The 56,400-nt window shown below is 62.9% G+C and carries 50 protein-coding genes and 2 tRNA genes (1 of these 52 only partly in view); 21 read left to right on the top strand and 31 right to left on the bottom strand.

Annotated elements, in window-relative coordinates:
• The 3 genes from ACELLULO517_RS24430 to ACELLULO517_RS24420 all read right to left on the bottom strand — a co-directional run.
• Positions 1 to 1,064 carry the 5' portion of a multidrug effflux MFS transporter gene (locus ACELLULO517_RS24430; RefSeq protein ID WP_227310059.1) on the bottom strand. The gene continues 112 nt to the left of window position 1, outside the view, so 1,064 of the gene's 1,176 nt are visible here — the first part of the coding sequence; its start codon is at positions 1,062 to 1,064; the stop codon falls past the left edge of the window.
• Between the two features lie 123 nt (positions 1,065 to 1,187).
• On the bottom strand, positions 1,188 to 1,415 hold the full coding sequence (locus ACELLULO517_RS24425; protein WP_227310058.1) for a hypothetical protein: 228 nt from the start codon (positions 1,413 to 1,415) through the stop codon (positions 1,188 to 1,190).
• Between the two features lie 139 nt (positions 1,416 to 1,554).
• On the bottom strand, positions 1,555 to 2,496 hold the full coding sequence (locus tag ACELLULO517_RS24420) for a complex I NDUFA9 subunit family protein (protein WP_227310057.1): 942 nt from the start codon (positions 2,494 to 2,496) through the stop codon (positions 1,555 to 1,557).
• Positions 2,497 to 2,650: 154 nt separating this feature from the next.
• Here ACELLULO517_RS24420 and ACELLULO517_RS24415 point away from each other — a divergent pair.
• A tRNA-Leu gene (locus ACELLULO517_RS24415) sits at positions 2,651 to 2,737 on the top strand.
• 245 nt (positions 2,738 to 2,982) lie between these two features.
• The gene (locus ACELLULO517_RS24410; RefSeq protein ID WP_406566294.1) at positions 2,983 to 3,978 is read left to right on the top strand and encodes a ferritin-like domain-containing protein; all 996 of its coding nucleotides are present in this window, start codon (positions 2,983 to 2,985) and stop codon (positions 3,976 to 3,978) included.
• Between the two features lie 93 nt (positions 3,979 to 4,071).
• Here the strand turns inward: ACELLULO517_RS24410 and ACELLULO517_RS24405 are convergent, their stop codons facing one another.
• Positions 4,072 to 4,689, bottom strand: coding sequence for a UbiX family flavin prenyltransferase (locus ACELLULO517_RS24405; RefSeq protein WP_227310056.1), 618 nt, complete (start codon positions 4,687 to 4,689; stop codon positions 4,072 to 4,074).
• A gap of 5 nt (positions 4,690 to 4,694) precedes the next feature.
• Positions 4,695 to 6,203, bottom strand: coding sequence for a UbiD family decarboxylase (locus ACELLULO517_RS24400; protein WP_227310055.1), 1,509 nt, complete (start codon positions 6,201 to 6,203; stop codon positions 4,695 to 4,697).
• Between the two features lie 90 nt (positions 6,204 to 6,293).
• Here ACELLULO517_RS24400 and ACELLULO517_RS24390 point away from each other — a divergent pair, with 90 nt between their 5' ends.
• Positions 6,294 to 7,205 carry a LysR substrate-binding domain-containing protein gene (locus ACELLULO517_RS24390; protein WP_264481648.1) on the top strand — a complete coding sequence of 304 codons (912 nt, stop codon included), beginning with the start codon at positions 6,294 to 6,296 and terminating at the stop codon, positions 7,203 to 7,205.
• A 41-nt stretch (positions 7,206 to 7,246) separates the two neighbouring features.
• Complete coding sequence (locus ACELLULO517_RS24385; RefSeq protein ID WP_227310054.1) at positions 7,247 to 8,005, top strand: SOS response-associated peptidase; 759 nt, start codon at positions 7,247 to 7,249, stop codon at positions 8,003 to 8,005.
• 208 nt (positions 8,006 to 8,213) lie between these two features.
• Here ACELLULO517_RS24385 and ACELLULO517_RS24380 read toward each other — a convergent pair whose 3' ends face one another.
• Positions 8,214 to 9,542: an O-acetylhomoserine aminocarboxypropyltransferase/cysteine synthase family protein gene (locus ACELLULO517_RS24380; RefSeq protein WP_227310053.1), complete on the bottom strand. Its 1,329-nt coding sequence runs from the start codon at positions 9,540 to 9,542 to the stop codon at positions 8,214 to 8,216.
• A 179-nt stretch (positions 9,543 to 9,721) separates the two neighbouring features.
• Here ACELLULO517_RS24380 and ACELLULO517_RS24375 point away from each other — a divergent pair, with 179 nt between their 5' ends.
• A complete protein-coding gene (locus ACELLULO517_RS24375; RefSeq protein ID WP_227310052.1) occupies positions 9,722 to 10,945 on the top strand; it encodes an acyl-CoA dehydrogenase family protein in 1,224 nt (407 codons plus the stop codon).
• 47 nt (positions 10,946 to 10,992) lie between these two features.
• Here the strand turns inward: ACELLULO517_RS24375 and ACELLULO517_RS28780 are convergent, their stop codons facing one another.
• Positions 10,993 to 11,127 carry a hypothetical protein gene (locus tag ACELLULO517_RS28780; protein WP_264481647.1) on the bottom strand — a complete coding sequence of 45 codons (135 nt, stop codon included), beginning with the start codon at positions 11,125 to 11,127 and terminating at the stop codon, positions 10,993 to 10,995.
• Between the two features lie 229 nt (positions 11,128 to 11,356).
• On the opposite strand from ACELLULO517_RS28780, the gene ACELLULO517_RS24370 reads away from it, so the two are divergent.
• Genes ACELLULO517_RS24370 through pbfA form a run of 3 tightly spaced genes read left to right on the top strand, consistent with a single transcriptional unit; the run spans position 11,357 to position 14,710 of the window.
• Complete coding sequence (locus ACELLULO517_RS24370) at positions 11,357 to 12,475, top strand: TIGR03364 family FAD-dependent oxidoreductase (RefSeq protein ID WP_227310051.1); 1,119 nt, start codon at positions 11,357 to 11,359, stop codon at positions 12,473 to 12,475.
• Positions 12,472 to 13,278 carry a phosphonoacetaldehyde hydrolase gene (gene phnX, locus ACELLULO517_RS24365; RefSeq protein WP_227310050.1) on the top strand — a complete coding sequence of 269 codons (807 nt, stop codon included), beginning with the start codon at positions 12,472 to 12,474 and terminating at the stop codon, positions 13,276 to 13,278. Before ACELLULO517_RS24370 ends, phnX begins: the two co-directional genes overlap by 4 nt.
• A 10-nt stretch (positions 13,279 to 13,288) precedes the next feature.
• Entirely contained in the window at positions 13,289 to 14,710 is a 1,422-nt protein-coding gene (pbfA, locus tag ACELLULO517_RS24360) for a (R)-1-hydroxy-2-aminoethylphosphonate ammonia-lyase (RefSeq protein ID WP_227310049.1), read from the top strand.
• Here the strand turns inward: pbfA and ACELLULO517_RS24355 are convergent.
• Positions 14,699 to 15,637: a LysR family transcriptional regulator gene (locus ACELLULO517_RS24355; protein ID WP_227310048.1), complete on the bottom strand. Its 939-nt coding sequence runs from the start codon at positions 15,635 to 15,637 to the stop codon at positions 14,699 to 14,701. The two genes, pbfA and ACELLULO517_RS24355, sit on opposite strands and share 12 nt — an antisense overlap.
• A 122-nt stretch (positions 15,638 to 15,759) precedes the next feature.
• On the opposite strand from ACELLULO517_RS24355, the gene ACELLULO517_RS24350 reads away from it, so the two are divergent.
• Positions 15,760 to 16,458 carry a pirin family protein gene (locus tag ACELLULO517_RS24350; protein ID WP_227310047.1) on the top strand — a complete coding sequence of 233 codons (699 nt, stop codon included), beginning with the start codon at positions 15,760 to 15,762 and terminating at the stop codon, positions 16,456 to 16,458.
• A gap of 56 nt (positions 16,459 to 16,514) precedes the next feature.
• Here the strand turns inward: ACELLULO517_RS24350 and ACELLULO517_RS24345 are convergent, their stop codons facing one another.
• From ACELLULO517_RS24345 to ACELLULO517_RS24325, 5 genes are all read right to left on the bottom strand, one after another.
• The gene (locus ACELLULO517_RS24345) at positions 16,515 to 17,636 is read right to left on the bottom strand and encodes a sulfate/molybdate ABC transporter ATP-binding protein (RefSeq protein ID WP_227310046.1); all 1,122 of its coding nucleotides are present in this window, start codon (positions 17,634 to 17,636) and stop codon (positions 16,515 to 16,517) included.
• Entirely contained in the window at positions 17,636 to 18,493 is an 858-nt protein-coding gene (cysW, locus tag ACELLULO517_RS24340; RefSeq protein WP_227310045.1) for a sulfate ABC transporter permease subunit CysW, read from the bottom strand. Before cysW ends, ACELLULO517_RS24345 begins: the two co-directional genes overlap by 1 nt.
• A gap of 5 nt (positions 18,494 to 18,498) precedes the next feature.
• The gene (cysT, locus tag ACELLULO517_RS24335; protein WP_227310044.1) at positions 18,499 to 19,386 is read right to left on the bottom strand and encodes a sulfate ABC transporter permease subunit CysT; all 888 of its coding nucleotides are present in this window, start codon (positions 19,384 to 19,386) and stop codon (positions 18,499 to 18,501) included.
• A complete protein-coding gene (locus ACELLULO517_RS24330) occupies positions 19,386 to 20,414 on the bottom strand; it encodes a sulfate ABC transporter substrate-binding protein (protein WP_227310043.1) in 1,029 nt (342 codons plus the stop codon). Before ACELLULO517_RS24330 ends, cysT begins: the two co-directional genes overlap by 1 nt.
• A gap of 266 nt (positions 20,415 to 20,680) precedes the next feature.
• Positions 20,681 to 21,589, bottom strand: a complete 909-nt coding sequence (locus ACELLULO517_RS24325; protein WP_227310042.1) for a LysR family transcriptional regulator — start codon at positions 21,587 to 21,589, stop codon at positions 20,681 to 20,683.
• 105 nt (positions 21,590 to 21,694) lie between these two features.
• Here ACELLULO517_RS24325 and ACELLULO517_RS24320 point away from each other — a divergent pair, with 105 nt between their 5' ends.
• The gene (locus ACELLULO517_RS24320; protein WP_227310041.1) at positions 21,695 to 22,756 is read left to right on the top strand and encodes an aromatic ring-hydroxylating dioxygenase subunit alpha; all 1,062 of its coding nucleotides are present in this window, start codon (positions 21,695 to 21,697) and stop codon (positions 22,754 to 22,756) included.
• Here ACELLULO517_RS24320 and ACELLULO517_RS24315 read toward each other — a convergent pair.
• Positions 22,746 to 23,813: a LacI family DNA-binding transcriptional regulator gene (locus ACELLULO517_RS24315; RefSeq protein WP_227310040.1), complete on the bottom strand. Its 1,068-nt coding sequence runs from the start codon at positions 23,811 to 23,813 to the stop codon at positions 22,746 to 22,748. The two genes, ACELLULO517_RS24320 and ACELLULO517_RS24315, sit on opposite strands and share 11 nt — an antisense overlap.
• A gap of 151 nt (positions 23,814 to 23,964) precedes the next feature.
• On the opposite strand from ACELLULO517_RS24315, the gene ACELLULO517_RS24310 reads away from it, so the two are divergent.
• Genes ACELLULO517_RS24310 through ACELLULO517_RS24295 form a run of 3 tightly spaced genes read left to right on the top strand, consistent with a single transcriptional unit; the run spans position 23,965 to position 27,474 of the window.
• Positions 23,965 to 24,792 carry an ABC transporter substrate-binding protein gene (locus tag ACELLULO517_RS24310; RefSeq protein ID WP_227310039.1) on the top strand — a complete coding sequence of 276 codons (828 nt, stop codon included), beginning with the start codon at positions 23,965 to 23,967 and terminating at the stop codon, positions 24,790 to 24,792.
• 6 nt (positions 24,793 to 24,798) lie between these two features.
• Positions 24,799 to 26,310, top strand: a complete 1,512-nt coding sequence (locus ACELLULO517_RS29210) for an amino acid ABC transporter permease/ATP-binding protein (RefSeq protein ID WP_319796450.1) — start codon at positions 24,799 to 24,801, stop codon at positions 26,308 to 26,310.
• Between the two features lie 42 nt (positions 26,311 to 26,352).
• Positions 26,353 to 27,474, top strand: a complete 1,122-nt coding sequence (locus ACELLULO517_RS24295) for an NAD(P)/FAD-dependent oxidoreductase (protein WP_227310038.1) — start codon at positions 26,353 to 26,355, stop codon at positions 27,472 to 27,474.
• Between the two features lie 56 nt (positions 27,475 to 27,530).
• On the opposite strand, the gene ACELLULO517_RS24290 is transcribed toward ACELLULO517_RS24295, so the two are convergent.
• From ACELLULO517_RS24290 to glnT, 8 genes are all read right to left on the bottom strand, one after another.
• A complete protein-coding gene (locus ACELLULO517_RS24290) occupies positions 27,531 to 28,466 on the bottom strand; it encodes a hypothetical protein (protein ID WP_227310037.1) in 936 nt (311 codons plus the stop codon).
• 60 nt (positions 28,467 to 28,526) lie between these two features.
• Positions 28,527 to 29,720 (bottom strand): aromatic ring-hydroxylating oxygenase subunit alpha, encoded by a 1,194-nt coding sequence (locus ACELLULO517_RS24285; protein WP_227310036.1) that lies wholly within the window; start codon positions 29,718 to 29,720, stop codon positions 28,527 to 28,529.
• A gap of 94 nt (positions 29,721 to 29,814) precedes the next feature.
• Positions 29,815 to 30,588, bottom strand: coding sequence for a creatininase family protein (locus ACELLULO517_RS24280; RefSeq protein ID WP_227310035.1), 774 nt, complete (start codon positions 30,586 to 30,588; stop codon positions 29,815 to 29,817).
• The gene (locus ACELLULO517_RS24275; RefSeq protein WP_227310034.1) at positions 30,585 to 31,373 is read right to left on the bottom strand and encodes an ABC transporter permease; all 789 of its coding nucleotides are present in this window, start codon (positions 31,371 to 31,373) and stop codon (positions 30,585 to 30,587) included. The genes ACELLULO517_RS24280 and ACELLULO517_RS24275 overlap by 4 nt, the downstream gene beginning before the upstream one ends.
• The gene (locus tag ACELLULO517_RS24270; protein ID WP_227310033.1) at positions 31,370 to 32,368 is read right to left on the bottom strand and encodes an ABC transporter permease; all 999 of its coding nucleotides are present in this window, start codon (positions 32,366 to 32,368) and stop codon (positions 31,370 to 31,372) included. The genes ACELLULO517_RS24275 and ACELLULO517_RS24270 overlap by 4 nt, the downstream gene beginning before the upstream one ends.
• A complete protein-coding gene (locus tag ACELLULO517_RS24265; protein ID WP_227310032.1) occupies positions 32,368 to 33,486 on the bottom strand; it encodes an ABC transporter ATP-binding protein in 1,119 nt (372 codons plus the stop codon). The genes ACELLULO517_RS24270 and ACELLULO517_RS24265 overlap by 1 nt, the downstream gene beginning before the upstream one ends.
• A 27-nt stretch (positions 33,487 to 33,513) precedes the next feature.
• Positions 33,514 to 34,644 (bottom strand): ABC transporter substrate-binding protein, encoded by a 1,131-nt coding sequence (locus ACELLULO517_RS24260; protein ID WP_227310031.1) that lies wholly within the window; start codon positions 34,642 to 34,644, stop codon positions 33,514 to 33,516.
• A gap of 60 nt (positions 34,645 to 34,704) precedes the next feature.
• On the bottom strand, positions 34,705 to 36,063 hold the full coding sequence (glnT, locus tag ACELLULO517_RS24255) for a type III glutamate--ammonia ligase (protein WP_227310030.1): 1,359 nt from the start codon (positions 36,061 to 36,063) through the stop codon (positions 34,705 to 34,707).
• Between the two features lie 322 nt (positions 36,064 to 36,385).
• Between glnT and ACELLULO517_RS24250 the strand changes: the two genes are divergently transcribed.
• The gene (locus tag ACELLULO517_RS24250; protein ID WP_227310029.1) at positions 36,386 to 37,129 is read left to right on the top strand and encodes a TetR/AcrR family transcriptional regulator; all 744 of its coding nucleotides are present in this window, start codon (positions 36,386 to 36,388) and stop codon (positions 37,127 to 37,129) included.
• Positions 37,130 to 37,334: 205 nt separating this feature from the next.
• The gene (locus tag ACELLULO517_RS24245; protein ID WP_227310028.1) at positions 37,335 to 37,658 is read left to right on the top strand and encodes a hypothetical protein; all 324 of its coding nucleotides are present in this window, start codon (positions 37,335 to 37,337) and stop codon (positions 37,656 to 37,658) included.
• A gap of 241 nt (positions 37,659 to 37,899) precedes the next feature.
• On the opposite strand, the gene ACELLULO517_RS24240 is transcribed toward ACELLULO517_RS24245, so the two are convergent.
• The 3 genes from ACELLULO517_RS24240 to ACELLULO517_RS24230 all read right to left on the bottom strand — a co-directional run bounded on the left by ACELLULO517_RS24240 (position 37,900) and on the right by ACELLULO517_RS24230 (position 44,993).
• Complete coding sequence (locus tag ACELLULO517_RS24240; RefSeq protein ID WP_227310027.1) at positions 37,900 to 39,561, bottom strand: AMP-binding protein; 1,662 nt, start codon at positions 39,559 to 39,561, stop codon at positions 37,900 to 37,902.
• A gap of 69 nt (positions 39,562 to 39,630) precedes the next feature.
• Positions 39,631 to 40,803 carry a DegT/DnrJ/EryC1/StrS family aminotransferase gene (locus ACELLULO517_RS24235; RefSeq protein ID WP_227310026.1) on the bottom strand — a complete coding sequence of 391 codons (1,173 nt, stop codon included), beginning with the start codon at positions 40,801 to 40,803 and terminating at the stop codon, positions 39,631 to 39,633.
• 8 nt (positions 40,804 to 40,811) lie between these two features.
• A complete protein-coding gene (locus tag ACELLULO517_RS24230; RefSeq protein ID WP_227310025.1) occupies positions 40,812 to 44,993 on the bottom strand; it encodes a glycosyltransferase in 4,182 nt (1,393 codons plus the stop codon).
• A 194-nt stretch (positions 44,994 to 45,187) separates the two neighbouring features.
• On the opposite strand from ACELLULO517_RS24230, the gene ACELLULO517_RS24225 reads away from it, so the two are divergent.
• On the top strand, positions 45,188 to 46,903 hold the full coding sequence (locus tag ACELLULO517_RS24225; protein WP_227310024.1) for an AMP-binding protein: 1,716 nt from the start codon (positions 45,188 to 45,190) through the stop codon (positions 46,901 to 46,903).
• Positions 46,904 to 47,070: 167 nt separating this feature from the next.
• On the opposite strand, the gene ACELLULO517_RS24220 is transcribed toward ACELLULO517_RS24225, so the two are convergent.
• The 4 genes from ACELLULO517_RS24220 to ACELLULO517_RS24205 are packed head-to-tail and all read right to left on the bottom strand — an operon-like array spanning position 47,071 to position 51,387.
• Positions 47,071 to 48,447 (bottom strand): hypothetical protein, encoded by a 1,377-nt coding sequence (locus ACELLULO517_RS24220; protein WP_227310023.1) that lies wholly within the window; start codon positions 48,445 to 48,447, stop codon positions 47,071 to 47,073.
• A complete protein-coding gene (locus tag ACELLULO517_RS24215) occupies positions 48,444 to 49,139 on the bottom strand; it encodes a PglD-related sugar-binding protein (protein ID WP_227310022.1) in 696 nt (231 codons plus the stop codon). The genes ACELLULO517_RS24220 and ACELLULO517_RS24215 overlap by 4 nt, the downstream gene beginning before the upstream one ends.
• Positions 49,136 to 49,957 carry a hypothetical protein gene (locus ACELLULO517_RS24210; protein ID WP_227310021.1) on the bottom strand — a complete coding sequence of 274 codons (822 nt, stop codon included), beginning with the start codon at positions 49,955 to 49,957 and terminating at the stop codon, positions 49,136 to 49,138. The genes ACELLULO517_RS24215 and ACELLULO517_RS24210 overlap by 4 nt, the downstream gene beginning before the upstream one ends.
• Before the next feature lie 11 nt (positions 49,958 to 49,968).
• Positions 49,969 to 51,387, bottom strand: a complete 1,419-nt coding sequence (locus tag ACELLULO517_RS24205; protein ID WP_227310020.1) for a class I SAM-dependent methyltransferase — start codon at positions 51,385 to 51,387, stop codon at positions 49,969 to 49,971.
• A 251-nt stretch (positions 51,388 to 51,638) separates the two neighbouring features.
• Between ACELLULO517_RS24205 and ACELLULO517_RS24200 the strand changes: the two genes are divergently transcribed.
• The 5 genes from ACELLULO517_RS24200 to ACELLULO517_RS24180 all read left to right on the top strand — a co-directional run bounded on the left by ACELLULO517_RS24200 (position 51,639) and on the right by ACELLULO517_RS24180 (position 55,247).
• Entirely contained in the window at positions 51,639 to 52,223 is a 585-nt protein-coding gene (locus ACELLULO517_RS24200; RefSeq protein WP_227310019.1) for an aspartyl/asparaginyl beta-hydroxylase domain-containing protein, read from the top strand.
• Between the two features lie 27 nt (positions 52,224 to 52,250).
• Entirely contained in the window at positions 52,251 to 53,255 is a 1,005-nt protein-coding gene (locus ACELLULO517_RS24195) for a glycosyltransferase family 2 protein (RefSeq protein WP_227310018.1), read from the top strand.
• 49 nt (positions 53,256 to 53,304) lie between these two features.
• The gene (locus ACELLULO517_RS24190; RefSeq protein ID WP_227310017.1) at positions 53,305 to 54,471 is read left to right on the top strand and encodes a hypothetical protein; all 1,167 of its coding nucleotides are present in this window, start codon (positions 53,305 to 53,307) and stop codon (positions 54,469 to 54,471) included.
• An 11-nt stretch (positions 54,472 to 54,482) separates the two neighbouring features.
• Positions 54,483 to 54,710, top strand: coding sequence for an acyl carrier protein (locus ACELLULO517_RS24185; RefSeq protein WP_227310016.1), 228 nt, complete (start codon positions 54,483 to 54,485; stop codon positions 54,708 to 54,710).
• Positions 54,711 to 55,037: 327 nt separating this feature from the next.
• Positions 55,038 to 55,247, top strand: coding sequence for a cold-shock protein (locus ACELLULO517_RS24180; protein WP_227310015.1), 210 nt, complete (start codon positions 55,038 to 55,040; stop codon positions 55,245 to 55,247).
• Positions 55,248 to 55,709: 462 nt separating this feature from the next.
• Here the strand turns inward: ACELLULO517_RS24180 and ACELLULO517_RS24175 are convergent, their stop codons facing one another.
• Positions 55,710 to 56,192: a nucleoside deaminase gene (locus ACELLULO517_RS24175; protein ID WP_227310014.1), complete on the bottom strand. Its 483-nt coding sequence runs from the start codon at positions 56,190 to 56,192 to the stop codon at positions 55,710 to 55,712.
• A gap of 113 nt (positions 56,193 to 56,305) precedes the next feature.
• A tRNA-Met gene (locus ACELLULO517_RS24170) sits at positions 56,306 to 56,382 on the bottom strand.
• Between the last annotated feature and the right edge of the window lie 18 nt (positions 56,383 to 56,400).

Below are 56,400 nucleotides of genomic sequence, written 5' to 3'. Positions count from 1 at the left end.
CTGACGGCACCGATGGAAAATTGCAGCGTGCCGGTGAGGGCGGAAGCGACACCGGCATTGGCGTGTTGGCGCGACATCACCGCGACCGTGCCATTGGGAAAGATGCAGCCCAGCGAGGCGATGCAGACAAATAGCCCGATCAGCGTCGGCACCAGCCCGGCAAGACCGAGGAGGGAGACGATGGTCAGATAGACGGTGCCCCCCAGCATGACGAGCACGGCCGTCGTCAAAGTCCGGTCGATGCCGAAGCGATTGGCGAAGACGCGCCCGTTGAGCTGGCTCACCATGATGAGGCCAAAGCCGTTCAGCCCGAAGATACAGCCGTAAATGACCGGGCTGACATGAAAGCCCGTCTCGAAGACCAGCGGTGAGCCGCCGAGATAGGAAAACAGCGTCGCGCTGGCAAAGGCCACGACCAGCGCCGCCGGCAGGAAATTACGATCCTTCGCCACCTGCACATAGCGCTGAAAGACACTGATAAGCCCGTGGCGTATCCGCATTTCACGCGGCAGCGTGTCGGGAAGCAGAAGGACGACGAGCGAGAGGTTGATGATGCCGTAGACCGCCTGCACCCAGAAAATGGCCCGCCAGCCAGCCCAGTTCAGCACGAAACCACCCAGCGCCGGTGCCAGAATGGGCGAGACGCCCATGACCAGCATCAGCTGCGCCATCATCCGCGCCGCACTCGGCCCATTCGACAAATCGCGGACCACGGCGCGCGGCACCACCATGCTGGACGCGCCACCGAGGGCCGCGAGAAAGCGGAAAACGGAGAAGGAGACGAGATTGGTGGACAGCGCACAGCCGATCGTCGCCAGCGTATACAGTGTCATGCCGACGACCAGCGGCGCCTTGCGGCCGACGCGATCCGCCAATGGCCCAAGGATCAGCTGACCCAAAGCCAGCCCCACGAAGAAGGTCGCGAGGGTAATCTGCGCGCCACCGCGCACCTGCCCCAGCTCCCGCGCGATTTGCGGAAAAGCGGGCAGATACATGTCGATCGAAATCGATCCGACAGCGGTCAGAAAGCCAAGAAGGGCTGGAAGCCAGACAGGAACGGACATGGTCCTTCTCTGGCATAGCGCCCGTCGTGATGGGCGCCTGAAAAGCCGAGATCAGACCTGCCACATCCCTTGTTGTGCGCAAACGGAAGCCATGCCGCGCACAACAGGGACGCGAGACAAGGATTAGTGCGCGGTCAGCGCACCGCCAGCCGCACCGATACCGCCGCCCACCAGCGCGCCGGTGCCGGCATTGCCGCCCGTCGCGCCACCGACCAGCGCACCGGCACCCGCACCGATGGCGCCACCGGTCAAAGCACGCGTCAGCGGTGAATGACCGCAGGCAGAAAGCGAGAGAGCGGTCGAGCCCAGCGCCAGGGCAAGGACGACAGCACGGATCGAAATAACCTTCACGGAAACCTCCCAAATTCGTGGCGAGACGTCTGAACTGAAACCTCGCCGTCACAATCAGCTGAGAGGCCATGTTGTGCGGGAGCCGATTTCCGCAAGCGTCGTTACGCGCCTGCCCGGCATCGCCCCCGCTCCGTTTCGATCACGAATTTGGGCGCGGCCGGCCATAGCGGGCGAGATAGGCGGGCACGACGAGGTCGATCGGGCGCGGCGTGATGCCGAGGGAGTCGAAGCCCGGAACCAGCCCGCTCGTCACATTATCCTGCGCCAGCATCTCCAGCTGATCGGTGGTGAGGAGCTTGCCGGGCAGCCGTTCCAGCACGCGGGCCTGCAGGCGGGCCAAGCCTGCCGGAATGCTGACCAGCGGGCGGTGCAGGCCTGTCTGTTTGAGGATATAGGCCAGAATCTGCTGAAAACTCAGCACCTCCGGCCCGCCCAGCTCATAAAGGCGCGGCGCCTCCGGCGGCAGCGCCAGCCCTGCCATGATCGCCTCCGCGATATCGCCGACATAGACCGGCTGAAACCGCGTCCGGCCGGAGATGACGGGCATGACGGGAGACATCAGGGCCAAGCCAGCGAAGCGGTTGAAGAACTGATCCTCAGGCCCGAAGACGATGGAGGGGCGCAGGATCACCGCGTCGGGGAAGCCAGCCGCAACGGCCACCTCCCCCGCAGCCTTGCTGCGGCCATAGCCGCTTTTGCTGGTGCCCGAGGCGCCGATCGCCGAGATATGCACCATGCGCTTAACCCCGGCGCGCGAGGCTTGGTCCGCGATGACGCGCGGCCCGGTGCCATGGGCGCGGTTGAAATCGCCGGAGGTCTTCTCCGCCAGAATGCCGACGAGATTGACGACCACCTCTGCCCCCTGGATGGCGCGGGCGACGGCCGCCGCATCCGAGAGCGGCGCGTAGATCGGCACGACGAAACCCGGATTGCCCATAGGCTTCAGACGCGTCGCCTTTTCCGTGTCTCGCCCGGCGACCCGCACGGTGAATCCCTGCCGCAGCAGATGCGGCACAAGGTAACGGCCGATGAAACCCGCGCCCCCGAAAACCGTCGCAATCCTGCGCTCGTCGCTTCGCATCGCGTTTTCCCCTTTGCCCATCGTTAAGTTCACACAGCATTACGGCGCAGCAGAGCAGCCCTCAAGATCAAGCACGGCTTTGAGCGCGATCTCGTGATCGGCCCCTGTTGACGCGAAGCGACAGGATGGTTACACCCCGCGTCACCGCAGGATTGCCCAGATGGCGGAATTGGTAGACGCGCAGGTTTCAGGTACCTGTGGCCGTAAGGTCGTGGAAGTTCGAGTCTTCTTCTGGGCACCAACGGCTTCCGGTGATTTCGCTTCGGCGAAATCACGGAGAAGCTGCTGACAAGCGGATCTCCTCAAAGAGAATAGGATTGTTTCGCTGCGATGTCGATCACTCGACATCGCCCGCGAGGCGTCTTCATTGCGTTGTCACGCCACATCCTGCGCTACCCTGCTCTCCGTTGGCGCCGGCCCGGACCGTCGCTATAGTGGAACTGACCAAACGGTCAGAAGCCGGTCTGCATGCAAAGGTCAGGAACGATGAGCGCTGCCTTGGATGATTTTTTCACCGAATCTCATGTTCCGGGTTTCGTGCCCCCCGTGCTGCCGACCGAACGCCCGCTGGACGCGATGGAAAAGGCAGATCTTGTCGCGCGACATTGGCAAAGCAAGGTCCAAGGGCGAATCCGCATCGGATCGGACATCCATAAGACTGAGGTCCATCGCATGTTCGAGGAGACCTTCAACCCCTATCGCCCTTCCGTCATTCCTTGGCCGAAGCTGGACCCGGAGACGCTGCACCGCATCACCTCCCTGCCGATCTGGGATATTGCGGTGGAGACCGAGGGCAAGGCGCGGCTGCGCATGGCGGCCTATGCGGGCGATCTGCGCGACCCCAATATGCGCATGGCCCTGGCGCTGAACGCCTGGGAAGAGAACCGGCATAAGGAAGTGCTGTCGAAACTCGTCCAGGCCTATGACATTCCGCTGGCCGTCGAGCCGCCTTACATCAAGCCGAAGGATACGGAATGGGCCTATCTGGTTACCGGGTTCAGCGAATGCGTGGATAGTTTCTTCGCCTTCGGCCTGTTCGAAGTCGCCAAGCGCTCCGGCTTCTTTCCGCCGGAACTGATCGAGACATTCGAGCCGGTGATGCAGGAGGAGTGCCGCCACATCCTGCTGTTTGCGAATTGGCTCGCCTGGCATCGCGCCAGACTGCCCTTCTACAAACGCCCTTGGTTTGAGATGCGCGTCTGGGCGGTCTGGGTCTTCCTGGGTTACGAGCGCGTCGGCCTTGCCCGCAGCATGGACGGCGACGGCAAGGAACGCACGCAGGACAACAACTTCACCGTGACGGGTGCGCAGTCGGTCAGCAATGTCGAGATCGAGATCCTCGACCTCATGCAGATCTGCCTGTCCGAGAATGACCGCCGCTTCTCAGGCTATGACACGCGCCTGCTGCGCCCGACGACGATGCCGGCACTGACGCGGCTTGCCATCCGCGTCATGAAAATGCTCAAGCGCAAGAAGACGTAAGCCGCGACTTCGAAGTTTGTCTGACCAGCACTAATGGGGTCGATCCGCTGGTGATTGTGCTTGTCAGCCGAGCTCATACCGAAGGCCAATCGGCTAAATAGAGACGGCCTCAGCCTTAGCCATCGCAGCCGCCTCCGTCTCTCCCCAGCGCGGCATATCCGGCATATCGAGCCCGAAGCAATCCAGCGCACGGCCGAGGCAGTGATCGACGATATCGGCGATCGAGGTCGGATTGGTGTAGAAGGCCGGCATGGGCGGATGGATGATGCCGCCCATTTCCGTGACCGACAGCATATTGCGGATATGGCCCGCATGCAGCGGCGCTTCCCGCACCATCAGCACCAGACGGCGGCGTTCCTTCAACACCACATCGGCCGCCCGGGTCAGCACGGTTGTGGTGACACCGCTGGCGATCTCGGCCAGCGTGCGGACCGAACAGGGCGCGATCAGCATGCCCATGGTGCGGAAGGATCCGCTGGCGATGGCGGCACCCACGTCATTGACGGGGTAGGAGACATCGGCCAGCGCATGCAGCGCTTCCCGGCTCATCTCCGTCTCATAGGCCCGCGTCATTTCCCCCGCGCGGGAGACGACAAGATGCGTCTCGACACCCAGTTGTCGCAGCACCTGCAGCGCGCGGATGCCGAAGATGATGCCTGTGGCGCCGGTAATGCCGATCACGATCCGCGACGGCGGTGCTGCTTTCATCATGGGTTTTATGCCTTGGGAAAAAGATCGGGCGCGAAGGGCGTCGGGTCCACATCGCGGAAAGGGGCGCGTTCGAAATGCTTCCTCATCTTCCACGGATAAGTGCAGTCGAAGATCGTCTTGCAGCTGATACCCTTGGCGGGGATCGCGGCATTGTACTCCGGCGATTGTGAGGGATCGAGCACATGGCCCGTCACGTTCGGCAGGAAGATTGTGTCGACATCACCCTGATAGCGGGTCTGCATCGCCCACAGCACATCGTCGCTGTCGAAAAGATCGACGTCGTCATCGACGATGATGACGTTCTTCACTTCGCGGTAGACGCCGAGCGCGATGATGGCGGCTTGGCGTGCCTTGCCCTGGTCGCCGGCGCTGCGCTGGCAGACCTGGATCACCGCCAGCAGCTTTCCGCCACCCGCCGTATGGGCATAGACATTCTTGACGAAGCCCGGCAGCGCCCGCTCGCAGGCATTGTAGATGCTGGCTTCCGTGGGAATGCCGGCGAGGCTGGTATGCTCCTCGCCCGGCCCCACCAGCGTCTGCAGAATGGCGTTGTGACGCATAGTCACGGCCTTGACCTTGATGACCGGCAGCGAAGGATTGGCCGGCCCGTCATAGCCGGGGAATTCCGGCATGGCATGGCCCGTGCCCGTATTCTGGTCTTCCTTCACGCGCACGTTCGGCAGGATCTCGCCCTCGATGACGATCTCTGCCCGCGCGATGGCGCGCTGATCGACGGTCTTGGCGCGGACCAGCTCCACCGGGCGACCGCGCAGCCCGCCGGCCACCGCAAGCTCATCGAAGCCGAACGGCGTCGTCGGCGCTTCGAAACAGGCACCGATCAGGATCGCGGGGTCGAGACCCATATTGATGGTGATGGGCAGCGCCTGCCCCCGCGCTTCCGCCTTCTCACGAAAAGCGTCGATATGGCGGCCGGGCGCGAAGAAGACCGAAAGTTCGTCGCGGCCCTGCACGCAAAGGCGATGGATGGTGACATCGGTATGGCCTTCGTCCGGGTCACTGCCAAGCAGCAGGCCCAGGCAGAAATAAGGACCGGCATCCTGTTCGGTATTGGTCGGCGCCGGCAGCAGGCGACGCAGATCGAAAGACGGATCGTCGGCGCGAAAGACCTGTTCCTGGCAGGGCGCGGCGCCCTCGATCTCGACCGGCGCGATAGCGTTGTCAACCGCCGCCCCCATGCGGCGGCCAAGGTCTTCGGGCTTGCTGTCGAGCAGATGGGCGACGCGCTTGCGGTCCGCCATCAGGCCGACCAGCACCCGCGCGCCGGGATAGCCCTTCACAGTTTCGAAAATCATTGCCGGACCCTTCTGGGTCGGGCGCATCACCGTGCCGCCGGCACCGATGCGCTTGTAGACACCGGCGAGTTCCGCATGCGGGTCGACAGGATGATGGGTGGAGCGGATCTGCCCCGGCAGCTTTTCCAGCCGCGCGATGGCGGAGCGCAGGTCGGTAATCTCATCCGTGTCGGACAAGGGCGGGTTGAAGATGGAATCCATGGCTCGGGCCTCCTGGTCTGCCCAAAGAATGGCCTCGCACTTTCTGAAGATCGATATACTTGAACCCGCGATATTGATAAGTTCTGTCTTATGGATTCTTTATTGTCCACCGTGTCGCTGCGGCGGCTGCAGGTCTTTCTGGCCGTCTGCGAGACGCTGCACATGGCGCTAGCGGCCGAAAAACTGGGCGTCGCCCAGCCCGCCCTGAGCCAGCAGATCCGCGGCTTGGAGGCAGCGATCGGCGCGCGCCTGTTCCATCGCCGCAAACGCGGCATCGACCTGACGGCGGCCGGAACCCTGTGTCGCGACCAAGCCATCCGCCTGTTGCGCCTGCATGGCGAGACGATAGAGCAGGTCCAGCGCGTGGCGCGGGGCGAGGCCGGGCGCATCGTCCTCGGCTATGTCGGCTCGGCCATGTTCGAGCGCCGCTTCCCGGCCGAACTGCGCCGCATGCGCGATCGCTGTCCGGGCGTGGAGCTTAGCCTGCGCGAAGGCAGCATCCTGGGCCTGCTGGACGCGGTCGGGACCGGGGATATCGACATCGCGCTGGTGCGCGCGCCGATCGACGTCGCGCCGCCGTTGAAGACCCGATTCCATTCCCGCCAGCCGCTCTGCGTCATTCTGCCGCAGGGCCATGCCCTGGCCCGCCTGTCGTCTATTTCCATCGGACAATTGGCGGAGGAGACGATGATCGGCCTGCCGGACAGCGAAGCGGTCGGCATCATGCGTGTAGTGACGGACCTGGCGCATGCCGCCGGTATCAGCCTGCCGGTCAAATGGCATGTCTCGGAAGTCGGCAGCGTGCTGGGTCTGGTCGCGGCCGGGCTTGGCTTCGGCATCGTGCCCGAGGCGATTGCCGATCTCGGCGGACCAGAGATCGCCGCCCGACCGCTTCAGGCCGATCCCCTCGCCTATGCCGAGCTCAGGCTGGTCTGGCATGAGGAGAAGCGAACCCCGGCGCTCAGCCAGTTTCTGTCGGTCGTCGACACCGAGGTCGGATAGGGGTCTTTGGCGACTCGCTCGGGCCGGGCCATGGTCAAGGCATGTGCGGTCGTTTCGCTTCCACCCTTCCTCCTGAGCAGATCGAGGCGCTGTTTGCTGTCCGTGGCGACCTGCCGGGCCAGGCACCGTCCTGGAACATCACGCCGCGGCAGGATGCGCTGGTCATCCGCCGCCATCCTGAGACCCGCGCCCGGCGGGCCGATGCGCTGAACTGGGGTTTTCTGCCGCATTTCGCCAAGCAATTGCCGGGCGCGCCCCTGTCTGGGCAGACCCGGCCGATCAACGCGCGGGCCGAAACCCTGCCGACCGCCCCGCTGTTCCGCGGCGCCTATCAGGGCGGACGGCGCTGCCTGGTGCCGGCGACGCTGTTCTACGAATGGCATACGGGGACAGAGGGCCGCCAGCCCTATGCCGTCGCGCGCAAGGACGGCTCGCCCTTGGTCTTCGGCGGCCTATGGGAAGGCTGGCGTGGGCCGGACGGCACGGTCATCCGCAGCTTCGTCATCGTCACCACAGTCGCCGGCGCCGATATCGCAGCGCTGCATGAACGCATGCCGCTGGTCCTCTCACCGGAAGACTGGCCGCTTTGGCTGGGCGAGATCGACCGTGACCCAACGCCGCTGTTGCAGCCGACGCCTGCCAACACGCTGCGGGCCTGGCCGGTGTCATCCCGCGTCAACAGCGCGCAGCAGAACGATGCGGGTCTGGCCGACGAGGTTGACCCGGCAATGCCCTCGCCCAGGCCTGCGACGGCAGCAAGAACGCTCCAACAAGGCCCCAGCCTGCCGTTGTTTTCTTAAGGACGCAGCATCGCTGGACATCTGACTTGCAATTGCCTCATCGCATGTCACACGAAGTTGAGCACTCAGCCTCTCGCGCGAAACGGTTGGAAATCCGATAGTGCGGATGAGGCTAGACCTCGCAAGCGTTGTCGGAACCAGACTTCGAACACCGCTCGGCGGCTGCCAGACCGCAAACTGGCAGCCGCCATTCCTCGTCAGATCCTTTTCAGACTTTCGCCAGCGCCTGACGCAGATCATCCAGAATATCCTCGGGATGTTCAAGACCGATCGAGAGGCGAACATAGCCTGGCGTGACACCGGTCTGCGCCTGCTCCTCGACCGTCAGCTGCGAATGCGTGGTCGTCGCCGGATGAATGGCCAGGCTGCGCGCATCGCCGATATTGGCGACGTGATAGAAAAGCTGCAGCGCATCGATGAAGCGCTTGCCGGCCTCGGCGCCGCCGGCAAGTTCGAAACCGAGCAGCGCGCCCTCACCGAATTCCGGGCGCAGGTAGCGCTCGGCCCGGCGTCGTGCTTCCCCCGTCTGCTGGCTCGGATGGATGACGCGCGCGACTTTCGCATGGTCCTTGAGAAAGCCAGCGACGATCAGGGCCGAGGCATTGTGCTGACGGATGCGCAGCGGCAGCGTCTCAATCCCCTGAATGAACTGAAAGGCGTTGAACGGCGACATCGCCGCTCCCAGATCGCGTTGCAGCACCACCCGCGCGCGCAGGATATAGGCGATGGGGCCGATCGGTTTCGCGGCTTCGATCCAGACGGCGCCGTGATAGCCGGCGTCGGGCTCGGCCAGCAGCGGAAAGCGCGCCTTATGATTTTCCCAAGGGAAATTGCCGCCGTCGATGATCGCGCCGCCGATCGAGGTGCCATGACCGCCGATGTATTTCGTCGTTGAATAGACAACGATAGCGGCGCCGTGGTCGAAAGGCCGCACCGTCAGCGGGGCGGCCGTATTGTCCATGATCAGCGGAACGCCGTATTGCCGGCCGATCGCGGCCACCTCCGCGATCGGAAAAACCTCCAGTTTCGGATTGGGCAAAGTCTCGGCGTAATAGGCGCGCGTGCGGTCGTCGGTGGCTTGCGCAAAGGCCTGCGGGTCCGCCGGGTCCACGAAGCGCACCTCGATACCCATCCGCCGCAGCGTATTGGCAAACAGCGCCCAGGTGCCGCCGTAGAGATCGGTGGAACTCACGATATTATCGCCGGCTTCGGCAATATTGAGGATGGAGAAGGCTGAGGCAGACTGCCCGGAGGACAAGGCCAGCGTCGCCACCCCGCCTTCCAGCGCCGCCAAACGCCGCTCCAGCGCATCCTGAGTCGGGTTCATGATGCGGCTATAGATATTGCCCAGCTCCTCCAGCGCGAAAAGACGCGCGGCATGGTCAGCGTCCTGGAACTGATAGGAGGTCGTCTGGTAGATCGGCACGGCGACCGCGCCCGTCGCAGGGTCCGCCCGATAGCGACCGCCATGCAGTGCGATCGTCTCCGGCCGCCAGCGCGCCCGGCGTTCCGTCTCGGTGACCTCGTTCTCCGGCATGGTTTCCCCCGTTTTTTTATGATTGAGCGGCGTCACGCATCGGCAGGCAGGATCTGCCCCCGCGCGCCGTTATAAAAGCTTTGGATCGGCCAAGCGATAGGTTAAATAACGACACAATATTGCAAATTTATCCTTCATACCGAAAATACCTAATTTAAATCGTAATTAATGAGACGCTGATGACCGAGACCGAAGCCGCCTTTCCTGCCCCTTCCTCGCCCAGCTACGCGGCGCTGGCCGAGCGGTTCCGCCCGATCTTTCGGCGTATCGCGACCGACGCCATCCAGCGTGAGGCCGAGCGGATTCTGCCCTATGAGCCGATTGCCTGGCTGAAGGCGGCCGGTTTTGGCGCGCTGCGCATTCCTGTCTCAGACGGCGGGTTGGGTGCCACCATCCCGGAACTCATGGGCCTGATGATCGAATTATCTGCGGCCGATTCCAACGTGACCCAGGCGTTGCGCGCGCATTTCGGCGCGGTGGAGGACATCCTCGCGGCCGGCAGATCGGACCGGCGCGCACGTTGGCTGCCGCGTTTCGTGGCGGGCGATCTGGTCGGCAGCGCGCTGAGCGAGGCCGCCGGCAATACGCTCGGCTCCTTCGAAACGGTGCTGAAGGCCGAGGGCGATATCCTGCGGCTGAGCGGCACCAAATTCTACACCACCGGCACGCTTTATGCCGACTGGGTCCATTTCGCGGCAGAGTTGGACGGCGAGATCCGCAGCGGCTTCATTTCCGCGACGGCCGAGGGCGTCACCCGCCATGACGACTGGTCCGGCTTCGGGCAGAAGCTGACGGGCAGCGGCACGACGGTCTTCGACAATGCACCGGTCTTTCCTGAGGATGTATTTGCCTTCGATGCCCGCTCGAAATATCGCACGGCCTTCTATCAGCTGGTGCATCTGGCCACGCTCTCCGGCATCGGCCGCGCGGCTGCGCGCGATCTGACGGACCAGGTCGCTGGCCGCCGTCGCGCCTATAGCCATGGTGCGGCCGGCACAGTGCAGACCGATCCGCAGGTGCTGCAGGTCGTGGGGCATGTCCGCAGCCTGGCCTATGCCGCCGCTGCCATCACGCTGCAGACAGCCCAGGCCACACAGGCCGTCTATGACCTGTCGATCGGCGGCAAGGCTGAGGAGGCCGATGCCGCCACGATCATCAGCGAAATCAGCGTCGATCAGGCGCAGCCGGTGGTCGCGAAACTGGTTCTGGAAGCGACCGAAACCCTGTTCGATGCGCTCGGCGCCTCCTCCACCATCCGCGCGACCGCGCTGGACCGGCATTGGCGCAATGCCCGCACCCTCTCCTCCCACAATCCGCTGATCTACAAGCAGCGGATCGTGGGCGATTATGCGGTCAACGGCACCGCCCCACCCAGTTTCTGGATGGTCGGCGGCGTCGGTTAGCCGTCAAGCGGGCAAGGTGACGGGCGCAGGGCCCGCCACCGAACCACTTACCAGCTCGATTGCGACGGCGCCGATCCGTCACCCGGCGCGGAATTCGTCAATTTATGCGGTACCGGCTTTTCGGCGCAGGCAGCAATCGCAAGCACCATCGCGAATGCCGTCAGGACTTGAACAAACTTCATCTGTCTCGCTCCTTCTCTGTCACATAACAGCAACAATCTATCACGACCCGGATTGGCCACAAGCGCATGAACGGACAGTCCAGCCGCCCGGGGGGACAAGGTTGCGCCAGAGCGGATGACGACATGCGGATGACGATATGATGAAAGACAACGGCGGCGGCCTGTCTCTGCCATTGCTCCGCCCCGGCGCGGCTCGCTAATAGGCGGACACATCTATACGAGTCCGCCCATGACCTATGACATCGCCATTGTCGGCGCCGGCATCGTCGGCATCGCTCATGCGCTGGCCGCCAGCCGGCTTGGCCTTAGTGTCGTCATGATCGATCGCGACCAGCGCTCGGTCGGCGCCTCGATCCGCAATTTCGGCTTCGTCACCGTCACCGGCCAGCAGCAGGGCGAGTGCTGGCGCCGCGCCATGCGGTCCCGCGATATCTGGGAGGAGGTCGCCCCGCAGGCCGGCATTGCCATCCTCCATCAGGGTCTGGCCGTCGTCGCCCGCCGCCCCGAAGCGGCGACGGTCCTTGAAGCCTTCGCCGCGCACCCGGACATGGGCGTCGGCTGTGAAATCCTCTCGGCCGTCGAGGGCCGCAAGCGCTTTCCCTGGATGACGGGCGAGGCCGAGAACGTCCTGTATTCCCCGCATGACCGCCGGGTCGAATCCCGCGAGGCCATTCAGCAACTCATCGCCTGGTTGCAGGAAGCGCGCGGCGTTACCGTCATGCGCGGCGTCGCCGTCCATGGTGTCGAGCGCGGCCGGGTCTTGACCAGCGACGGCGTCATCGAGGCCGCCAAGATCGCGGTCTGTCCGGGCGACGATCTGGCGACGCTGTTCGCGGACCGACTGGCCGAGTTCAACGTCACCCGCTCAAAACTGCAAATGATGCGGCTGAAGCCGCGCACGCCGCTGCCGCTGGGCTGCGCGGTGATGACCGACCTCTCGCTCGTGCGTTATCTCGGCTATTCGGAACTGCCCGAGGCCGCCCCCCTGCTGACCCGCCTGAAGCAGGAACAGGCCCCGCATCTGGCCGGCGGCGTGCATCTCATCGCCGTGCAATCGGCCGACGGCAGCCTGGTGGTGGGCGATACCCATGTCTATGGCACCACCATGGACCCCTTCTCCGACACCGCGCTGGACGATCTGGTGCTGGATGAGTTCCACGCGGTCTTCCCGCATGTCGAATACGACATCACGGAGCGCTGGATCGGCACCTATGCCTCCGCGCCCGACCGCCTCGCTTTGCTCGACAAGCCGATGGACGATGTCCGGCTGACGGTCGTCACCAGCGGCACCGGCGCTTCCACCGCTTTCGCCATCGGCGAAGAAGTCATTCAGGAGTTGTGCGCATGAGCCACCACCTCAAGGCAGCGATCTTCGACTGGGCCGGCACGGTCATCGATTTCGGCTCCCGCGCGCCGATGGGCGCTTTCGTCGAAGCCTATAAGCGCTTCGACGTCGACGTCTCGGTGGCAGAAGCCCGCAAGCCCATGGGCCTGCCGAAACGCGCCCATATCGCCGCCCTGATGGCGGACCCCGATATCGCCGCGCGCTGGGCGGACGCCCATGGCGCGCTGCCGGGCGAGGCTGAGATCGATGCGCTTTATGCCGTCTTCGTGCCACTGAATACCGATGTCGTCGCCGACTATTGCACGCTCATCCCCGGCGCCGTCGCCATGGCCGAGGCCGTGCGCGCGCGCGGCATGAAGCTCGGCTCCACCACCGGCTATGTCCGCCCGATCATGGACCGCGTGCTGCCGCTGGCCGCAGCCCAAGGCTATGTGCCGGACAATCTGGTCTGCGCCGGTGACCTGGCGGACGGGCGCCCGACGCCGCTGATGATGTATCGCTGCTTCGCAGATCTGGGCGTCTATCCGCCCTCCGCCGTCGTGAAGATCGACGATACCGAACCCGGCATTCTGGAAGGCCTCGCCGCCGGCACCTGGACGGTGGGCGTCAGCATTTCCGGCAATTGCGTCGGCCTCAGCCATGAGGAGTGGCTCGCGACCCCGGATGAGGAACAGGCAGCGCTGCGCGCGCAGGCCGAGGATACGTTGCTCGCCGTCGGCGCGCATTATGTCATCGACAGCATCGCCGATCTGGTGCCGGTCCTAGACGAGATCGAGGCGCGTATGGCACGCGGCGAGCATCCCTGAGGCGAGACAGATGACAGGTCCGGTGCGCGCCGCTGCCGTTCGGGCTGGCGAAGGCGACGTCAACCACTCGCCCCGCCGCCAGGACTGGGCGGCGCGCCAAATCCAGGGTGCGAGCCGGGACCTGATCGACCGTGACGCAAGCGCCTTTCTGCATCAATCGGTCTCCTCCCCTTGTCTCAATGCCATCGCGCGGGCCGAGGGGATCTGGATCGAGGATGTCGCCGGCCGCCGCTACATGGATTTCCACGGCAATAACGTCCATCACATCGGCTATGGGCATCCGCGCCTGAAGGCGGCGATTGCCGCGCAGATGGACGCGCTGCCCTTCGCGCCGCGCCGCTTCACCTGCGAGCCTGCGGTGGCGCTCGCGGAGAAGCTGGCCGAGATCGCGCCCGGCGATCTGTCGAAGGTGCTTTTCACGACCGGCGGGTCAGACGCCATCGAGGTCGCGCTGAAAGTGGCGCGCGCCGCCACCGGTCGTTTCAAGACCATCTCCTTCTGGGACGCGTTTCACGGTGCCGGTTTCGGCGCGTCCAGCGTGGGTGGTGAGGCCATGTTCCGCAGCGGGCCCATCGGGCCGCTGTTGCCGGGCACGGAGCATGTGGCCCCCTTCGCCTGCTACCATTGCCCCTACGGCTATCCCGCCCCGAATGGCCTGCCGGACCTCGACCTCTGTCACATGACCTGCGCGAATTACCTGCGTTACGTGCTGGAGCGTGAGGGCGACGTAGCGGCAGTGATCGCCGAGCCCGCGCGCGCCGTGCCCTATCTGCCGCCGCCCGGCTATTGGAAGGCCGTGGCGGAAGCCTGCCGCGCCCATGGCACGCTGCTGATCTTCGATGAAATCCCCACGGGCCTTGGCAAAACCGGACGCATGTTCGCCTGCGACCATGACGGGGTGACGCCCGATATCCTGGTCATGGGCAAGGCTTTGGGCGGCGGCATTCTGCCCATCGCGGCGGTGCTCTGCCGGCCCGATCTGGATGTCGCCGGCGCCTATGCCTTCGGCCATTACACGCATGAGAAGAACCCTGTCACGGCGCGGGCCGCGCTGACGACCATTCAGATCATCGAGGATGAGGATCTGGTCGAAAACGCGCGCCGTGTGGGCGATGTGGCGCTCGACCGGCTTCACGCCATGAAGGCGAAGCATCCGCTGATCGGCGACGTGCGCGGGCGCGGCTTTCTGCTCGGCATCGAACTCGTGACCGACCGCGCAGCGAAGACAGCCGCCAGCAACGCGGCCGAGGCCATTCTGTATCGCGCCTTCGATCAGGGGCTCAGCTTCAAGACGACCATGGGCAATGTCCTGACACTGACGCCGTCCCTGATCACGACCGAGGATCAGATGATGCGAGCGCTGGATATTCTGGAGGCTTGCATCGCGGCAGAGGAAAACGGGGCGGCCGGCGCGCCTCTGTCAGCCGGTTAAGGCGAGGGCCGCCCTTGTCCAGGGGGCCGCGCCGGACGCGAAACGGCTGACCAGGAAATCGATCAGCACCTGCGTGCGGATCGGTCGTGGGCCGCCGGCCGGCGTCACCAGATGCAGCGCCAGGCTGGGGCTTTCCCAATCCGGCAAGACCGCCGCCAATCGGCCGGCCGCGATCGCGTCCCAGACGATGAAATCAGGCTGCAGGGCCAGGCCCTCGCCCGCTTCCAGCGAGGCCGTCAAAGCTTCAGCGTTATTGGCCGACAGACGCGGGCTGACGCTCACTGCCTCCTCCAGGCCGCTGGTCTTGTGACGGAAATGCCAGACATTGCCGCTGGCGAGATTGCTGTAGCCGAAACAGCGATGCTGGCTGAGGTCACGCGGACGGTCCGGCCTGCCGACCTGCGCGAAATAGTCCGGCGATCCCACGACATAGCGGTGAATGGGACAAAGCCGGCGCGCGACCAGGCCTGAATCCGGTAGATCGGCAATCCGCATTGCCACATCGATGCCGCCGGCGACCAGATCCGTCAGCCGGTCATCCAGATGCAGATCGACGGAGATATCCGGGTATTCGGCCAGGAAATCGGGCAGTGCCGGTGCCACATGGCGCAACCCGAAGGACATCGGCACGGCGAGCCGGATGCGCCCACGGGGCCGCGCGGATTTGGCCTGGGCCTCGGCCTCCACTGCTTCGCCCTCGGCCAGAATCTGCGCGGCGCGGACAGCCAGCACCCGCCCGGTCTCGGTCAGCGCGAACCGGCGAGAGGTGCGGTGGATCAGCTTCTCCCCAAACCGCGCTTCGAGACGAGAAATAGCCTTGGAGACGGTCGGGCCAGTAATGCCCAGATCGGCCGCAGCCCCGGCGAAGGACCCGGTTTCGGCGACTTTGGCGAAGATCGCCCAGGCTTCCAGATCAGGCAGGGACATGGCTCAACCACTGTTTTCGGAAAGAATGACGTTCCATCTTTTCTGTTTTCGTCATGCCTGTCGAGGTCCATCTTCCGCGTCAAGGACGGGACATCAGGGTCCTGCCGCCAGGAGTTACTCAAATGATCGACGTCAGAGCCTTTGCTGGCCTCGGTGGTGACAATCACGGATGGCTGAATGCCAAGCATCATTTCTCCTTCGCCAATTACTACGATCCCGAGCGCATGAACTGGGGCGCGATCCGCGTCTGGAACGATGACGAAATCGCCGCCAAAAGCGGTTTCCCGCCGCATCCTCATGCGGATATGGAAATCATCACTTATGTCCGGGAGGGTGCCATCACCCATAAGGACAGTCTGGGCAATGCCGGGCGGACGGAAGCCGGTGACGTGCAGGTGATGTCCGCCGGCAGCGGCATCCGCCATTCGGAATGGAATGAGGAGGATGAGACGACCCGCATCTTCCAGATCTGGATCATGCCGGAAACCCGTGGCGGCAAACCCTCCTGGGGTGCGCGACCCTTCCCGAAGGATGCCCGTTCAGGCCGCTTCGTGACGCTGGCCAGCGGTCTGCCGGGGGACGAGGATGCGCTGCCGATCCGCGCCAATGCCCGCGTGATGGGTGCGACGGTCAAGACCGGTGAGACGGTGACACTGCCGCTGGATGCCGGCCGCCATGCCTATCTGGTTCTGGCCAAGGGCTCCGTCACCATCAACGGCACAACGCTGAAGGCACGTGACGGCGCGGCCATCACCGGCGAAACGGCGCTCGATGTCGTCGGCCTGGACGATGCGGAAATCGTGCTGGTCGACGCCGCTTGATCTGACAAGGCTCAGCTAGTCCAAGGGCGCGTTCCAATCGGAACGCGCCCTTTCCGTCAGGCCATGACCAAAGCGCGCGGCGCTTCGAATTGCACCGAGCCGCCCGCGCCGGCCGCCGAAAAACTCATGCCCTGGGCCGCGATCAGCCGGGCGCGCGATCCTTCCTGCAGATGCAGGCTCGGCAGCCGATGCAAGGGCGTCAGCGCGGTCAATGCCAACTCGCCCAGCATGAGTTCGATTTTCGCGAAGGCGCCGGCAACCTTGATGGCCCGCACCACGGCCGGGCCATCCGATCGCGCTTCCAGCACCAGGTCATGCGGACGCACGTAAAGCGTCAGCACCGCACCCGGTGAAGCGAAAGCTTGGCCAGGCTCCACACTCTGCGCCAGCGCATGGCCGCTGACGGCCAGCAGCGCCAGACCGCCTTCGCCGATGACGCAGGGAATGCGATTGGCCTCGCCCAGAAATTCCAGCACGAAGGGGCTGGCCGGGCGCGTATAAAGCTCGGCCGGCGTGCCGATCTGCTCGACCTTACCTTGCGACATCAGGACGATGCGGTCGGCCAGTTCCAGCGCCTCCGCCTGATCATGCGTCACCAGCAGGCTGGTGATGGCCTGACCGTGATGCAGGTCGCGCAGCCATTGGCCAAGCTCCTTGCGCACTTTGGTATCCAGCGCGCCGAACGGCTCATCCAGCAGCAGAAGACGCGGTTCGATCGCCAGCGCGCGGGCCAAGGCCACGCGCTGCCGCTGGCCGCCGGACAGTTCGATCGGGTAACGATCAGCGAGCCAGCCGAGTTGAACGAGGTCCAGCAGCGCAGCGACACGGGCCTTGATCTCGGCTTTGCTCGGCCGCTGGCCGCGCGGGCGCACCTGCAGGCCGAAAGCGACATTGCCGGCGACCGTCATATGCCGGAACAGCGCGTAATGCTGAAAGACGAAGCCGACGCCGCGTTCGCGCGGATGGCGGGCGACATTATCCTCGCCATTGATCAGCACCTGACCGGAATCGGGGAAATCCAACCCGGCGATGATCCGCAGCAGCGTCGTCTTGCCCGAGCCTGACGGCCCGAGCAGCGCAACCAGTTCGCCTGCCGGAATGTCGAGCGAGACATCGTTCAGCGCCGCGAAAGCGCCGAACCGGCGGGAGACATTATGGATGGAGACATGGCCGGCCATCAGGCGGACACCTCTTCTTTGGTCGAACGGCCCAGAAACTGCCGCTCCAAGACTGTCTTGGCGATCAGCGTGACAAGTGCCAGCGACGCCAGCAGCGAGGCGACAGCGAAGGAACCGACGATATTATAGCCATCGTATAGCGCTTTAACGTCGAGCGACATGGTATCCGTCAGACCTAGAATATTACCGGAAACGACCGAAACGGCGCCGAACTCGCCCATCGCGCGGGCATTGCTGAGCAACACGCCATACAGCAGTCCCCAGCGCAATTTCGGAATGGTGATGCGCCAGAACATCTGCCAGCCAGAGGCGCCGAGCAGAATCGCTGCCTCCTCCTCATCCGCACCTTGCTCTTCCATCAGCGGAATGAGTTCGCGCGCGATGAAGGGCAAGGTCACGAAGATGGTCGCGATCATCATGCCCGGCAGCGCGAAGATGATCTTGAGGTTATGGGCTTCCAGCCAAGGGCCGAGCCAGCCTTGCCGTCCGTATAGCAGCACCAGCATCAGACCGGCGACGACGGGCGAGACGGAAAAGGGCAGATCCAGCACCGTCAGCAGCGCCAGCCGGCCAGGGAAGCGGAACCGCGCCAGGCACCAGCTGGCGGCCAGGCCAAAGACGACATTCACGACGAGGGCGACCGCCGCCACGATCAGCGTCAGCCAGATCGCGGAGAGCGTGTTCGGATCGACGATCGACGCGACATAGCCCGAAATCCCGCCGGCGAAAGCCTGGGCGAAAACCGTGATCAGCGGCAGCAGCAGAAACAGCACCATGAATAGCAGCGCGACCGTGATCATGATGACATTGACGACGCCGCCCTGGCGGCGCAGCCCGACACACTTTGCGCTAGCCATTTGCATTAGCCATGCCGGCTGCTCCTTACCAGACGCTGCAGCAGCATGATGACGCAGAGGATGACGAGCGACAGCACCAGCATCAGCGTGCCGATAGCGGCCGCCCCGGCGAAATCGAACTGCTCCAACTCGTTGACGATCAGCAATGGCACGATTTCGGAAACGCCGGGCTTATTGCTGGAAATGAAGATGACGGAACCGTATTCGCCAAGCCCCCGCGCGAAGGCCATGGCGAAACCGGCCGTCAGTGACGGCAGGATCGCGGGGAAGATGACGCGGCTGAAGATCTGCAGCCGGCCGGCGCCCAGCATATGCGCTGCCTCCTCCTGCTCGGCTTCCAGATCCTGCAGCACGGGCTGCACGCTGCGCACGACGAAGGGCAGCCCGACGAAGGTCAGCGCGACATAGACGCCGATGACGGTGAAGGAGACGCGAATGCCGTAAGGCGCCAGCCAGGAGCCCAGCCAGCCGTTCGGGGCGTAAAGGGTGGAAAGGGCAATGCCCGCGACCGAAGTCGGCAGTGCGAAAGGCAGATCGACCATCGCATCCGCCAGCCGGCGAAAGGGGAAGCGCGTGCGCACCAATACCCAGGCGATCAGCAGACCGAAGACCGCCGAGGTCAATGCCGCCAGCGCCGCACAGCCGAGACTGACCTTGAAGGCGCCCAACACGCGCGATGTCGCCAATAGCCGGATCAGACCACCGACACCGAGCGTCGCGGCATCGCCCACCATCGCGGCCGTCGGCAGGAAGACGATCAGGCTCAGCACGAACAGCGTAATGCCGAGGCTGAGACCAAGGCCGGGCAGAATATGCCGCCGGGTACGACCGCGGCGCAGCCAGCCCAGACCCAGATCCAAGCCAGGACCCGGTTTGCTGTCAGCGAGCGACATCAACCACCGTAGATCTGGTCGAAGACGCCGCCATTGGCGAAGAACTGCTTCTGCGCCGCCTGCCAGCCACCGAATGTCTCGATCGTGAAAAGATCGACCTTCGGAAACTGGGCTGCATATTTGGCGAGCGCCTGCGGATCGCGCGGACGATAGAAATACTTGGCCAGCAGATCCTGGGATTGCGGCGTATAGAGGTTCTGCAGATAGGCTTCCGCCACCGCGCGGGTCTTATGACGATCGACATTGGCATCGACGACCGCGACCGGCGGCTCCGCCAGGATGCTTTTGGCGGGGGTGATGATCTCATAGGCGCCGCCCTTGGCGACGGCCATATGCGCCTCATCCTCCCAGGAGATCAGCACATCGCCGATGCCCCGATTGGTGAAGGTGAGCGTCGCGCCGCGCGACCCGGCATCCAGCACCGGAACTTGCTTGTACAGCGCCCGAATATAGTCATTCGCCTTTTGCGTGCTGCCGCCGAAAGCGCCCAGCGCCCAGCCATAGGCGGCCAGGAAAGCCCAGCGCGCACCGCCCGAGGTTTTCGGATTGGCGACGACGATCTGCACACCGCTTTTCAGCAGATCCGGCCAGTCCTTCAGACCTTTGGGATTGCCCTTGCGGGTCAGGAAAACGATGGTGCTGGTATAAGGCGTGCTACCGTTCGGCAGGCGCTTCGCCCAATCGGCCGAGAGCAGGCCCGATTTGGCGATGGCGTCGATATCATAGCCGAGCGCGAGCGTGACGATATCGGCTTCCAGCCCGCTGATGACGGCGCGGGCCTGCGAGCCTGACCCGCCGTTGGACACGCTGACGGCAAGATCATCGCCGGTCTTGGCCTTCCACGCTGCCGCAAAGCTTGCATCATATTCGGCATAAAGCTCGCGCGTCGGGTCGTAGGAGACGTTGAGCAGCTTGAGTTTCGACGCGGCCTGTGCGGCGCGGGGCAGGCTCGGCAGGACAGCGCCCAGCCCGGCGGCGACGCCCGTCAGCAGGGCCGCCCGGCGATTGATCCCGGTTATGTCGTTCATATATGGCGCACTTTCCGTAGGATCGAATTTGCAACAAAAAGGTGATAAAGCAACAACATGCCATCGGATCGGCTGGCTAAGCGTGCAAGACACACGTCCCCCGTCAGCCGTCCGTAGGATCGACCACAACACTCTGATTGATCGCAATAGAAGTCAATATATCGATCTAACGAAGTACAATATTCGCCAGATACGGTGATTCTGCATATTTTTACGCATTTATGACGCAAATAGCAGAAATTGATCGCCCGACTGCTTGAGGGCGCTCAGGATAGGGCGGAAAATGCCTCTTCGATCCGGCGCAGGAAGGTGCGTGCCGCGATGGAAAGCTGCCGCGCCTGACCGACACAGACGCCGAGCGATAGCGGCCGCAGCACGGGGTCCGATAGCGGGGTAAAGGCGAGCGATCCCTGCCTTACCTCCTCCATCACATCCAGCGCCGTCAGCACGGCAATGCCGCCGCCGTCCCGGATCAGGGATTTGATCATCGCGATACTGTCCGACTGCGCGACAGGGCGCAGCGTGATGCCGGTCGCGGCTTCCAGAACGCTCAACTGCTCATGCACGGCGAGCGGCGGCATCGGCTTGATGATCCGCTCCTCCAGCGCGCGATTGAACCGCACGGCGGCAAGCCCGGCCAGCGCATGGCCGGGCGGCAGCGCGAAGCCGAGGGCGATCGGATGATGAGCGACCACGCTGATACCCCGCGCCGATTGCGGGTTGAGCATAATGCCGAAATCGACAAGGCCCGCCGCCACTGCATCCATCACCGCGACATTGTCCAGCACATGCGCGTCCACCGTGATGCCGGGCATATCCGAATGCAGCCGGGCGATTTCGCGCGACAGGAAACCGGCCGCCAGCGCGCCGATGATGGCGATGCGCACATGGCCGCGACGCAGCCCGACCAGATCGTCCATGCGCCCGCGCAACCGCTCGGCCGCCTGTGCCCAGTCCCGGCTGGCGGCCAGTAATTGCTCGCCGGCCGCCGTCAGCTTCAGGCCGCTCGGCTGCCGCTCGAACAACGGCATGCCGACATCCGCCTCGGCCCGCAGGATCTGCCGGTCGATGGCGGAGGCCGAGACATGCAGCACCTCGGCCGCGCGACGGATGGAACCCGCCTCGGCGACCACGACGAAATAACGGAGGAAGCGGGAGAAAAGCAGCGCGTCCACAGGCGTTCTCTTTTTTCGAACGGACAGTGCAAAACAAAGCTATTGAGATCAACGCTGAGGGTCAATACGTCTGGGCGGTCAGAAACCGATCCGCGAGATGCTGCGATGAGCGCGACCCTTACGAAACCCGCTGCCCCGATCGCCCTGCCGCGCGGCTGCACCTTTCTGGAGGCGGATTGGCGCATCCTCGCGCGGCAATGGTATCCGGTAGCGCTGGTGCGGGACCTGGATGAGACCGGGCTGCTCGGCGCCAAGCTGCTGGACCAGCCGCTGGTCGTCTACCGCGCGGGGGATGAGGTCGTGGTCGCGGACGATCTTTGCCCGCATCGCGGCGTGCCGCTGTCCATGGGCCGGAATGTCACGGGTGTCGGCGTCACCTGCCCCTATCACGGGCTGCGCTTCGCGGGGGCCGGGCGCTGCGTGCATGTGCCGGCGCATCCGTCCAACGGCATTCCGACCAAGCTGCATCTCAAAACCTATCCGGCCGTGATCCGCTACGGATTGATCTGGACTTGCCTTGACAACCAGGCGGGCGGCGAGCCCGCTATCCCGCCGATGCCGCATTGGGATGAGGATGGTTTCCAGCAGATCGTTTGCCCTTACATCGATATCTTCGGCTTCGCCGGACGGCAGATGGAAGGCTTTCTGGACGTCGCGCATTTCGGCTTCGTCCATGTCGATACCTTCGGTGACCCGGACAATCTGGAAGTCCCGCCCTATGACGTCGAGGCGCATACGAATGGGTTCGACGCCTATTACCGCAGCACGGTAAGCAATTTTCCGCGCGGCATCGAAGGCAATGCGCCGCCGGGCTTCGTCTGGCTGCGCCACTTCTCGGTTCAATTGCCTTTTGTCGCCACGCTGACCGTGCATTTTCCGGAGGACGGGCGGCTGGCCATCTTCAACGCGGCCTCGCCCGTGTCGGCAAAAGTGACGCGGCTATTCGTGCCCATCGCACGCAACTTCGGCACCGAAATCCCGGTGGAAGACGTCTACGCATTCAACCGCCTTGTTTTCGAGGAGGATAAGGCGATCATCGAAATGCAAAAGCCGGAGAACCTGCCGCTGGACCCGCGCATGGAAGCGCATATCCCGGCCGACCGCAGTTCCATCGCCTATCGCCGGGGGCTGCGCGACCTTGGGCTGAGCCAGTTTTTCACGGCTTGATTGACGCGGATAGGTCAATCCGCGCGACCGACTCCCGCACGATCAACCGCATGGGCAATTCCACCCGGCGTGGCGGCGCGATCAGCCCTTCGATCCGTTCGATCAGCATGCCGACCGCCGCCTGCCCAAGCGCGTAAGCGGGTTGCGCCAGCACCGTCACCGCCGGCGTCACCGCACTTGTCCAATCGGCATCGTGAAAACTGACCAGCGAGAGATCGCCGGGAATGGTCAGGCCGAGGGCCTTGGTCGCACGCAGGACTTCCAGCGCGATGAGGCTGTCGGACGCGAGTACCGCCGTCGGCCGATCGTCCCGCGCCAATAGCGCGCGGATCACGCCTTGCCCGTCGCCGCGCGGCGTCACGCCGAAATGGACCTGCGCCCAAGGATCGCCGATACCGGCCGCCTGCATCGCCCGCGCAAAACCCGCGATGCGGTTGGCGACCGTTGATATGTCTATTTCCGTATGGGCGCCCGCCAGCTTTGTCGCTGTCAGATAGGCGATGCGCCGATGCCCGGCATCCAACAGCAATGACGTCGCCTCAGCCGCCGCCGATGCGTCATCCATCACCACCGTATCGACGGCAAGCGCTGCGACTGTCCGATCCATCAGCACCAGCGGCCGCGCGTAATCCCGCAGATGGACCACATCGCCCGCCGCCGCCGGGGCGACAATCAGCCCGTCGATCTGCTTGCGGGCCAGCACCTCCACCGTCATGCGCTCCTCCGCGCTGTCCTCAGCCGAATTGGCGAGAATGACGTTGAAGCCCAGCGCGCGGGCGCCGTCGCTGATGCCGCGCACGGCGAGACCGAAATAGGGGTTCTCGATATCGCCGACGATGACGCCGATGGTGCCGGACCGCCCGGTGCTCATCGACCGCGCCATTTCATTCGGCCGGTAGCCGAGCGCCTCGGCCGCCGCCACCACACGCGCCCGCACGCTGGTGCTGACCGCGCCATATTGGCCGAGCGCGCGCGCCGCCGTCGCCTTGGAAACGCCGGCGGCCTGGGCGACATCCTGCACGGTCGCCGGCTTTCTGGGGGGCGTCTCCTGGCTCATACCCCGCCGTAACGGTCCTGACCCTGCCCCGTCAAGCGGCTGAAATTAGCTATTGAGACCGGTCTCAGTTTTGTGGCAGCACTATTGCAGCCCTTGGCTAACCCCTGGCCGTCGCCTTTGAGCCTGAACCTCAAACACGGAAGCTTTGCGCATGACACGCCTATCCCGACGCGTCTTCTCGGTCGCCACACTGGCCGGCTTGGCCGGCCTGACATTGGGGGCCGCCGCCGCCCAGGCGGCAACGCCGCCCGGCAATCCCTATCATCTGATCGACCCGACCACGATCAGCGTCGGCACCATGGATGACGCGAAACCCTATGCTTTCGCGGACGCCAATGGCGATTTCACCGGCTTCGATATCGAGCTGTTCCGCGATGTCGCGCGCCGCATGGGGTTTGACGCGAAGCACGTCACCTTCACCGGCCAGGATTTCTCGGCGCTGATCCCCTCCATTGCCAATAACCGCTTCGATGTCGCGGCGGCGGCCATCGGCACCACCGCCGCACGCAAGAAATTCGTCGACTTCTCCAACGGCTATCTGGTCGGTTTCCTGTCGGTGCTGACGAATGATCCGTCGATCAAGACGGTGAGCGATCTCACCGGCAAGCGCCTCGGCATTCTGCAAGGCTCGCTGGAAGCGCTTTACGCCCAGAAGCATTTCACCAAGACCAGTCTTGTGGAATTTCCGGACAATAACTCCGCCATCGCCGCGCTGAACAACGGCACCATCGACGCGCATTTTCTGGATTACGAACAGGCCAAGCAGGAAACCCAGCGCTTCCATGGGCTGAAGGATGCGATCAATATCCCGTCCTTCGATGCGCCGGCCGGCTTCGTCGTGCGCAAGGGCAATCCGGCGCTGCTCGATGCCATCAACAAGGCTTTGCATGACGCGATGCAGGACGGCACCTGGGAGAAGCTTTACGTGAAATGGTTCCCGGGCTCGCCGCTGACGCCCCAATATCTGCCGCAGAAGTAATTCTGCATGAACTGGCTGGAAAACCTCAAGGAAACCTTTCTCGACTGGCCGTCCATGCTGGCGGTGCTGCCCAACCTCATCATGGTCGGGCTCAAGAACACGCTTATTTTGGCGATAAGTTCGACCATCCTTGGGGTTTTCATCGGCCTGATCCTCGCCGTCTGCGGCATCGCGCGGATGAACTGGCTGAAGGTGCCGGCGCGCATCTATACCGATATCTTTCGCGGCCTGCCGGCGATCGTGACCATTCTTTTGATCGGTCAAGGATTCGCCCGAATCGGGCGCATGCTGTTCGGCCCCTCGCCCTTTCCGCTCGGCATCACCGCCCTCAGCCTCATCGCCGGCGCCTATATCGGGGAGATTTTCCGCTCCGGCATTCAAAGCGTCGATCGCGGGCAGCTGGAAGCCTGCCGTGCGCTCGGCATGACCTACCCGATGGGCATGCGCCTTGTGGTCATTCCGCAGGGCGTGCGCCGCGTTCTGCCAGCTTTGGTCAACCAGTTCATCGGCAATATCAAGGATTCCAGCCTCGTCTATTTTCTTGGCCTTTTGCCCGGTGAGCGGGAGCTGTTTCGCGTCGGGCAGGATGCGGCGGTCGATACCGGCAACCTCTCCCCGCTTCTGCTCGCCGGTTTGTTCTATCTGATCATCACCGTGCCGCTGACCCATGTGGTGAATTTCGTCGACACGCGGCTGCGCACGGGGCGCCGCCCGACCAAGCTGATCAGCGGCTTGCAGGAAGTGAGCGACGCTGCCGCCTTGCCTCCGTCACAGACGGCCCGCCCGCATCTTGCCGGCGGCAGTCTGGAGGTTATCGGCCTCGACATGGCTTACGGCCCGCTGCAGGTGCTGCATGACGTGACGCTGACCATTCCGGCCGGCACCGTCACCTGCATCATCGGCCCCTCCGGCTCCGGCAAATCGACGCTGCTACGCTGCCTCAACCGGCTGGTGGAGCCGGCGGGCGGCGATATCCGGCTGGATGGGGAAAGCGTGCTGCCCTGGAAGCCGGACCGGCTGCGCCGCCGCGTCGGTATGGTGTTTCAGCAATTCAACCTGTTTCCCGATCACACAGCGCTCGGCAATGTCGCCCTCGCCCTGCGCAAAGTACAGGGCAAATCAGGCGGCGATGCGCGAACCTTGGCGCAGCGGCAACTGGCCGAGGTCGGCCTCGCCGAACGCGCCGATCATCGGCCGAGCAATCTGTCCGGCGGGCAGCAGCAGCGCGTCGCCATCGCCCGCGCGCTCGCCCTGCAGCCTGAGATCATGCTGTTCGATGAAGCCACCAGCGCGCTGGACCCCGAACTGGTCAAGGGCGTGCTGACGCTCATGAGTGAGTTGGGTCAGCGCGGCATGACCATGGTCGTCGTCACGCATGAGATGAATTTCGCCCGCAGTGTCGCGAGCCAGGTCGTTTTCATGGACGAAGGCCGCATCGTCGAAACCGGCCCGCCTGACCAGATTTTCGGACGACCGAACAGCGAGCGCCTGAAGCGCTTCCTGTCCGAAGTGCTTTGACCACGCCGCAATGTTTCTCTCCTTGTTTGGAAAGCAGTTCCTATGACGACCTCTCCTCTCCATGTCGCGGTTCTCGGTGCCGGTATTTTCGGCGTCTCGACCGCCGTCCATCTGCTCCGCGAAGGGGCTCGCGTCACGCTGGTGACCGAGACGCAGCCATCCAGCGGCGCGTCCGGCCGGTCGCTCTCCTGGCTCAATTCCGCCCGGAAGCGCAGCCTGCCCTATCACCAGCTGCGCATCGCCGGCATCGACCGCTACCGCACGCTGTCGGCCCATCTGCCGAACGCGCCCTGGCTGCGCTTCGATGGCGCGCTGACCTGGGACGCCGATGATGCCAGCAATGAGATTGCGGATGTCTATGCGCATGAACGCGGGCTCGGCTATGATAGCCGCTTGCTGACCCCGGCTGAGGTCACGCGCATCACGCCGGGCGTCAACCTCGACGCGATCACACCGCAGGGGGCGATCTTCAATCCCGGTGAAGGCTGGGTCGATCTGCCATCCCTCATCGCCCATCTGCTGGCCGAATTCACCCTCCTGGGCGGCAAGCTGATCACGGAAGCAGGCAAAACGAGCATCTTGACCACCGGCGGTCGCGCCCAGGGTCTGCGCCTGGCGGAGGGTCAGGTCATCGAAGCCGATCGCGTCGTGCTGGCAACCGGTCCGGCCGTGCCGGCAATGGCGGCCGAACTCGGCATCACCATCGGCGACGACACGCCGATCTCCCTCCTCATCAAAACCCGCCCGCTATTCTCGAACCTCAAGGCCGTGCTGAACACACCGCGCATCGCCGTGCGGCCGACGCCGGACGGCGCGCTGGTGCTCGACAGTGGCTGGTCGGAGCAGGAGATCGTCATTCATGGCGAAGGCCGTTACGAGGCGAAGGAAAGCACCATCCAAGGCCTGCTGGATGAGGCGTCAAAGGTGCTGGAGGGCCAGCCGCGCCTGCATTTCGAGCGTTTCGGCATGGGGCCCAAGCCCATTCCCGGTGACGGTGAGCCTGTGGTCGGCGCACTTGCCAGCCTGCCCGGCGCCTATACCGCCTTCAGCCATAGCGGCGCCACCCTCGGCCTGATCATCGGTGAGCTTCTGGCCTATGAGATCGTGACGGGGACCGAGCACAGCCTGCTGTCGCCCTTCCGTCCCGGCCGCTTTTCAGCCTGACGTCCCTGGTATTGACGTCTCTGGCATTGCCGTCTCTGGCATCGACAGCGCTGGTGTCACGGGGCGGAGACAAGGCAATGATGCCCTTCACGGTCGAGGATCTCCTCCCCGGTCGTGAAGATCGTCACGCGATTGCGAAAGTTCCAGCTACCGTCAGCGGCGCGCTCGCCTGCGATGACCACGCCTTCGACGGTCTGGGAACCGTCGTCAGCTTGTGTCACGACAAAGCTGTCGGACAGGCTGCTGCCGGTCGGCGCCGTGTGACATGGCTGCTTCCGACCGTCAGGCAGGCGGGCATAGGCGCTGGCCAGTCGCCGCAAGACGTCTTCGCGCACGACGGCCTTGGTGAGATCAGCTGGGTTTTCGATGACCCGCTTGCTGTCCGACAACTCCCTCAGCTTGGACAGGAACAAGGCGGCGGCAAGCTGAGCCGGCCAAGGCTCCCAGGGCGCAAAGCCTTCGATCCGCGGTAGCGGGTCAGTCTCGATGGGATTGAGGCTGATATTCAGGGTCTCATGCAAGTCGTCCCTGGACCAACCCGCGATATGCACGGCCTCCGACGCGGCAGCCAAGCGGTCGGCCTGCTTGTGCAGAGCGTAGTCATCCCCTTGCCAGGCCGGCAAATTGTAGCGCGTCTCCACTGCCTGCCGCAGCCGACCATCCAGCGCCTCGAACGCCTGCCCCAGATGAGGTTTCAACGGCGAAATCGGGTCGAACGAGAGAAAACCTTCCGACGCATCGTGCAGAAGTTCCCGCAGCGCCTCGCGCGGCGACAGCGGGCGGTGTGGTTCCATCGCCTGCCGCAGCACAAGGACCAGCACGCTGTGCTGAGCGACGGAAAGCGGCAACTCCCATCGCGAATACCCGCCCCATCGATAGGTCCGCGACAGGCCTATCGCCAGATCGCGGTCATCCCAGCTGTCCGGCTGAGGATCGATAAGGTTAAGGCGCTTCCCGGATTTGAGAAGCACCCAGGCGCGATCTGATCTCACGGCAAGTCTCCTGCAGCGAGAGGATCTTAGGGTCAAACACCCCAAGATCCGAATCTCACTTTAGGAGCCTATGCGACCCCGAACATAATCGGCGATCTGCCAGACCGCCTTCTCCAGATGGCTCAAACGCCCGATCCGCGCGGCCCCTGTCGTGGCCCCCCGCTGCTGCATGTCGTTGACGCCGACATCTTCCAGATTGACCTCATGCAGCGAGACCATCTGCCGGTCGAATTCCTCGCGGAAGCCGGGCGTGTCGAAAGTCTCGGCGCGGATCATGACATGACAATCGAGAATCGTGCGCGCGGGGCCCAGCGGACGCAGACAAAACCAGATGATGCGATCGGGATGAACACTCAGCAGATGATAGGGATAGGCAAGATAGCAGCGGAAATCGCCCTTCTCGGCGTCGGTCAGATCAGGCAGCATGGGGAAACCGAAGTGATAGGCTGCCTGGCCGAGTTCGGGGCGAGCGACGCAATGGCAGATGGTCCAGTCCTTCCGTCCGTCCTCGATAAAGCCGAGACGGCCGGGGAAATCCCGCTCGAAGCTTTTGAGGTGAGGCCCGATATGATGATAGGGCTCCATGAAGGTCTCAGCGACGATCTTCCAATTGAACGCACAATCATAGGTCAGGGTATGCGCGACGTGCAATTCGTCGGTTCGGTAGCGCGCCAGACTATCGGTCATCTCGGCAAGGCGCGGGGCCAGCGGCGGCGCCTGACCGTCGAGATTGACGAAGATGAAGCCACCGACGATCTCGGACTTGTATTCCGGCAATTGGCACTCGGCTTTGTCGAACCCGGCCGCCTGCTCCATATGCGGGGCCGCCGTCAGCTTGCCGTCAAGGCTATAGCCCCAGCGATGAAACGGGCAGGACAGGATCTTCGCATTGCCCGAGCCCTCCACGATCGGGGCCCAACGATGCAGGCAAACACGGGAGAGAACGCGGACCAGGCCATCGGCCGCATGGGTGACGACCAGCATCTCGCCGAACAGATCCAGGCTGACATAGTCACCGGGCTTGGACAGCATGGAAACATGCCCGATGCAGACCCATTCGGGCTTGAAGATCTTCTCGACTTCAAGATCGTAGAAGGCCTGCGAGGTATAGACGGCGGGCGGCAAGGTTTCGCTGTCGGCAAGGCTTTGGCCGGAACCCGCCATCACCTCCGCCACCAGCTGTTCAAGCGGCGGTTCGGCATGGCTGCGAGCCTGGCTGTGGGCCTGGGGGCTGGCGGACAGATGCTTATCCATGGCGGGCTCCAGAAGTTAAGGGCGTCAGGCTAGGCGATGCCGCAATCGGCGAAAAATCGGCGCTCAGTATCTTGACTGGACAACACAATGCGCGTCACGCGTCCTGCGGTCCGGCCGGAATGACCGGCCAGGGCTCGGCGACGGCGCGGGTCAGCAGGGCCGCAAAATCCTCGACCAGGATGTCGACCATCATCGCGCCATCCGCGGCAGTCGCTTCCGTGGGATTGCCGACGACACCGGTCGGCGTCGTGCGGGGCATCGGATATTGCCATTCGGTCCCAGGCGTCACGTCCGGCACATCGAAGGCCTGGTCCATCCGCACCATCTCGGGCGCAAGATGGAGAAGCAAGGACGTCTCCCCCCGATTGGCGTGGAAATCCGCCGCGTCGCGGGTATAAAGCGCGAGGGCGCGAGGGGAGATCCCCCAGATATCCAGCGTCCGGAACCGGGCCTCGGGCAGTTCATGCCGCAAATGCAGGATGGCGCTGCCGAGCGACGGCCCATTGGTGGCATGCCCTGACAGGAACATGATCTTCGTCAACCCGGAACTCACGGCCCAACGGGCGATCTCCACCACGACCTGCGTCAGCGTGATGGGATGCAGCGACAGCGTGCCGGGCCACTTGTCGGTATGGCCGAGCGAACAACCATAGGGGATGGTCGGCAGGACCAGGACAGGCAGGCGCGCTGCCGTGGCGAGCGCGATGGCCTCGGCCGAGATGGCGTCCGTGCCCGTCGCAAGATGCGGCCCGTGCTGCTCGATCGCACCGACGGGCAGTACGGCGGTATCCACGCCGGCAGCCAAGGCGGCCCCGATTTCCGAGGCCGTGAGCCGGTCCCAGCGCAGGGGCAAGGCAGGAAGGGTCATGAGCTTCGCCTGTACAGGAACTGTTGCAGCGCACGGCTGCGTGTAATGGCCAGCACGACGATGAGGGCGAGCAGCACGTAATACATGCCCGCCGCCGCCAGCATGGGCGTCGGGCCGCTGCGCAGGCTGCCATACATCACCACCGGAAGCGTCGCGCTGTTGACGTTGGTGAGCACGACGGAAACCATGAATTCCGTCGCGCCGAGAATGAAGATGAGAAGCGTGCCGGTCATCATGCCGGGCGCCAGGCTCGGCAGGCGGACGAGCAGGAAGGTGAGGAAGGGAGAGGCGCCGAGCGTGAGCGACGCCTCCTCCAGACTGTGATCGATCGCGGCCAGGGAGGACGCGACGGCATAGAGCAGAAACGGCAGGTTCACGATGGCGAGTGCCAGGGCCAAAGCATGCAGCGACCCGAAAATGCCGAGCATGTAATAGACGATCAGCAGGGCGACGGCGGAGACCGCCAGGGGCGCCGCAAAGCCCAGGGTGAGGAAAGCCAGCACGGCAGCCGCCAGCGCGCCTCTCAGGCGTTGCAGCGCCAGCATGGCCGGCAGGCCGAAGATCAGGCAGAGCAGCGCGGATTCCGCCCCCGCCTGCAGGCTGCGCAGCAGCGCGCCGCGCAGCCCCCCATCCTCCAACAGCGCCAGATAAGGGTGCAGCGACCAGTGCTGCGGCGGAAAGGCGAGCGTGGCATCGCCGCTGACCGAAAGGATGGCCGTCAGAATGGTCGGCAGCGTCATGAATATCAGCACGATACCGGCACAAAGGGCGGTGAAACGGCTCATAGCGCGATCTCCACCGCCTGGCGTCGCTGCACGCCTGCGCGCCACCGCCGCAGAAGGCCTAGCCCCAAGGCGAAAACCATGGCCGTCAGGAGCACGACCGCCAGGGTCACGACGGCCAAGGCCGAGCCGAGATAGATATTCCCCTCGGTGAAGAAGACATTCTGAATGGTATTGGCGGCGAAGGGCAGCAGACCGCCGCCCAGAATATCGGGGATGGCGTATTGCGTCATCGTCAGCGCGAAAGCGACGATCCCGGCCGACACCAGACCCGGTGCCATCAAGGGCAGGTTGACGAGGACAAAGCAACGCCAGCGCGCGGCGCCCAGGGTCGCGGCCGCCTGTTCAAGGTCTGGGTCGATACGACGCACTGCCGGCAGAAGGATGAGAGCGGCGACCGGCACGATGGTTTGGAGCGAGCCCAGCCAAATGCCCAGCGCGCTGCCGATGAGCGTGCGCTGCCCTAAGCCCAGCGACTGGGACAGCCAGCCGTACAGCCCTTCCCGCCCCAGCAGAATAAGCCAGCCGAAGGCGCGAACGATGTCACCCATCAGGAAGGGCACGAGGCATAATGTCAGCCCCGTGATGCGCAGCAGATTGCTTCTGGTACGGATGATCAGGGTTGCCACGGGAATGGCGAGCACAAGTGCTGCGAGCGTCGTCAGCAAAGACAGCAGCACGGTTCTGATCAGGATCGTGCGATAAAACCCGGCGCCCTTGGCCCAGAGCAGCGTGGCATATTCGATCGGCGACAAAGGGCCGGATTGGTCGGCGAAAGCATCATAGCTGTGGATGCTGTACCAAAACAGCAGCGCCAGCCCCCAGGCGAGCACGCCGATCATGATGATCGCGGGCAGCAGCCCGCCCGCAATCCGCAGCGCCGCCGGCATAGCGATCTGTCCGCCGCCAAAGACCCGATCCGCGATGCCCAGCAGGCGAACGAACAGGGCGGGCGGATCCGCGACCACGGCAGGATCGGCGCTGTCGGGCATCGCCATCACACGGGAACCAGGGCTGCATCCTGCGGCCGCCAGGTGAGGGAGACCGCTGTACCGACCGGAAAGCGGCTCGCTTCGCTGAGCGACGTCGTCTCCGCCCGCAGGCTTCGCCCCAGCGCCACGACCTCCACTTCGAACAAGGTCGTATTGCCCTGGAAGGCCCGCAACCGCACCATGCCCGGCAGGGACGCCAGGTCCGCTGGAATGATCGCCTCGGCGGGCATCAGCGTGAGACGCTCGGCACGGAGAACGAGAGCGGCGGCGGCGCCCGGCGCCAATCTTTTATCCCCGCCGAGCGGCACCCTGATGCTGTCGGCCAGCACCAGGATCTCACCGCCGGCAGCGACCGCGCCGTGCAGCAGATTGGTCGTGCCGACGAAGCCCGCAACGAAGGCCGAGTTCGGCCTTTGATAGATTTCGACCGTCGTCCCGATCTGCCGCAGACGGCCTTCGCTCATCACGGCAACGCGGTCGCTGATCGTCAGCGCCTCCTTCTGGTCATGCGTGACATTGACGATGGTAATGCCAAGATCATGATGCAGGCGGATGATCTCAAGCTGCATCTCCTCGCGCAGCTTGGCGTCAAGGGCCGCGAAAGGTTCATCCAACAGAAGCAGCTTCGGCCGATAGACCAGCGCGCGGGCAAGCGCCACCCGCTGGCGCTGACCGCCGGAAATCTCATCGACACGTCTGGCGGCGATTTGCGGCAACCGCACGACCTCCAACGCTTCCCGCACGCGGGCGGCAGTCTCCCGCTTTCCGCAGCGACGCATCCACAGCGGAAAGGCGATATTCCCGAAAACGCTGAGATGGGGAAAAAGTGCCAGGGACTGGAAGACCATGCCGATGTTACGGCGATGGGTCGGCAGCTGATCGATACGCTGGCCGCCGACCCAGATCTCACCCGCATCGGGCTTGGCCAGGCCCGCGATCATGCGCAGCAGAGACGTCTTTCCCGATCCTGACGGCCCCAGCAGGGTCAGCAACTCACCGCTCTCAATGTCGAAGGAGACATCGTCGACGGCCCGCACGTCGCCGAAACGCTGGCTGATGCCGGCAATCCGAATGCGGCCGTCGCCACCCGGCCTAGCGGCGCCGGGCGGGACTGACCCGGCCAAGATGTCTGCGCTGGCTCCCATTCAGACTCAGCCTTGAAGCGCCATCATATAAGCCGCCTGCCATTTGTCCTGATTGCGTGCCGTGGCATCCATCGGCATCGGCAAAGCGTATTTATGGATCTGCTCTTCGGTAAAAGGGAAGACCGGATCGTTGAGCATATATTTGGCGGGGGTCGAGCCCTTGTTCGTCGGGACCGTGCCGACGGCCTCGCAATAGGCCGTGAGACTTGCCGCATCAATCCATTGATTGATGTATTTCTGGGCGTAATAGTTCACGTTGTCCGGCAGGCCACGCGGAACATAAAGACTGTCGGTACACATGGTCGAACCCTCACGCGGGACGAACCACTTGATCGGCAGGCCGCCATTCTTCAGGTCGATCCCATTGCCGACAATGAAGGTGCCCCATTTCGACTGCTTCGACTTCATGGAATTCACAAAATCGCTGTCCTGACCGAGACCGGTCAGATTGGGCTTGAGCTTCGCGATTTCCGCCCAAACGGGGGTCAGATCGCCGGTCGCGACATCGATACCCTTGATCTTCGCAAAGGGCATGATGAGTTCGTCGAAGGTGCCGCCACCGAAGAAGCTTTTGCCGTATTTGGGATCCAGGATGCCTTCCCAGGACATATCCTCGGGCGGCTGAATGAGGTCTGAATTATAGATGATCGGATAGATGTAGGAATAGGGGCTGACGAAATAGCCTGCGCTGCTGCCGCTGCTGAGGCCGACCGCCGTCAGCTGCGTCTCATTGGTGACGATCTCGGGGTCAAGCTTCTGGACCAGACGCTGCGCGACAGCGCGGGCCGCGAAGTAGGCGACGGTGTGATTGACGTCGCAGGGCGGCCGGTTGCCGGCCTTGAGCGCTTGCTGAATCTTGACCTGCATCGGGCCGAAATCCGTGAGGTCATAAGCGACCTTGATCCCGGTCTCGGCCGTGAACTTCTCCGATACCGCCTTCTGCAAGGTCGACTGCCAGGGATCGCCCCAGGTGCGGACGATGATCTTGTCCGGCTTTGTGGCGGGAACGCTGGCCGCGCGAGCCTTGCGGCTGGCGCCCAGCGCCGTCAATCCGAACGCAAGGGCGGTGCCACTCGCTAGAAGAGTGCGGCGGCTGGGGCCGGAGCCATAGGCGGGGACGTCATCATCCTGCTGCACGATAGCCTCTCCAATCGGAAGGGGTGAAAGCCGCGCCGACACAGCACGGCCGAATAGGGGTCAGTAGAATTTCAGGTAGCGCGAAACCTCCCAGTCAGAGACATGGGCCGTGTAGGACAGCCATTCGTCCTTCTTGTAATCGGCCCAGCTCTTGGCCATCAGCGAGCCCATGACGCGGCTGCTCAACGGGTCCGCCTCGAACGCCTCCACGGCTTCGCCGAGCGATCTTGGCAATTCGCCGATGCCAAGCCGGTCCAGCTCCGCCGGAGAGGCCTCATACATATTCATCCGGTTCGGTTCGCCGGGGTCGAGACCTTCCCGAACGCCTTCGAGGCCGGCCGCGAGGATCATGGCCGCCGCGAGATAAGGATTGCAGCTGCTATCGGCTGCGCGCAGTTCCACGCGGCCGCCGGCCATAGGAATGCGGAGCGCATTCGTGCGATTGTTATTGCCGTAGCAGGCAAAGATCGGCGCCCAGGTAAAGCCGGACATCGATCCCTGCTTCACCAGACGCTTGTAACTGTTCACGGTCGGCGCCACCACCGCACAGATCGCCGGCAGATGACGAATGACGCCCGCGATGAATTGGTAGCCGAGTGTGGACAGCCCGCAATTGCGCGGATCATTGTCCGACTTGAACAGGTTCTGTCCGGTCTTGCGATCCGCGAAGGACATATTGAAATGCGCGCCGCTACCGGTCATTTCCGCGAAGGGCTTGGGCATGAAGGTCGCGAAGGACCCGTGCCTTGCCGCGATCTGCTGCGCCATCATGCGAAGAAAGACAAAGCGGTCACTGGTTGTCACCGCATTGTCGAAGGCGAAGTCGAGTTCGAACTGGCCTGTGCCGTCTTCCTGGTCGAAACTATAGACGTCCCAACCGATCTCGTTCATGGCATTGACCATCTCACCCAGCCAATCGAGATTGTCGAGCGCGCTGGCGGCGTCATAGGCCGGCTTGTGCAACTTCCTTGTCGTAATCGGTGTTTTTTTGCCGCTTTCATCCTCTCGCATCACATAGAATTCGGCTTCGATACCGAGATTGAAGGTGAAGCCGAGCGACGCCGCGTCATCCATCTGGCGCTTCAGGATGCTGCGGCTGCAAGCCTCGAAAGGGGCGTCCTTGAGCCAAAGGTCGCTCGCGAACCAGGCGACGTTGCGGCGCCAAGGCAGAACCGTGCATGTCGCCGCGTCCGGGTAGGTCGCGACCTCATCGTCGTTCACGTTCTGCGGCACGCCATCCAGCGCTGCGCCGGTAAACATCTCTGACCCTGCCAGCATGTCTTCAAGATGAGCGAGGGGCACGATCTTCGCCTTGGGCACCCCATGCATGTCGACATAACTCGCCATGAGGAAGTCGACCTTGGCGGCGGCGAGGTCTGATTTAAGCTTCTCGTGAAGCTGCGAAGCACCAGCGTCCATGATGAAAATTCCGATTTCTCTTCTAGAGCGTTTCCTGTTCGCTTACGCTCACAGGCTCCGCTCTAGACTATTGTTTTTGCGAGCATCTTCACACAGTCAGATGATTCCATCTGACTGTGATCTGCTCTAGGCGGGCGGCTTGCCCTGGGAGCGTGAGAGCATCTTGGGATTTTCGTTCTCGCCGAGTCAATATTTATTCGAACATTCGTTTAAAAAAGACGCTGGCTTCCGACTTCGGGCAGAGCTATCCTAATCTCTGCCTGAAAGCGCGGATGATCCGGCGCCCAAAACCGTGGCGGGCGGCTGGAGGAGGTCATTCCCAGTGCTGGAGAAAAAGACGCGAATGCGCCCTGCTGCTGAATTGGTCGAAAAGACCTCAGCCAAGACCGAACGATTGGAACAGAAACGCCGGGTGGGCCGGCCGCGCGTGGATAATCCGGAGACGATGGAGGCGCTACGAAACGCGGCGCTTGAACTCTTTGCGAGTAAAAATTACGCCAGCATAACTATCAAAGACCTGGCCCAGGCGACGGGCGTCAACGCCTCGCTGATCTACTACTACTTCGGAAGCAAAGAAGGGTTATTTCTAAAAGTCGTCGAAGCGACAGTCGATAGAGTCTTTGGTCTCTACGACGATCTGGTTCAGCCTGACCTGCCGCCCGAGACCGTCATTGCACGCTGGCTTGAGCACCACATCGTCAATTATCGCCTGATCGAGAAGCTGATCAAGATCAGCATGGATTACGCGAGCACGCATGGCGCCTCCTCCGAAATCAACCAGGCTATTCGCACCTTCTACAACACGGAGGCGAAGATCCTGAGAAGTGCCCTGTCCAGGGGGGTCGAATCAGGCATCTTCCGCGAGGTCGATCCGGACTTGATGGCAACCTTCATCTCGACCTTTCTGGATGGTGCCATGGTGCGCTCCGCGATCATGCGGGAATTCGAACCCGAGCCCACCATCCGCGCCTTCCGCGCGATCATCCTGGCAGACCTTTTGAAACCAAGGGCGAAAGGTCGGGCTGGCGCCACCACGGGTCGTGCCGCGCAACGCCTGCGCGGATGACGCGGCGCGCTCTGCGCCATTAATGCTCAATTAGCGCATAATTTGCTCAAAATTTCGTGATTTAAACTAAATTCGCATGAATAACATGTGTCGCAGGCGAGTTCTAATGTGCAGACGATCGGCCTAGCTGTTGTTGCAACGAAGCGGTGGAAGCCCATCGCTGACACGAACCGGGTGACGGTTCGCAGCAATTCAGGAGAGTAACATGAAGACCTTTTTTATGGCGGCTGCTCTGAGTTTAAGCATGGCGGGCGCTGCGCTCGCCGACCAGAGTTCGTCTTCCCAGACTGCGTCTGCACCGTCTGCCAGCCAGAGCCAGGTGGTGATGCCGAACCAGCGCGCGCCTTACTTGAAGCATTTCGCGCAGAATGACGTCGTGATGCCCAACCAGCGGGCGCAGTATCTGAAGCATTACGCTCAGAACGATGTCGTGATGCCGAACCAGCGGGCGCAGTATCTGAAGCATTACGCTCAGAACGATGTCGTGATGCCGAACCAGCGCGCACCTTACCTCGCCCATTACGCGTAAAACTGTCGGTTGGGCGGGAGCGGGAGCGGCGTGGTAAGAGTGCATCAGGTTTAGTAGATAATTCGTCATCCGCGCACTCGTTGCGCGGACCTACCCGCCCCGGCGCCCAGACGACCGCTTGCCTACACGCGAGGGTAGACCCGCGGAACAAGTCCGCGGGCGACGGATTAGGGACGTTTCCAACTAAGGCTGACAGACCCCAAGCCCTCGCCCCTGGCCAAGTTGCATTGTCGTGCGAAACTCAAGACGGCAGTCGCACACTGGCCCGCGCAAGGTCCCGCAGCAGCCGCTTCTGGATCTTGCCGGTCGAGGTGCGCGGCAGCGTCGTGAAGATCACCTGTCTTGGACATTTGAAGCTGGCAAGCCCAGCACGGCAAATGGCCATGATCTCCTCGGCGATGGCCGGTCCAGCCTCGGACGCCAGTTCCACATAAGCGGTTGGCGTTTCGCCCCATTTCTCATCCGGCATGGCGACCACGGCGACACCGACGACGGCAGGATGGCGGTAGATAACGTCTTCAATCTCGATCGAGGAAATATTCTCGCCGCCCGAAATGATGATGTCCTTCGCGCGATCCTTGATTTGTATATAGCCGTCGGGATGAGCGACGGCTAGGTCGCCGGAGCGGAACCACCCGCCTTCGAAAGCCTTTTCCGTTGCCGGGTCATCGTTCAGATAGCCCTTCATGACCACGTTTCCACGAAAAAATATCTCGCCCATGGTCGCACCGTCCTTGGGAACGGCGTCCCCGCTCAAGGGATCGGCGACCATGACGTCTTCCAGAACGACATAGTTCAATCCCTGGCGCGCGCGCTTGCTGGCTTGCTCCTGCGGGTCCAGCACGTCCCATTCCTCGCGCCAGGCGCAAAGCACCGAGGGTCCATAGGTTTCGGTAAGGCCATAGGCATGCGTCACGTCAAACCCGTAAGCCTGCATCTGCAGCAGAACCGTTGCCGGCGGCGGCGCGCCGGCCGTCATGATCTTGCAGCTCCGCGAGAAGCCGCGACGCTCCTGCTCCGTCGCATCCAGCATGATCCGCAGGACGATCGGTGCGCCGCACAGGTGATCGACGCCATGTTCGACAAGAGCCGCGTAGATCGCGTCGGCGCTGACTTTGCGAAGACAAATATTGGTGCCGGCCTTAGCCGCCACACTCCAAGGGAAACACCAGCCGTTGCAATGGAACATGGGCAAGGTCCAAAGATAGATAGGACGCTCGCCCATGTTCCAATCGATGATATTGCCGATGGCGTTGAGATAGGCACCGCGATGGTGATAGACGACGCCCTTGGGCCGACCGGTCGTGCCGGACGTATAGTTCAAGGTGATCGCGTCCCACTCATCATCCGGCCCGGACGCGACAAAATCGGGGTCGCCTTCCGCCAGCAGCGCTTCATAGTCGATCGCGCCCAGCGGTTCTCCGCCGACTGCCGGATCGATGATGTCGACGACCAGGATTTCTGCGGCGATCTTTCCGAGCACCGCCGCCATGGTCGGTGAGAATTCACGGTCACAGAGAACGACCTTCGCTCCGCTATGCGCCAGGATATAGGCGATAGTATCCGCATCCAGCCGGATGTTCAGGGCGCATAGCACGGCGCCGGACATCGGGACGCCGAAATGCGCTTCATAAAGCTCGGGCGTATTCGCAGCCATGATCGCCACGCTGTCGCCAGTGCGGACGCCATGTTTCGACAAAGCGGATGCCAGTCGTCGCGCCCGCCGGTCGGTTTCAGCCCAAGTCGTCCTGCGTCCGTTATAGACGGTGGCAAGCCGGTCTGGATAAGCCTTCGCGGCACGACGCAGAAAGGAAATGGGAGACAGCGCAACGTGGTTGGCCGACCGACGCGCGAGTGCGTCACAGGGCTCCCCGCCTGATGCAGCCTTCTCGTCCTTCGCCATCAACGCCCGGTCCCTTCCAAGGATCTTTTGTGCATAGACAGACCAGCGGCTTTCGCGACGGCAGACGACCTACCCAAAACGGCTCATCCGCGAACGAGGACTGGGCCCGGCCGAGGCTGCATCGGCCGCCAGAACTTGCAGGACGCGGTCAATCTGGCTCGCCCCCATGCCGGGATAGACCGGTAGGCCGATGATCCGATCGCCCAGGGATTCCGTGTTCGGAAGCGATCCATCGCAATCGGCCGCAAAGAATGGTTCGCGGTGGAGACCAAGACCGTACCACCGTCGCACAGTTACCCCGGCCGCCGCAAACGATGCTATCAGCCGCTCCGCCGCTTCCAGTGAGGAAGCCTCCACCAAGGCGTAGTTCGATCCTATCTCGGGCCAACTGACAAGGCAGGCGGCATCCAGGCCGGCACGCACCGCCGCTGCCTTATAGGCGTCATGCAGACGGGTCCGTTCCGCCGCCGTTCGATCTGCGGCATCCAGGCCAGCCAAACCGATCGCTGCATGGTATTCCGATAATCTGCCGTTCAGTCCAGGGCCGTTGACCCAGCGGTGTTCTTCCCCTGTCAAGCCGAAACCCAACGCCGCGACGGCACGCTGCATCCCTGCCCCATCCCGCCACAGGATCGCCCCACCTTCGGCCGTGGTAAAAGCCTTGGTCGCATGAAGGCTGAGCGTGACAGGAACCTCCGCCGTGATGCAGCATGGTTGACGCGCGATGGCTTCGAAGGATGCCGCCGCGTCGATCACGACGGGTATTTGGGTTCTGTTTTGGAATTGAACCCAACCCGCATAGTCGAAAGCGGCGCCATAGGGTGCAACGGGGATCACCACCCCGACGCGGTCCAGGTCAGGCCGATCGAGCATTGCCACCGGATCCATCGCCCAGGTGGCAGCCGATACATCGACGAATTTGACCTGATACCCGCAAGCCTCGGCGGCATGCGCGGTCGCGACGAAGGTATAGCCCGGCAGCAGGGCCTGCATGCGCCCTGGCCGCGCCCGCCCCGCCGCCGCCAAAATCGCCGCCTGCAGCGCTGTCGTGCCGTTTGCCGCCAGCGTCACGGATCCGACGGGCAGACCCAGGGCGCCGGCCATCCGCGCCTCCAGCAGCGCCACCAGCGGGCCACGGTTCGTGTATTGGGCATTGGCGTCGATCTGTCGCAGATAGGGCAGCAGAACCTCCGCCCGCGGTAGCTGAGCCACATAGATCGGGATCGGCTCGACCGCGACCATGGCGGGGCTCAATCCAGTCCGGCTTGTTCGACTGGCGGCAGCTTGCGCCCGACCCATTGCGGCACCACGTCGCACATCGCGTTGTCACGCGGCAGGCCGAGATTGTAGTAGGGATCGCGCGCGATGATGCCGTACCACCGCCGCAGGAACCGGGCGCGATCCAGCGCGTCGGTCGCAAAGCGCCGGGCCGAGCGGGATTCGAAGTGACGCAATGTCGCAAAGGGCGTGTAGACGTTGCGCAAGCCTGATTGGGTGAGTTTAAGGCAGAAGTCGACATCGTTGAAGTCGACGGGAAAGATCGTGTCGAACCCGCCGACCCGGGAGAAGGCGGACCTTCTGAAGGCCATCATCGCCCCAGTAACTGCCGAATAGTTGCGCATCACCCGATTGAACGAGTTATAGCCGACAAAGGTCAGGTTCTCCCCCTCGAATACATGCGCGGCGGCACCGTGAACCCCCAGAATGATACCGCAATGCTGCAGCCGATCGTCCCCATACAGCAAACGCCCGCCGACGACCCCGATACCGGAAAATTCGAGCGGTTCGAGCAAGGCGGTGAGCCAGGTATCGTCGATCGCGAGCATGTCGTCGTTCAGCAGCACGACGCGGTCCGTTTCGCTGCTCGTAACGGCGAAATTCGCCATCTCCGAGAAGTTGAAGCTGGCAGAGTTGCGCGCGAAAGGCACCACGCTGATCCGCGCATCGAGGTCGGCCAGGGGCAATGCGAAAGCGAGTTTCGGCGCGTCCACGATGATGCGGATCCGGAACGCGATCGACGGCGCATGGGCAAGGATGGAACGGACGAATTGCTCCACGAAGGTGGCCGGCCCTGCGCCGTCGGCGCTGGCACGGCCAAGGGCCGTGCATCCGGTGAGGATGTTGATATCCACCGAGGTCGCCGGCAGAGCGGGACGGACGCGATAGGTGCCCGGCGCCAAGCCGTGCGTGACGGTCGCCTTCATCCCGACCGCCCGCACATAGGCAGCGACCGCCTTACGGCCGTTTTCGATGGCAGGGTTCTTGGCACTCGTGCTGCCGGCCATGGACGCCGGCGCCATCCGCCAGTGATACAGCACCTGGTCGACATGGCGCACCTGATAGCCTGCGGCCACGACGCGCAGGACAAAATCATGATCCTGCGCGCCGTCGAACTCACTGCGATAGCCGCCAAGCGCGAGAAAGGTCGATTTACGAATGCACAAGCAGTGCAGAACGTACATACAGCTCAAAAGATGTTCCGGGGACCAGTCCGGCTTGAGGTAACTGTCGCATAGCTCCCCCGTCATCGAGAGCTTGTCCTCGTCACAGTATAGGACGCCCTCGAACGTCGCCTGGTCCAGCCGCGCGCCGTAGGTCTGCAGCAAATTCGGCTCGACCCGATCGTCGTGATCGACGAGGACAAGGTAGCGGCCTTGCGCGATCGCCACCGCCGCATTGGTGGCGACAGAAATGCCGCCGTTCCGTCGCCCTATCTGCAGCTTGATCCGGCTGTCTCTTCGCCGCAACGAGCGCAGCTTCGCCAAAGTATCCGCGCGGTCGGAGCCGTCATCGGCGATACACCATTCCCATGACGGATCGGTCTGCTGCAGCAAATCGTCAAAGATCTCCTCCAGCCAATGCGGCTCCGTGTTGTAGGTCGGCGTGATGATCGAAAAGGTCGGGCGGAACGCACCGGCCATGATCTCGGTGATGCGCTCGACACCCGGCGTATCCAAACTGCGCCGGGCGTCCTTCGCGACGCTCCGCAATACGTAAGTCTCGCGGATGGGTTTGTTCGCCAGGTGGCGGAAGGCTTCGAGCGGGTTTGGTCCGCTCTCCGCGCCCAAGGCGCAGTATTGCGTCAAAGCCTGAACCAATTTCGCGCCCACGTTTGCCGGTGAAAGCTCTGCCTTCAGACGGTTGCGCAAGGCAAAGAATTTGCGGCTTGTGCGGTTTGTGGCGAAGAATTTGAGGAAGGACGCTTCCAGCAGGTCTAAATTCGGTTCGGCCCAGATCGCTTCCGCGCGATAAGGTCCCAAATCCTTGCCTATTTCGCGGAGCGACACTGGTATAAGCGGCGGATCGTTCATCGCCAGAAGGTCGAGGATGCCGCCGAAGGCGGAGCACAATACCGGCACGCCCAGTAGAATGCTCTCGATGATATTGAACCCGAAACCCTCGCTTCGGTGAGGCGATATATACAGATCGGCCATTGTCTTGAGGGCGCATAGTTCATCGAATGCTATAAGCGCCTTGATTTCGAAGATGCCCTGGCCGGATCCGTCATTCGTCGCCTCAAACCGATCCGTCGAATGCGACTTCAGCACGAAGAGGAACTCCCCCGGTCGGGCCGCTTCCACACGCGCAGCCAAGGTGCGGAACACGTCGACGCCCTTGCGCGCCGTATAGGACGACGCATCCATAATGAAGAGCACGATACGTTTTCCGGCGGACTTTGCCGCCGCGACCTGCGCAAGCGCCGGATGCCGCGTCGGCTTGCGGCTTGCCGCGACGAGCGCGTCTTCGTCCACGACGTAAGGGATCACCGCCAAGGGCAGATCGGTCGACAGGGCGAAGCTGTCGCGGCAGAATTGCGACGGCAAAATGACAAGGTCGAAGCCGGACAGTATCGATCGCCATTCCGGGGGCGGGGCAGGCAATTCCCAGACCCATACGCCCGCGTTTGCCCGGCCCTGAAACACCTCGACACCGTAGCGAAGAGCGAAGAGCGCGACCTGGTCGGCGTTGATGCAAAGCAGGTTGATCGAATAGGGCAATTCGTCCGAACTGAAGATCGGGGCGGGACGCTCGCCGTCAATCAGCCAACTCGTATCGTATTCCGCGATGGGGATGCCAGCCGCCCGCAGGGCGGTCGCGAAGCCGCGCGCGGACGCGCCGAGACCATTGGCCGATGCGATCGGGCCGAAATAGTTCACGCCGCTCTTCCAATGCAGCACATTTTCAAATGTGACGGCGCGCTTGCCGAACATATTGCTGCCCGGCGACGGGCGATGCTCTTGTGCGCCGTGCTCGCGCCAATGCCGGGCCACTTCGTCGGCCGGCGCGGCCTTCAGAGCAATCGCGACATCGACATTGGCTGCCAGATACTCGGGCACCGCGACTGTGCCGTCGATCGCCGGCTGTGCCACGAACGGCCACAAGGCCTCGCAGATTTGCGATGGGGCGCCGGCCCATGGTTGAGCCGAGAGCAACTGGACGATCGCGGAGGCGTCCTTCAGCGTGATGGAGCCTCGGCCCAATTGACATTCCGGCGACCCCAGCCCGGCGAAATACATCCAAAGCTCGGGATCGTCCCTGTCTGGTAATAGACGCAGCATCCAGGGACTGGGCAGGCGCCCTTCGCGCGCACCGACGACCAGGTAATGCTCCAACGCGGACTTGACGATGGACCGGCGCACCAAGTCGTGCACATCGGGGTAGATACCAAGATAAAATCCTTCGTCCAGCCACCAGACGACCGAGCCATTGGCCGAGCGCCCCGAGAATAGAAACTCAAACTCGGACTGGCCGGTACCGGGGTAGCATCGCTCCGTCGTGCCCGGCAGGTTCAGCCGGCCGTCCCCTTGCCCGTGGGAGCCGAAATGCATCAGCGCTGACCGGAACTGCGCCCGCCCCACCGCGGCTGCCACATCCGGGTAGCGCAGCCGGTAACTTTCCTCGTTGAACACGCCGTTGGGCGAGAGAGCCGCATAGGAACAACGCTCAGCGTAGAAAGCGAAGGTCTCGTAATCCGTCATGTCAAGAAGTGCGGGCTCGCTGCGGCCATACAGCTTACGAAATGCCCAAGCACTGAACCAGGCATTGGGGACGAAACGCTCGCAGTCCGGCAGCGCCGCGAATACCCTCAGAACCTCGCCCGGCGCCACTTTGCCATGACCGTATTTGCTCAGGCACAAGTGCAGATAGGAAACGTCGAACAGGATCGACGGCGTGCGGCCCTCCTGCAAGCCATGTGCGATGAAATGCTCGATCAGATCGATACCGGGCGAATCCGGCCCGGCAAACATTCGGACGATGTGCCGGCCTTCCGCGGTCAGATCCCGCTTGATCCCTTGGTCCAGGTCCGGATAGCGAAACAGATAGTATTCCGGATCAAAAACCTGACGCAGAAAATCCAGGAACTCTAACTGTCCAGGCTCATCTTCGAAGGTTACGGCATCGTTCTGCCCGGACGTCGTATCGAGATCCATTGTATCCAGCTCATTTCCATGGCAGGTTACGCGGTGTTGCAGTCCAGCGAACTAGGAAAAACTGATAAAGCTGTAAACATTCCTAAAGCAATGGGTAATTTTGCGATTTAACGCTTTGTGTCTTGAGTGAGATTGCATGCAGGTGCCGATTTGAACTTGGTGAACATCTGCGTCAAAGGGATCGGGGCGCTCCGTTGGCTTTAGCCGCCGAGCCATCAGTGCTGGCCGAGCGCGCGCCCGCGGACCTTTTGTGCAACGCACCGAATATTGCGGCCGTCCTGGCCATGCGTGCCGCTTCAGCGCCTGACAAGCCGGCTGTCATTCTCGAATTGCAAGATTTACCGGCCCAGGTTCTCACCTACGGAACGTTGTGTGAGCAATCACAATGCTTCGCCGCCGGGTATCGCGATCTGGGGCTGCCGCGCGGATCGATCGTGATCATCATGCTTGGCTCCCATATATCGTTGCCGGCATCGTTCTTCGGGGCGATCATGGCAGGGATGGTGCCGACACTGTTTCCGCCAGCGTCGCAGAAGATAAACCCTGCCCTGTTCTGGCAGGCTCAGGCGGCGACGTTCGAACGGATCGGTGCGAGCCTGATTGTCACGAGTGCCGCCGACGCGGCCGATCTGGCCCGGCTCGTTCCCGGCTTGGCGACGCCCGTGCTTGATATCGCAGCGGTCCCTGCCGCATCGCCGGATCCGGTCGTCGATCCGGCGACGCCGGATGAGATCGCCTGTCTGCAACACAGCTCAGGCACGACGGGCGCGAAAAAGGGCGTCATCCTGACCCATGGCATGTTGATGCGGTCGGTCGCCAGCCTGGCCGCCGCCCTTCGGATGACGGAAGACGACATCATCGTCTCCTGGTTGCCGCTCTATCACGACATGGGTCTGATAAACTGTCTGTTCCTGCCCATTCTGCTCGGGCTGACGACGGTCCATCTCAATCCCTTCGAATGGGTCGCCTCTCCTCCCCTATTGCTCGAAGCCATCGGGCGGCATCGCGCCACGCTCTGCTGGATGCCGAACTTCGCGTTTCATCACCTTATCCGGACCACCCCTCGTCAGGCACGGTACGATCTGTCGTCCCTGCGCGCGCTGATCGACGCGGCGGAACCCTGCAAGCCGGAAACCCTCGCGCGGTTCGCCGAACGGTATGGGGAGCATGGTCTGCGCCCGCTGGCGCTTCAAGTCGGTTACGGCATGGCGGAAAACGTGTGCATCGCTACCCAGACCGACCTGGACGCGGTCCCGAGGACCGTCACCGCCGGCATGAACGGCTATACATTGGACGGCGTGATCCGACCGCCGGCGCAGGACGAGGCGACCGTTCAGTTCCTGTCTTGCGGCAAAGCCATCCCCGGAACCCACCTGCGGATCCTGGACGCGGGGCTCGCCCCCTTGCCGGACGGTCGGGTCGGACAGATCGCGGTGACAAGCGATTACCTGTTCAGCGGATATTTCAAACAGAACCTGAAACCTGGCACGCTGGTCGACGGCTGGTACATGTCAGGCGACCTCGGCTTCATGCTGGACGGCGAGCTTTATGTCGCAGGACGCTCGGACGACCTGCTGATCGTCAATGGCCGCAATCTCTATGCCCATGACGTTGAGTTTGCGATTAACAACGCAACCACCGTCAAACCTGGGCGCTGCGTCGCCGTCGGTCCGTTCAGCGCACGTCTCGGCAGCCAGACGCTTGTCGTGATCGCGGAAACAACGGACGAGGACGTCGTGAACCGTAAGGCGCTTGCCAGCAATATTCGGGATTTGATCTATTCCATCTTCGGCGTGGTAACGCATGACGTCAGCGTCAGGTCACCGGGCTGGCTGATCAAGACGACGAGCGGCAAGATCAGCCGCGAAGCCAATCTTCGGCTTTATCTTGAAGAACGGCCGATCGCCTGAACGTCATCCAGGCCTGCGTCATGCCATTTTTATCGAAGCGCATCGCTCATGCTTTTGTTCATCGACCTGCCGCCGCACCGCTGACCGCTCGATCACAGGCGATCATCGGCTGCCTGAATTCGAGCCTGGTCCGCAACCGCTGAGCCGCGTCGGCCGGAACGCGACGCCTACCGCGGCGCGACGGTCCAATCGGCCCAGAACGTCGGGGCGCCGAGAATATGGAGATCGATCGGCAATTCAAGCCAAGTGAGTACGCCGCCGACCGAGGGGGGCGCACCGGCCGGCGCAGCCAGATTGCCGTCGGGGTCGGTCATGTAGAAATGCTGCGCCCGCAATTGAACCTGTCCCGCCGCCGTCGCCTCTCGGCCAAGCAGGCCCAAGGCAAAGCCCGACACGCCGTTATAGGGCGTCTGGAACAGCGTCAGGCCAGCAATGCCACGCGGGCCAGACACGCTGAGATCCCGCGTATATTGCAGGCATAGGTCGGACCGGAAAGGATGCGCGGATTTCAAGCAGCTATAGATAACAGCCCAACGATCCATGCCCCTTGCCTTGGCAACACGGACGATGACTTCCGGCGGAACATCCGTGACGATGCTGGGCGCTGACCACTGGCCGTCGCTGCCGATATCCTTGGTCGTGCGCAGGTAGAGATGATTGCGGGTCCGATCGTCCGGATCCTGATCGGTGTAAAAATAATAGTAGAGGCCATGCACACGGACGACGGAGCCGAACAGCCCCGCCGTTATGACCGCGCCCGGCGGCCGCGTGGGATTGTTGGACCCTGCCGGCTCAGGCTCGGCCGCCTGGTTGCTCTGCAACGGATGCCCTGCCTCGTCCGTGACGATAGCGGGCTGCGCCTGCTCGCCAGCAAAGGGAACCCAAACCGAATGATGGCCGGCATCGCGCTGAAGGACGTCGAATGCAATGAAGTCCTTCGTTCGAGCTTCCAGCAGAACGTTGCGGAAGGCTTTGCCTCGCCCCTTGTCCGAGGTCACGCCCAGGAAGAAGACGTAGAATATCCTCTCGCCTGCCTGTGACAGACCGCTGGTCACCATCGGATTGGCCCCACCGCTGAGCCCGGTCGCCGGGAATGCCGGGCCTTGATAGGCGTAGAACAGCGGCGATTGCCGATTGGTCAGCGTGCCCCAGATCCGGAAGGCGAGCTTGGACGGCAGGCGCAGCGCGGCGCTGGGGTCGCCCTTTGTCTCCTGAATGCCCGTCTTGATCGAATCGCCGGGCCGCGGCTGCCCCGTCTGCGCCAGGTAACGCTGGAAATCCTCTGCCTCGCTATGCAGGACGACGGCATAGCGGTGATCGTCCAGCTTCATGATCTGCGTATTGTATTCGATCTGAAGCGGCGACGGCTGCCCGTAGATCCCTTCGGCGCTGTCTGCGTGGCAGACCGTCAGATCGCCGCCGCCGGTGCGGAAACATGTCTGCGGCGGGTCAGGCTGCGCTGCACCGGCCGAGACCGTCATCAGCAGGCTGACCAGCGCGACCGCTGCGACAATGCCGGCCCGCATCAAACTGTCGAGTGTCAAACGGGCGGGCGCCTTCGCGCCGCCAACTCCCGGATCGGCCTCGCGGGATTGCCCATCATTTTGGCGCCCGGCGGGACCGATTTCGTGATGACAGCCCCTGCCGCGATCACGGCGCCCCGGCCGATACGCAACGGGCTGCCGGGCCGGCCATTCATGACGACAGCGCCTGCGCCCAGAAACACCTCGTCCTCCAACACGACATATCCCGCGATGCTGGTCGAGGAACAAAGGGTGCAGTAGTCGCCGATCACCACGTCATGGCCGACCACGGACATCGGCATCTGAAGCACGTTAAGGCCAAAGGCGGTGAAGGGGCCGATATAGGCCGGCTGACCGATGATCGTTCCATCGGCGACCTGAATATGCGGCGATACCGTGCCGCCTTTCGGATAGGCCGTCAGCAATTCTCCGCCCGCGTCGGTGATTTTGTTTGCGAGCTTGCGCCGCGCGCCGCAGTCGCCGATCGCAATGGCGCAAGGATGGTCGCGGTAGCGGTCCTGCCAGACCTGGAAGCCGATGACCTGGACGCCAGCGAGCGTCTTGCCCGCGTCCTCCCCGGCAAAATCGTCGATATGAGCGACGACCCGCCATTTTTGTGGCGTCAACCCGTTTTCGATCATGTCGCGCAGCGCCATGCTGAAACCAGAGGCACCGTAGATCACGACCTCCCTCGGCTGCTCCCTTTGCGTCAATCGGATGGTCTCCTGCCCGACACCGTCAGCAGCGGCATGGCGCTGTGCTCGGCGACGCTGACGGACAAGGACAGGTCACCGAACCCTGCCACCATCAGCATGCGGGCGAGCGCGGCGGCGCTGTGCTGCCACCAGTGGTTCGGCTGTCCGGTGCCGATATTCGGGGCGAAAAGGGCAGCCGGTCCCAGGCCGTTCCCATCCTGCGACAATGTCGCAACGACCGGCTCGGTTATGACGATGCAGCGCTCCGTCACGCGGGCGGCGGCCTGCACGACCAGGAAGGGCATCGGGACCTGAAGCAGGGTGGACGGCAGCACCGACACTTCGAAACGACCCAAGTCGCTCGGCGGATTGTGCAGATCACAATAGACCATCTTGCCAGGGTGGCCTGCGCGGTCTTTGACAAACCACCATCCGCGCCGAATGCGCTCCTGGATATCACGCAAGCCGTCGAGTCCATGAGGGTTGCTGATGGCGGCCAGGGGCGCGGAGAGTTCCTCCCGCCCGACCGGTATGTCTAGCGTCACCAACTCGCCTGCGCGGCTCGCCATATACTGCGTCAGCCAACCAGATCCGCCGCCAAACTCCAGCACGCGTTGACCCGTGATGTCGCAATCGCCCAAATGGGCGGCTTCCGTGCCGCGCAGATCGGTGGCGCCTTGCAGGCTTCGCCCGTCCGCGAGGTTCAGCGTATGAGAAAACAGGCAATCAGCTTCAGCGCCGCGATAGCGATTGGCCAGCGCCTCCTGAAAGGCCAAATCCAACTGGCCGGTGAGATCGCCGCTGCCGCGGTAAAAACTGTCGAGGTCAGCGTGCATTGCCAATCCTTTTACCGCCAGCCGGCGGCGTGGGGCTTACGGAGCAACCAAAGATCCTCGCCCGGCGATCCTACCGGCCATTCGGCCAGTTCGAGGACCTCGGCACCCGTTGCCGGTACCAAGGTGTTCACGACCCATTGAGGTGGGTGGAACGCGACGCAATGCTCCGTGCCCGCTTGTTCCGCGCCGCCGCAAACAAGCCGGTGGTCGTCGAAGACCGCCTGCAGGTCAGGTGGCAGCAGCGCGCGGCACGAACGGCCGCGGGAGGTGAAATAAACTTGCCCGCCTGGCCGCAGGATGCGGAGGAACTCCTTAAACCAGACGATCTGCAGATGTTCCGGGTAGTGACTCATAACATCGATAGCATGCACCAGGTCAAAGCTCTCAGAGGGGTAGTCTAACCTAGGGTCAAGCGTGTTGAACGCGAAGGTTCCGTAACCGAGGTGTTCCCGGTTCCACATGATGGCCGCCACATCGATATCCGTCCCATGGATGTTGACGCGGGGAAACATGCGCCACCAGCGCAACACCCGGCTCAGCCCGCAACCGAAATCGAGGACGCGGCCCAGTTGTCCGGCGGCGATGCCACTGCGCGCCAGGGCCTGCACCATCTGCTCAAATACATTCCGGCCGACTGTCACGAACACCTCGACATCGGCCGTTCCGATAGCGGCTCGGCGATCGGCGGGCGGCGGCAGCGGCAGGTCCGCGGCGGCTTCGTGGTCTGGCGAATATGCGGGCTGGGGCGAAGCGGGCAGCGGGGCTTCTGCCATCCGAGGCCCCTGCCGTCGCGACGCCGGCGGGCGCCGGACATGCCGGCGTGCGACGATCGTGACGCTGGTCCCGGTTCCGGGAGTCACGGCCGGGGCATGCCGCGTGACGACCTGGCGCTCGAACCCGACCCGGTTCAAAAGACGCTCAAGCAGAGCCGGCGAAAACACCCAGCGCGCGCCATAGGGATCGGCGGTCTCCGGCGCCATGGTCAGACGCGCTTCGACCGAGCCATCCCCCTCACCCGCCTCCGACGGCTCTATGATGACAAGGGTGTCGTCGCTCAATTCGGCCATAAGCGCGAGCAATTCCAGCGGGTCATCGGCACGGGACAATGCGCCGAAGGACAGGGCGACGTCATAGCCATCGCTCAGCCCCGCAACGGAGCGTTCCTTGTCCGTGACGATCTCTGGTTGCAAACCGAGCGCCTGCATGACGTGCTGCCAGCCCGTGCGCACGTCATCCGCTTTGTCGCCGGTCATGGCAGGGCGATCCAGGACGATATACGCGCCACACCGGGCCGCGAGATGGGCGGATAGCCAAGCCGAACCCGGTGCGACTTCGATGACCCGCATGCCCCAGAATTTCTCGCCGCCCAGAACCGCGTCCTCGGCGCCGCGACGGTCCGCGTCCCCTGCGAGCACCTTGCCGTCGAGCAACTCGACCGAATCCAGGAGACGAAACCTTGGCCCAAGCGCCAAGCCGTCTTGTCTCGACCTGACGTCTTCGGACATTTGACTGCTAATCATCCCGTCGAAACACAGACGCCCATTATCTGCCGGTTCGCAAAACGGTTCTCCGCGCCCAGTTCTATTGGACTAGGATCAGTGAAACGCATAAATGAATCATTTGCAACAGAATGACCGACTAACGCGCGACGCACTTCGACAAGAGAAGGTTGAGGCTCGAAATGTTTTTCGATCCGGGAGGATTCTCGTTCTTGCCTGAGCTGACGTCGCGCTGGCGGTTCATCCGGCAAGAGTGGCAGGAATTGCAGGCGCCGATCCTCGACATTCATCGGGTCGGATCGGTGCACCGATTCGCTGAACGCTTATTGCAGAACAATGGCTGGACGCCGTCATGGCAGGCCGGTTCGGATCAGCCGAACCAAGACTGGCTGACTTATGCCCTCTCATACCAGGGCATGCTTCCTGACGGCTTGGCGAGCGTCATGCCGGCCACCGCCCGGCTGCTGTCCCGCCTGCGCGGCGTGGAAGTCTGCGCCTTGTCGCTCATGCGGCCGGGAAGCTTCATCGCACCCCATGACCATCCCGACATTGCCGGCCGACTGTTGACCCTTCATCTCGGTCTGGCCATGGAGCCAGGCAAATGTTACCTCACCGTCGAAGGCGACGCACGGGAGGAGAAACCCGGCGCCGTATTGACGTTCAATGCTGGGCGGGAACATTTTGCGGTTAACATGGGTCGGTGTGATCGCGTCATTCTCTATATGGAATTCGACCCGCGCACGGCCGCCTTCGATGCCCAGGCCTGATCTGATGGCTGAGCCTGGGCGGCCTGCATGCTGAACGCCGACAAGGTCCTCCGCGTCGCGGCGATCATCGGTCATGCCGACGATGCCAGCATGCTTGAGGCCTGCATCGCGCATCACCTCTCGGTCGGTGCCGCAAACGTGTTCGTCTCGGTCAATCGCGGAGAGGCAGAGCTGGACAGTGCAATAGCCGGCGATGACCGCGTTCGCGCGCTGCCGATCCGGGATTTTTCCAGCCAGGACGTCTTTCAATATTTCACGCATGCCATCCGCGAGGTCGAACGCTGGGTCACGCCGGATTTCGTGCTGTTCACGGATTCGGATGAATTCTGGCTGCCGCAATCCGGCGATCTGCGCAGCATCCCAAGCCTGGAAAAGGCAGATCTTGCGATCGTAGAGCGATACAATGCGTTTCCGCAGCGCAATGCCGACAATTCGATTACACCGCCGCATTACCGCAGCCCCTATCGCGCGCCGATGATTCTCGCCCGCGAGCCCCTTGAGGATGCTTACGGCGCGCAAGACTATCGCCTGCCCTGGATCTTCGGCGTGGACGCCCCGAAGATCATCGTTCGGCCCGGCATGGTGCAATCCGTCGGACCCGGTGGGCATAATATCGTCGCCACCGACCCGGGACTGAGATGGGTGACGCCGGCGGAACTGGTGATCCTGCATGCGCCCTTCACCGACGAGGCCAGATTCCGGCGCAAGATCGCCTCCGTACGACAGGTGTTTGCATCCCATGCGCAGCGATTCAATGACCGTCAGGCATGGCACTGGCGCTATTGGCTGTCCTTGAGCGATGCGGAACTCGGGGCGGAATTCCGCCGGCAGGCCATCCCCGCCGCAGCGCTCGGCATACTCACACGGGATGCCATTGTCGGCTCGGCGGAGGAGCTGTATCGCGAGCTCGAAAAACGCGCCGCACCGCTGCGCGGGGATGCGCTGGATGAGTTCCTTGAGCGTGCCATCACAAATTACGATCGCACGCTGACGCGCGACAATCCCATGCTTGTGCAAGGTGGCGGGGCTTGACCGGCAATCGCTTGTCCCTCTTGTTCCTTGTAGCGGTGGAGGGGGCGGCATGCAGGGAGAGCTGAAAGAACTGTTCGCCATCGACCTCGGCGCACCCGAACTGCCGCCGGGCGTATCGACGGACCTGGCCGCTCCGGTCGATGGATGCCGATGGGGGCGCAGCCGTCACAGCAGGCTGAGCCTGCCCTGCCCGCAGCAAGGCATCGATCTGGTTCTGGTACTGACGGTCGATCCGTTTTGCTGTGCGGCGCTGCCGAAACAACTGCTCCGGGTCGCCGTGAACGGCCATACCATTCGCCTCGCACAGTTCGGCGTGCGGTCGGTCATCGTTTGCATCGTTCCGCAAGCGCTCACGGCCGGGCAAGACCAGCTCGACATTCGCTTCGAGCATCCCAACCTGATCAGACCCGACATGGTTTCGGATTCGCGCGACAGCGAATTCCACTCGGTAGGCTTTATCGGACTGGGCGTCGCCACTTGGCGGGAAAGCACTGGCGCGCCGCCAGCGGCGGCGCCACGACCGCCCGCGCCCATGCGCGACCTGCCGGAGGTCGAGGCGCTGTCGGATGAACAGCTCATGCATTATTTCGCCAGCCTGGGGGACAATTGCGAGTTCGGCATGGCGCAGCGTTACGCGAATGCCGAGCCGCTTGATCTTCTGCGTTTCGCCGGTCTACCGCCGCAGAACCTGGCGGCGGGACTGGCCAATGGTTTCGATGATATCGGCAAATTGGATGAGCTTCAGTTCACCGTCTTTGTGTCCGGTGGGAGAAGGGAATATGTGCTTCATCAACGTCGCTATGAATTCCAGTCGCATACCTCCGTCGATGAGGGGCAGATGAGCAGCGTTCGTCTGCTGGGACGGGAACGGAAGAAGCTGGACGTTGCAGCCAGGTTTTTGCGGTCCGATCTGATCGATGCGCAGAGGATTTTTGTCTATAAACGCAATGACGTTACGCGGTCCGACTTCGCGCTGCCCTTGTTTCAAAGACTGCGCGATTGGGGGCCCAATACCTTGCTCCATGTCGTGCAAGGTGAAAACGGCCATGCGCCCGGTGACGTGGAGGTTTTGGCGGACGGCTTCCTGCGCGGCTATATCGACCGGTTCAGCACCTATGATAATGCGGCGGCACCGCCCTCTCCCGCTTGGATCACTCTATGCCGGAACAGCTACAGGATATGGCGGCAGCGGGGATGCTTCCGCCATGCCGATTGAAAGGCCTGCTCGTGGACGACATCTATCAGGTGCTGACGACGATCCTGGAGAGCGAACTCCAGACCGATATCCCGCCTTTGCGTCCCGACACGGTGCTTGATGATCTGCCGGGGTGGGATTCGGTGTCCTTGGCCGGCGTGCTGCTCGCGATCGAAGAGCAGTTCCAGGTCAACGCGGTTCGACGGGATCTCGTCGCAACGACCGGTGCCGATCTGTTCCGGCTCTGCAAGCCGGCCTGATTCCGCCGGAAATGGGGGCGGCCGGGCATTGGCCCGACGGCAGCGCCCCATGATGCCGGGATGCCGTTCGGGTCTCGCGAAAGGATCAGCCTGTCTGCGCGCGGCTAGAGCAGATCACAGTCAGATGGAATCATCTGACTGTGTGAAGATGCTCGCAAAAATAATAATCTAGAGCGGTATCTGTGAGCGTAAGCGAGCGGGAAACGCTCTAGGGACAGGGCAGTTGCGAGGCAATTTGCACATTTGCTGTTCTTCCGCCAAAATCGAGGGAGAACCCGCTTGGTCGAGAGCGGGTTTATTGTTTGAGCGATAAGAAGGAAAGCCGAAATGGCCATTGGCACTGTTAAGTGGTTCAATACGACTAAAGGGTTTGGGTTTATTCAGCCGACCGACGGCACTTCGGATGTCTTTGTACATATTTCGGCAGTGCAGCAGGCCGGGCTTAGCAGCCTGAACGAAGGTCAGCGGGTCAGCTTCGATGCGGTGAAGAACAACCGCAACGGGAAGGTCGCTGCGGAAAACCTGAAGGCAATCTAAACGGCCTGGTCGGCGGGGATGGAGATGTCAGCCTCGCCGACGCTGTCGATCAGGCAAGTGCCGGGTGTCGCTTCTTTGTGAAGCGGGCGCCCGGCCAGCCGCATGGCAATCTGGCCCGGTCGGGTAACCCGAGCATCGGCTGCCCTGGCTGGATGGGACTGATTGTCCTCCGGTCAATATTGCCCCCGGAAATCCTGCTTTAGGATAGGCCATTTAGACGTAAGGTGATCGCTCACCCTACCAAAATGGTTCCGGATGGCGCGCTTCGGCATTTCTTCAAACTCGGTTCAAGTCTTCCGCTCTTAGTGTCTGTCAGGTTTTAATCGATAATTGGTCATCCGCGCACTTGTTGCGCGGACCTACCCCTCGCGGCGCCCAGACGGCCGCTTGCCTGAATCTGATCGGGCGCAATACGAGGCCTTCCTATCCTTGGCCAAGCCTTATCTCATCAGGCGAAGCCGGTTAGTCCCAGGCCCCATCATGCAAGGCGAGCGCTTCATCGCTCAGCAGCGGTCCGATGACCTCAACTTTGCGTTGCCCGGCCGCGAAGACGGTTTCGCAGGGCAGATCGAGGGTCGGGTTTTCAGGATGGTTGCCGGTGCGGGTCAGCAGATCGTGCTCCGTGCAGCCATAGACGACGCGACCGACACCCGCCCAGTAGGCAGCGCCGGCACACATCGCACAGGGTTCGGCGGAGGTGTACATTGTGCAGTTGCCGAGGAAGGCAGGCTCATAGGTTTTGGATGCGCGTGTCATCAGCACGCGTTCGGCATGACCGGTCATATCCCGCTCAGGCATGAACCCATTGCCTTGTTCCATCAGGACAGTGCCATCCGGCCCCACCAGAATGGCGCCGAAGGGATGCTGTCCATCGTTTCTTGCCTGTCGTGCGACGGCGAAGGCGAGACGCAGATAATGTTCGTGGTCGGGATTATCTGTCGTCATTGCCGCGCGCCCCTTTGGTTTGTCCGAGACTAAGGAAGGTCAGGCTTAAACGGCAATATCGCCTTTCAGAGGCAACCTCTGAGGCGATGCATTTTCGGATATGAATATAGTTATGGTTGCGGGGACAGGATTTGAACCTGTGACCTTCAGGTTATGAGCCTGACGAGCTACCGGGCTGCTCCACCCCGCGGGGGTGAGTTTTAAACGG

Source organism: Acidisoma cellulosilyticum (genome assembly GCF_020621385.1).
GTDB classification, from domain to species: domain Bacteria; phylum Pseudomonadota; class Alphaproteobacteria; order Acetobacterales; family Acetobacteraceae; genus Acidisoma; species Acidisoma cellulosilyticum.
Note: the sequence above shows the minus strand (reverse complement) of the source record. Positions and strands in the feature narration are given on the sequence as shown.

What these genes read in the sequence shown, in the direction of transcription:
- ACELLULO517_RS24285 (WP_227310036.1), bottom strand. Translation starts at nt 29,720, where the DNA reads ATGGATAAGCATCTGTCCGCCAGCCCCCAGGCCCACAGCCAGGCTCGC.
- ACELLULO517_RS24380 (WP_227310053.1), bottom strand. Translation starts at nt 9,542, where the DNA reads ATGCCGGAGAACGAGGTCACCGAGACGGAACGCCGGGCGCGCTGGCGG.
- ACELLULO517_RS24315 (WP_227310040.1), bottom strand. Translation starts at nt 23,813, where the DNA reads ATGAGCCAGGAGACGCCCCCCAGAAAGCCGGCGACCGTGCAGGATGTC.
- ACELLULO517_RS24200 (WP_227310019.1), top strand. Translation starts at nt 51,639, where the DNA reads ATGTTTTTCGATCCGGGAGGATTCTCGTTCTTGCCTGAGCTGACGTCG.
- pbfA (WP_227310049.1), top strand. Translation starts at nt 13,289, where the DNA reads ATGACAGGTCCGGTGCGCGCCGCTGCCGTTCGGGCTGGCGAAGGCGAC.
- ACELLULO517_RS24310 (WP_227310039.1), top strand. Translation starts at nt 23,965, where the DNA reads ATGACACGCCTATCCCGACGCGTCTTCTCGGTCGCCACACTGGCCGGC.
- ACELLULO517_RS24280 (WP_227310035.1), bottom strand. Translation starts at nt 30,588, where the DNA reads ATGACCCTTCCTGCCTTGCCCCTGCGCTGGGACCGGCTCACGGCCTCG.
- ACELLULO517_RS29210 (WP_319796450.1), top strand. Translation starts at nt 24,799, where the DNA reads ATGAACTGGCTGGAAAACCTCAAGGAAACCTTTCTCGACTGGCCGTCC.
- ACELLULO517_RS24210 (WP_227310021.1), bottom strand. Translation starts at nt 49,957, where the DNA reads ATGCACGCTGACCTCGACAGTTTTTACCGCGGCAGCGGCGATCTCACC.
- ACELLULO517_RS24240 (WP_227310027.1), bottom strand. Translation starts at nt 39,561, where the DNA reads ATGGCGAAGGACGAGAAGGCTGCATCAGGCGGGGAGCCCTGTGACGCA.
- ACELLULO517_RS24175 (WP_227310014.1), bottom strand. Translation starts at nt 56,192, where the DNA reads ATGACGACAGATAATCCCGACCACGAACATTATCTGCGTCTCGCCTTC.
- ACELLULO517_RS24355 (WP_227310048.1), bottom strand. Translation starts at nt 15,637, where the DNA reads ATGTCCCTGCCTGATCTGGAAGCCTGGGCGATCTTCGCCAAAGTCGCC.
- phnX (WP_227310050.1), top strand. Translation starts at nt 12,472, where the DNA reads ATGAGCCACCACCTCAAGGCAGCGATCTTCGACTGGGCCGGCACGGTC.
- ACELLULO517_RS24345 (WP_227310046.1), bottom strand. Translation starts at nt 17,636, where the DNA reads ATGGCCGGCCATGTCTCCATCCATAATGTCTCCCGCCGGTTCGGCGCT.
- ACELLULO517_RS24390 (WP_264481648.1), top strand. Translation starts at nt 6,294, where the DNA reads ATGGATTCTTTATTGTCCACCGTGTCGCTGCGGCGGCTGCAGGTCTTT.
- ACELLULO517_RS24410 (WP_406566294.1), top strand. Translation starts at nt 2,983, where the DNA reads ATGAGCGCTGCCTTGGATGATTTTTTCACCGAATCTCATGTTCCGGGT.
- ACELLULO517_RS24235 (WP_227310026.1), bottom strand. Translation starts at nt 40,803, where the DNA reads ATGGTCGCGGTCGAGCCGATCCCGATCTATGTGGCTCAGCTACCGCGG.
- ACELLULO517_RS24190 (WP_227310017.1), top strand. Translation starts at nt 53,305, where the DNA reads ATGCAGGGAGAGCTGAAAGAACTGTTCGCCATCGACCTCGGCGCACCC.
- ACELLULO517_RS24350 (WP_227310047.1), top strand. Translation starts at nt 15,760, where the DNA reads ATGATCGACGTCAGAGCCTTTGCTGGCCTCGGTGGTGACAATCACGGA.
- ACELLULO517_RS24400 (WP_227310055.1), bottom strand. Translation starts at nt 6,203, where the DNA reads ATGGATTCCATCTTCAACCCGCCCTTGTCCGACACGGATGAGATTACC.
- ACELLULO517_RS24405 (WP_227310056.1), bottom strand. Translation starts at nt 4,689, where the DNA reads ATGATGAAAGCAGCACCGCCGTCGCGGATCGTGATCGGCATTACCGGC.
- ACELLULO517_RS24195 (WP_227310018.1), top strand. Translation starts at nt 52,251, where the DNA reads ATGCTGAACGCCGACAAGGTCCTCCGCGTCGCGGCGATCATCGGTCAT.
- ACELLULO517_RS24420 (WP_227310057.1), bottom strand. Translation starts at nt 2,496, where the DNA reads ATGCGAAGCGACGAGCGCAGGATTGCGACGGTTTTCGGGGGCGCGGGT.
- ACELLULO517_RS24385 (WP_227310054.1), top strand. Translation starts at nt 7,247, where the DNA reads ATGTGCGGTCGTTTCGCTTCCACCCTTCCTCCTGAGCAGATCGAGGCG.
- ACELLULO517_RS24270 (WP_227310033.1), bottom strand. Translation starts at nt 32,368, where the DNA reads ATGGCGATGCCCGACAGCGCCGATCCTGCCGTGGTCGCGGATCCGCCC.
- ACELLULO517_RS24370 (WP_227310051.1), top strand. Translation starts at nt 11,357, where the DNA reads ATGACCTATGACATCGCCATTGTCGGCGCCGGCATCGTCGGCATCGCT.
- ACELLULO517_RS24180 (WP_227310015.1), top strand. Translation starts at nt 55,038, where the DNA reads ATGGCCATTGGCACTGTTAAGTGGTTCAATACGACTAAAGGGTTTGGG.
- ACELLULO517_RS28780 (WP_264481647.1), bottom strand. Translation starts at nt 11,127, where the DNA reads ATGAAGTTTGTTCAAGTCCTGACGGCATTCGCGATGGTGCTTGCGATT.
- glnT (WP_227310030.1), bottom strand. Translation starts at nt 36,063, where the DNA reads ATGGACGCTGGTGCTTCGCAGCTTCACGAGAAGCTTAAATCAGACCTC.
- ACELLULO517_RS24375 (WP_227310052.1), top strand. Translation starts at nt 9,722, where the DNA reads ATGACCGAGACCGAAGCCGCCTTTCCTGCCCCTTCCTCGCCCAGCTAC.
- ACELLULO517_RS24330 (WP_227310043.1), bottom strand. Translation starts at nt 20,414, where the DNA reads ATGAACGACATAACCGGGATCAATCGCCGGGCGGCCCTGCTGACGGGC.
- ACELLULO517_RS24230 (WP_227310025.1), bottom strand. Translation starts at nt 44,993, where the DNA reads ATGGATCTCGATACGACGTCCGGGCAGAACGATGCCGTAACCTTCGAA.
- ACELLULO517_RS24320 (WP_227310041.1), top strand. Translation starts at nt 21,695, where the DNA reads ATGAGCGCGACCCTTACGAAACCCGCTGCCCCGATCGCCCTGCCGCGC.
- ACELLULO517_RS24275 (WP_227310034.1), bottom strand. Translation starts at nt 31,373, where the DNA reads ATGAGCCGTTTCACCGCCCTTTGTGCCGGTATCGTGCTGATATTCATG.
- ACELLULO517_RS24295 (WP_227310038.1), top strand. Translation starts at nt 26,353, where the DNA reads ATGACGACCTCTCCTCTCCATGTCGCGGTTCTCGGTGCCGGTATTTTC.
- cysW (WP_227310045.1), bottom strand. Translation starts at nt 18,493, where the DNA reads ATGGCTAGCGCAAAGTGTGTCGGGCTGCGCCGCCAGGGCGGCGTCGTC.
- cysT (WP_227310044.1), bottom strand. Translation starts at nt 19,386, where the DNA reads ATGTCGCTCGCTGACAGCAAACCGGGTCCTGGCTTGGATCTGGGTCTG.
- ACELLULO517_RS24245 (WP_227310028.1), top strand. Translation starts at nt 37,335, where the DNA reads ATGAAGACCTTTTTTATGGCGGCTGCTCTGAGTTTAAGCATGGCGGGC.